At 62.2% G+C, this 55,563-nt stretch carries 56 protein-coding genes and 2 tRNA genes (1 of these 58 only partly in view); 18 read left to right on the top strand and 40 right to left on the bottom strand.

Annotated elements, in window-relative coordinates:
* Positions 1-969, bottom strand: partial view of a mechanosensitive ion channel family protein gene (locus tag PVW51_RS06645; protein WP_274574165.1) — the 5' end (the start) only. Its footprint begins 1,467 nt before the window's first position; the window shows 969 of its 2,436 coding nt (coding positions 1-969); the start codon lies at positions 967-969; its stop codon lies beyond the left edge, outside the window.
* Between the two features lie 345 nt (positions 970-1,314).
* Between PVW51_RS06645 and PVW51_RS06640 the strand changes: the two genes are divergently transcribed.
* The 7 genes from PVW51_RS06640 to PVW51_RS06610 are packed head-to-tail and all read left to right on the top strand — an operon-like array spanning position 1,315 to position 7,773.
* Complete coding sequence (locus PVW51_RS06640; RefSeq protein ID WP_274574163.1) at positions 1,315-2,520, top strand: glycosyltransferase family protein; 1,206 nt, start codon at positions 1,315-1,317, stop codon at positions 2,518-2,520.
* The gene (locus tag PVW51_RS06635; protein ID WP_274574161.1) at positions 2,517-3,758 is read left to right on the top strand and encodes a glycosyltransferase family 4 protein; all 1,242 of its coding nucleotides are present in this window, start codon (positions 2,517-2,519) and stop codon (positions 3,756-3,758) included. The genes PVW51_RS06640 and PVW51_RS06635 overlap by 4 nt, the downstream gene beginning before the upstream one ends.
* A complete protein-coding gene (locus PVW51_RS06630) occupies positions 3,755-4,831 on the top strand; it encodes a glycosyltransferase family 4 protein (RefSeq protein ID WP_274574158.1) in 1,077 nt (358 codons plus the stop codon). Before PVW51_RS06635 ends, PVW51_RS06630 begins: the two co-directional genes overlap by 4 nt.
* Positions 4,828-5,412, top strand: coding sequence for a histidine phosphatase family protein (locus tag PVW51_RS06625; protein WP_274574155.1), 585 nt, complete (start codon positions 4,828-4,830; stop codon positions 5,410-5,412). Before PVW51_RS06630 ends, PVW51_RS06625 begins: the two co-directional genes overlap by 4 nt.
* Positions 5,409-6,542: a glycosyltransferase family protein gene (locus PVW51_RS06620; RefSeq protein ID WP_274574153.1), complete on the top strand. Its 1,134-nt coding sequence runs from the start codon at positions 5,409-5,411 to the stop codon at positions 6,540-6,542. Before PVW51_RS06625 ends, PVW51_RS06620 begins: the two co-directional genes overlap by 4 nt.
* Positions 6,539-7,300 (top strand): polysaccharide deacetylase family protein, encoded by a 762-nt coding sequence (locus tag PVW51_RS06615; RefSeq protein WP_274574151.1) that lies wholly within the window; start codon positions 6,539-6,541, stop codon positions 7,298-7,300. The genes PVW51_RS06620 and PVW51_RS06615 overlap by 4 nt, the downstream gene beginning before the upstream one ends.
* A complete protein-coding gene (locus tag PVW51_RS06610; protein WP_274574149.1) occupies positions 7,297-7,773 on the top strand; it encodes a class I SAM-dependent methyltransferase in 477 nt (158 codons plus the stop codon). Before PVW51_RS06615 ends, PVW51_RS06610 begins: the two co-directional genes overlap by 4 nt.
* On the opposite strand, the gene PVW51_RS06605 is transcribed toward PVW51_RS06610, so the two are convergent.
* From PVW51_RS06605 to lepA, 3 genes are all read right to left on the bottom strand, one after another.
* Positions 7,770-8,270, bottom strand: coding sequence for an alkylphosphonate utilization protein (locus PVW51_RS06605; RefSeq protein ID WP_274574146.1), 501 nt, complete (start codon positions 8,268-8,270; stop codon positions 7,770-7,772). The genes PVW51_RS06610 and PVW51_RS06605 overlap by 4 nt on opposite strands.
* Before the next feature lie 341 nt (positions 8,271-8,611).
* Entirely contained in the window at positions 8,612-9,760 is a 1,149-nt protein-coding gene (locus PVW51_RS06600; protein ID WP_274574144.1) for a TIR domain-containing protein, read from the bottom strand.
* On the bottom strand, positions 9,753-11,552 hold the full coding sequence (gene lepA, locus PVW51_RS06595; RefSeq protein ID WP_274574141.1) for a translation elongation factor 4: 1,800 nt from the start codon (positions 11,550-11,552) through the stop codon (positions 9,753-9,755). Before lepA ends, PVW51_RS06600 begins: the two co-directional genes overlap by 8 nt.
* Before the next feature lie 299 nt (positions 11,553-11,851).
* Between lepA and PVW51_RS06590 the strand changes: the two genes are divergently transcribed.
* Positions 11,852-12,235: a hypothetical protein gene (locus PVW51_RS06590; RefSeq protein WP_274574139.1), complete on the top strand. Its 384-nt coding sequence runs from the start codon at positions 11,852-11,854 to the stop codon at positions 12,233-12,235.
* Between the two features lie 165 nt (positions 12,236-12,400).
* Here PVW51_RS06590 and PVW51_RS06585 read toward each other — a convergent pair whose 3' ends face one another.
* From PVW51_RS06585 to PVW51_RS06545, 9 genes are all read right to left on the bottom strand, one after another.
* The gene (locus PVW51_RS06585; protein WP_274574137.1) at positions 12,401-12,988 is read right to left on the bottom strand and encodes a GNAT family N-acetyltransferase; all 588 of its coding nucleotides are present in this window, start codon (positions 12,986-12,988) and stop codon (positions 12,401-12,403) included.
* A gap of 1 nt (position 12,989) precedes the next feature.
* Complete coding sequence (locus PVW51_RS06580) at positions 12,990-13,382, bottom strand: ketosteroid isomerase-related protein (RefSeq protein WP_274574134.1); 393 nt, start codon at positions 13,380-13,382, stop codon at positions 12,990-12,992.
* An 8-nt stretch (positions 13,383-13,390) separates the two neighbouring features.
* Positions 13,391-13,852: an arsenate-mycothiol transferase ArsC gene (locus tag PVW51_RS06575; protein WP_274574132.1), complete on the bottom strand. Its 462-nt coding sequence runs from the start codon at positions 13,850-13,852 to the stop codon at positions 13,391-13,393.
* A gap of 3 nt (positions 13,853-13,855) precedes the next feature.
* Positions 13,856-14,335 carry a UPF0262 family protein gene (locus tag PVW51_RS06570; RefSeq protein ID WP_269367680.1) on the bottom strand — a complete coding sequence of 160 codons (480 nt, stop codon included), beginning with the start codon at positions 14,333-14,335 and terminating at the stop codon, positions 13,856-13,858.
* 143 nt (positions 14,336-14,478) lie between these two features.
* Positions 14,479-15,780 (bottom strand): histidinol dehydrogenase, encoded by a 1,302-nt coding sequence (hisD, locus tag PVW51_RS06565; protein ID WP_274574119.1) that lies wholly within the window; start codon positions 15,778-15,780, stop codon positions 14,479-14,481.
* A 274-nt stretch (positions 15,781-16,054) separates the two neighbouring features.
* Positions 16,055-16,561: a GNAT family N-acetyltransferase gene (locus tag PVW51_RS06560; RefSeq protein WP_274574117.1), complete on the bottom strand. Its 507-nt coding sequence runs from the start codon at positions 16,559-16,561 to the stop codon at positions 16,055-16,057.
* Positions 16,551-17,021: a DUF2948 family protein gene (locus PVW51_RS06555; protein WP_274574114.1), complete on the bottom strand. Its 471-nt coding sequence runs from the start codon at positions 17,019-17,021 to the stop codon at positions 16,551-16,553. Before PVW51_RS06555 ends, PVW51_RS06560 begins: the two co-directional genes overlap by 11 nt.
* Complete coding sequence (murA, locus tag PVW51_RS06550) at positions 17,018-18,289, bottom strand: UDP-N-acetylglucosamine 1-carboxyvinyltransferase (protein ID WP_274574112.1); 1,272 nt, start codon at positions 18,287-18,289, stop codon at positions 17,018-17,020. The genes PVW51_RS06555 and murA overlap by 4 nt, the downstream gene beginning before the upstream one ends.
* Before the next feature lies 1 nt (position 18,290).
* Positions 18,291-18,461 carry a hypothetical protein gene (locus PVW51_RS06545; RefSeq protein WP_205388098.1) on the bottom strand — a complete coding sequence of 57 codons (171 nt, stop codon included), beginning with the start codon at positions 18,459-18,461 and terminating at the stop codon, positions 18,291-18,293.
* A gap of 86 nt (positions 18,462-18,547) precedes the next feature.
* Between PVW51_RS06545 and PVW51_RS06540 the strand changes: the two genes are divergently transcribed.
* A tRNA-Thr gene (locus tag PVW51_RS06540) sits at positions 18,548-18,622 on the top strand.
* Between the two features lie 392 nt (positions 18,623-19,014).
* Here the strand turns inward: PVW51_RS06540 and PVW51_RS06535 are convergent.
* Positions 19,015-19,428, bottom strand: coding sequence for a MerR family transcriptional regulator (locus PVW51_RS06535; RefSeq protein ID WP_274574109.1), 414 nt, complete (start codon positions 19,426-19,428; stop codon positions 19,015-19,017).
* Between the two features lie 94 nt (positions 19,429-19,522).
* Entirely contained in the window at positions 19,523-21,982 is a 2,460-nt protein-coding gene (locus PVW51_RS06530) for a heavy metal translocating P-type ATPase (protein WP_274574106.1), read from the bottom strand.
* A gap of 213 nt (positions 21,983-22,195) precedes the next feature.
* On the opposite strand from PVW51_RS06530, the gene PVW51_RS06525 reads away from it, so the two are divergent.
* Positions 22,196-23,188 (top strand): aldo/keto reductase, encoded by a 993-nt coding sequence (locus PVW51_RS06525; RefSeq protein WP_274574104.1) that lies wholly within the window; start codon positions 22,196-22,198, stop codon positions 23,186-23,188.
* A gap of 2 nt (positions 23,189-23,190) precedes the next feature.
* On the opposite strand, the gene PVW51_RS06520 is transcribed toward PVW51_RS06525, so the two are convergent.
* The 9 genes from PVW51_RS06520 to PVW51_RS06480 all read right to left on the bottom strand — a co-directional run bounded on the left by PVW51_RS06520 (position 23,191) and on the right by PVW51_RS06480 (position 32,417).
* Positions 23,191-23,373 (bottom strand): hypothetical protein, encoded by a 183-nt coding sequence (locus PVW51_RS06520; RefSeq protein ID WP_274574101.1) that lies wholly within the window; start codon positions 23,371-23,373, stop codon positions 23,191-23,193.
* 15 nt (positions 23,374-23,388) lie between these two features.
* Positions 23,389-24,834 carry a peptidoglycan-binding domain-containing protein gene (locus PVW51_RS06515; protein ID WP_274574098.1) on the bottom strand — a complete coding sequence of 482 codons (1,446 nt, stop codon included), beginning with the start codon at positions 24,832-24,834 and terminating at the stop codon, positions 23,389-23,391.
* Positions 24,816-26,597 carry a hypothetical protein gene (locus PVW51_RS06510; RefSeq protein WP_274574096.1) on the bottom strand — a complete coding sequence of 594 codons (1,782 nt, stop codon included), beginning with the start codon at positions 26,595-26,597 and terminating at the stop codon, positions 24,816-24,818. Before PVW51_RS06510 ends, PVW51_RS06515 begins: the two co-directional genes overlap by 19 nt.
* A complete protein-coding gene (locus PVW51_RS06505; protein WP_274574094.1) occupies positions 26,594-28,303 on the bottom strand; it encodes a lipase/acyltransferase domain-containing protein in 1,710 nt (569 codons plus the stop codon). Before PVW51_RS06505 ends, PVW51_RS06510 begins: the two co-directional genes overlap by 4 nt.
* Positions 28,304-28,523: 220 nt before the next feature.
* Positions 28,524-29,675: a lytic murein transglycosylase gene (locus PVW51_RS06500; protein ID WP_274574093.1), complete on the bottom strand. Its 1,152-nt coding sequence runs from the start codon at positions 29,673-29,675 to the stop codon at positions 28,524-28,526.
* 101 nt (positions 29,676-29,776) lie between these two features.
* Positions 29,777-30,217: a CreA family protein gene (locus PVW51_RS06495; protein WP_274574410.1), complete on the bottom strand. Its 441-nt coding sequence runs from the start codon at positions 30,215-30,217 to the stop codon at positions 29,777-29,779.
* 619 nt (positions 30,218-30,836) lie between these two features.
* Positions 30,837-30,913, bottom strand: a tRNA-Arg gene (locus PVW51_RS06490).
* 88 nt (positions 30,914-31,001) lie between these two features.
* Entirely contained in the window at positions 31,002-31,955 is a 954-nt protein-coding gene (locus PVW51_RS06485; RefSeq protein ID WP_274574092.1) for an MYG1 family protein, read from the bottom strand.
* 150 nt (positions 31,956-32,105) lie between these two features.
* Entirely contained in the window at positions 32,106-32,417 is a 312-nt protein-coding gene (locus PVW51_RS06480) for an ETC complex I subunit (protein ID WP_114272766.1), read from the bottom strand.
* 144 nt (positions 32,418-32,561) lie between these two features.
* On the opposite strand from PVW51_RS06480, the gene PVW51_RS06475 reads away from it, so the two are divergent.
* On the top strand, positions 32,562-32,846 hold the full coding sequence (locus tag PVW51_RS06475) for an antifreeze protein (protein WP_274574091.1): 285 nt from the start codon (positions 32,562-32,564) through the stop codon (positions 32,844-32,846).
* A gap of 111 nt (positions 32,847-32,957) precedes the next feature.
* The gene (gene uvrB / locus PVW51_RS06470; protein WP_274574090.1) at positions 32,958-35,162 is read left to right on the top strand and encodes an excinuclease ABC subunit UvrB; all 2,205 of its coding nucleotides are present in this window, start codon (positions 32,958-32,960) and stop codon (positions 35,160-35,162) included.
* Positions 35,163-35,317: 155 nt separating this feature from the next.
* Here the strand turns inward: uvrB and PVW51_RS06465 are convergent, their stop codons facing one another.
* The 5 genes from PVW51_RS06465 to PVW51_RS06445 all read right to left on the bottom strand — a co-directional run bounded on the left by PVW51_RS06465 (position 35,318) and on the right by PVW51_RS06445 (position 37,215).
* Entirely contained in the window at positions 35,318-35,563 is a 246-nt protein-coding gene (locus PVW51_RS06465; RefSeq protein WP_269367432.1) for a DUF2442 domain-containing protein, read from the bottom strand.
* Entirely contained in the window at positions 35,547-35,789 is a 243-nt protein-coding gene (locus PVW51_RS06460; RefSeq protein ID WP_274574088.1) for a DUF4160 domain-containing protein, read from the bottom strand. The genes PVW51_RS06465 and PVW51_RS06460 overlap by 17 nt, the downstream gene beginning before the upstream one ends.
* Before the next feature lie 141 nt (positions 35,790-35,930).
* Entirely contained in the window at positions 35,931-36,287 is a 357-nt protein-coding gene (locus PVW51_RS06455) for a PRC-barrel domain-containing protein (protein WP_274574087.1), read from the bottom strand.
* Between the two features lie 117 nt (positions 36,288-36,404).
* The gene (locus PVW51_RS06450; protein WP_274574086.1) at positions 36,405-36,593 is read right to left on the bottom strand and encodes a DUF3008 family protein; all 189 of its coding nucleotides are present in this window, start codon (positions 36,591-36,593) and stop codon (positions 36,405-36,407) included.
* A 73-nt stretch (positions 36,594-36,666) separates the two neighbouring features.
* Complete coding sequence (locus PVW51_RS06445; protein ID WP_274574085.1) at positions 36,667-37,215, bottom strand: hemerythrin domain-containing protein; 549 nt, start codon at positions 37,213-37,215, stop codon at positions 36,667-36,669.
* A 106-nt stretch (positions 37,216-37,321) separates the two neighbouring features.
* On the opposite strand from PVW51_RS06445, the gene PVW51_RS06440 reads away from it, so the two are divergent.
* Both PVW51_RS06440 and PVW51_RS06435 read left to right on the top strand, forming a co-directional pair.
* Complete coding sequence (locus tag PVW51_RS06440) at positions 37,322-37,507, top strand: PLDc N-terminal domain-containing protein (RefSeq protein ID WP_114272772.1); 186 nt, start codon at positions 37,322-37,324, stop codon at positions 37,505-37,507.
* A gap of 129 nt (positions 37,508-37,636) precedes the next feature.
* Positions 37,637-38,302: a hypothetical protein gene (locus PVW51_RS06435; RefSeq protein WP_274574081.1), complete on the top strand. Its 666-nt coding sequence runs from the start codon at positions 37,637-37,639 to the stop codon at positions 38,300-38,302.
* Positions 38,303-38,346: 44 nt separating this feature from the next.
* Here PVW51_RS06435 and PVW51_RS06430 read toward each other — a convergent pair whose 3' ends face one another.
* From PVW51_RS06430 to PVW51_RS06420, 3 genes are all read right to left on the bottom strand, one after another.
* Positions 38,347-40,635, bottom strand: coding sequence for a glycosyl hydrolase family 28-related protein (locus PVW51_RS06430; protein ID WP_269367426.1), 2,289 nt, complete (start codon positions 40,633-40,635; stop codon positions 38,347-38,349).
* A gap of 159 nt (positions 40,636-40,794) precedes the next feature.
* Positions 40,795-41,208 carry a DUF4864 domain-containing protein gene (locus tag PVW51_RS06425; protein ID WP_274574080.1) on the bottom strand — a complete coding sequence of 138 codons (414 nt, stop codon included), beginning with the start codon at positions 41,206-41,208 and terminating at the stop codon, positions 40,795-40,797.
* 165 nt (positions 41,209-41,373) lie between these two features.
* Positions 41,374-42,954 carry a lysine--tRNA ligase gene (locus PVW51_RS06420; RefSeq protein ID WP_274574079.1) on the bottom strand — a complete coding sequence of 527 codons (1,581 nt, stop codon included), beginning with the start codon at positions 42,952-42,954 and terminating at the stop codon, positions 41,374-41,376.
* A 116-nt stretch (positions 42,955-43,070) separates the two neighbouring features.
* Here PVW51_RS06420 and PVW51_RS06415 point away from each other — a divergent pair, with 116 nt between their 5' ends.
* A complete protein-coding gene (locus PVW51_RS06415; protein WP_269367423.1) occupies positions 43,071-43,493 on the top strand; it encodes a tellurite resistance TerB family protein in 423 nt (140 codons plus the stop codon).
* Between the two features lie 108 nt (positions 43,494-43,601).
* Here PVW51_RS06415 and PVW51_RS06410 read toward each other — a convergent pair whose 3' ends face one another.
* Genes PVW51_RS06410 through dacB form a run of 3 tightly spaced genes read right to left on the bottom strand, consistent with a single transcriptional unit; the run spans position 43,602 to position 46,737 of the window.
* The gene (locus tag PVW51_RS06410; protein ID WP_274574078.1) at positions 43,602-44,456 is read right to left on the bottom strand and encodes a GNAT family N-acetyltransferase; all 855 of its coding nucleotides are present in this window, start codon (positions 44,454-44,456) and stop codon (positions 43,602-43,604) included.
* On the bottom strand, positions 44,449-45,216 hold the full coding sequence (locus PVW51_RS06405; RefSeq protein WP_274574077.1) for a polysaccharide deacetylase family protein: 768 nt from the start codon (positions 45,214-45,216) through the stop codon (positions 44,449-44,451). The genes PVW51_RS06410 and PVW51_RS06405 overlap by 8 nt, the downstream gene beginning before the upstream one ends.
* A 24-nt stretch (positions 45,217-45,240) precedes the next feature.
* On the bottom strand, positions 45,241-46,737 hold the full coding sequence (gene dacB / locus PVW51_RS06400) for a D-alanyl-D-alanine carboxypeptidase/D-alanyl-D-alanine endopeptidase (protein ID WP_274574076.1): 1,497 nt from the start codon (positions 46,735-46,737) through the stop codon (positions 45,241-45,243).
* A gap of 86 nt (positions 46,738-46,823) precedes the next feature.
* Here dacB and PVW51_RS06395 point away from each other — a divergent pair, with 86 nt between their 5' ends.
* Complete coding sequence (locus PVW51_RS06395) at positions 46,824-47,648, top strand: DMT family transporter (protein WP_274574074.1); 825 nt, start codon at positions 46,824-46,826, stop codon at positions 47,646-47,648.
* Here the strand turns inward: PVW51_RS06395 and PVW51_RS06390 are convergent.
* The 4 genes from PVW51_RS06390 to PVW51_RS06375 all read right to left on the bottom strand — a co-directional run bounded on the left by PVW51_RS06390 (position 47,631) and on the right by PVW51_RS06375 (position 51,399).
* The gene (locus tag PVW51_RS06390) at positions 47,631-48,230 is read right to left on the bottom strand and encodes a nicotinate-nucleotide adenylyltransferase (protein WP_114277477.1); all 600 of its coding nucleotides are present in this window, start codon (positions 48,228-48,230) and stop codon (positions 47,631-47,633) included. The genes PVW51_RS06395 and PVW51_RS06390 overlap by 18 nt on opposite strands.
* Before the next feature lie 82 nt (positions 48,231-48,312).
* Entirely contained in the window at positions 48,313-49,860 is a 1,548-nt protein-coding gene (locus PVW51_RS06385) for an alanine/glycine:cation symporter family protein (protein WP_269367418.1), read from the bottom strand.
* Between the two features lie 16 nt (positions 49,861-49,876).
* Positions 49,877-50,317, bottom strand: coding sequence for a universal stress protein (locus PVW51_RS06380; protein WP_269367417.1), 441 nt, complete (start codon positions 50,315-50,317; stop codon positions 49,877-49,879).
* 395 nt (positions 50,318-50,712) lie between these two features.
* Positions 50,713-51,399 (bottom strand): methyl-accepting chemotaxis protein, encoded by a 687-nt coding sequence (locus PVW51_RS06375; protein WP_274574068.1) that lies wholly within the window; start codon positions 51,397-51,399, stop codon positions 50,713-50,715.
* Between the two features lie 193 nt (positions 51,400-51,592).
* On the opposite strand from PVW51_RS06375, the gene ettA reads away from it, so the two are divergent.
* Positions 51,593-53,248 carry an energy-dependent translational throttle protein EttA gene (gene ettA / locus PVW51_RS06370; RefSeq protein ID WP_274574066.1) on the top strand — a complete coding sequence of 552 codons (1,656 nt, stop codon included), beginning with the start codon at positions 51,593-51,595 and terminating at the stop codon, positions 53,246-53,248.
* 149 nt (positions 53,249-53,397) lie between these two features.
* Here the strand turns inward: ettA and PVW51_RS06365 are convergent, their stop codons facing one another.
* Positions 53,398-54,372 carry a response regulator gene (locus tag PVW51_RS06365; protein WP_269367414.1) on the bottom strand — a complete coding sequence of 325 codons (975 nt, stop codon included), beginning with the start codon at positions 54,370-54,372 and terminating at the stop codon, positions 53,398-53,400.
* 499 nt (positions 54,373-54,871) lie between these two features.
* Here PVW51_RS06365 and PVW51_RS06360 point away from each other — a divergent pair, with 499 nt between their 5' ends.
* Positions 54,872-55,423: a L,D-transpeptidase gene (locus PVW51_RS06360; RefSeq protein ID WP_269367413.1), complete on the top strand. Its 552-nt coding sequence runs from the start codon at positions 54,872-54,874 to the stop codon at positions 55,421-55,423.
* The last annotated feature ends 140 nt before the right edge of the window (positions 55,424-55,563 follow it).

Raw genomic sequence — 55,563 nt, 5'->3', positions numbered from 1 at the left:
GTTCCGCAAAGCGAGGCTGACTGCGCGGCGGTTGATCAGGACCATCAGGATGTTCATCAGGACGATACCCGCCGACATCATCGCGCTGAGAAAGGCATAGACCTCGTAGTTCAGGCCCAGCTCACCGATCCAGATGCCGAAAAGAATCGCGCAGATGTCCAGGACGGCCAGGATCCATATCCACCTGTGCAGCCGTTTTGCGTCGCGGTCGCTGAAATGCGGGATCCGGTACTGGCTCAGAAAGGGCGAAAGGATCATCCGCCAGATCCCCGCAACCAGGCGGCATGCAAAATAGCCGATATTGATCAGACTGACGGTAAATTGCATCGCCGTGTCTTCCAGGGTGCCAAAGATCGCGAACCCCAGGATGTAGGCCACCAGCATCGAAACCAGGATGCCCACGACGCCGACGGCAAAGCGCATGACGAGGAAGGGCATTTTTTCCACATAGCCCTGCGGGTTTTCCATCACGCGGGAGGTAACAAATCCCTTCGCGATCCGTCTGCCAAACACATATCGTTCGAACAGCGACCCGACCGCAAACAGGGCGAGGCACAGCAGCAATGTCTTGCCAAAGGCCCAAATGGTGCCATCCGGGCTGGCCGCGCGCAGGATATAGGCGACTTCGTTGAAGGCGGCAGGCAGCAGTAACAGCCGGTCTACAAGGGCGGCCCGGAGCTGCACCGCCCGGTCCTGTGCGGCCATCAGCGGTGATTTCCCTGCCGGCTGCTCTGCCGTGGTTTCCGCAGCCTCGGTGGTGCCCTGGGTCAGCAAGTTGCCCTCGGTGTCGATCACCACCACGCCCACACCATTTTCGGCGGCCTGCCGGATGATCCGGTCGATGTTTTCCTCGCTGGCGGAGGGGGCAGCCTTTTCCTTGCTCAGCAGCGGCCCCAGCCCCTGCGCCTGCGCATCGGGGGCGGCCAGGCAGATCATCAAGGCCATGATGAGAAAGGTAAGATAGCGCATGATGGCCCCCAAATTCAATTTTACTACGCTAAGTCAGGCGACACACCATTGCAATCGCCGCCCCGGTGCGGCAGGGCCTCGGGCCAAATATCAGTGCAGATGTTTTACAAGCCCATATAACTTGTGCCATATCGGAATGCAGGCGCCACGGGCTGCCACACTAGAACCGGAAAGACCGCCCATGATGCACCCTGCCTGCTTCAGCCGCCCAACGCGCAGCCAGACCAGCCAGCGCCCCGTCCAGATGACAGACCCGGTGAACCGGGAAAGCAGTTTCCCAGAACAAGCGGGAAATCGGGCTGCGTCCTGATGCGATCAGGACCGGCACCGCTGCACATGGAACGAATGACCCACACCGTCACGATGGCCCGCAAGGCAACGTCGCGCAGGATCATGTTCTACAGTCATGACACCTTTGGGCTGGGCCATTTGCGCCGGTCCCGCGCGCTGGCCACCGCCCTGACAAAGGGCGATGACAAGGCTTCCGCAATCATCCTGACCGGATCGCCCGTGGCAGGGCGATTTACCTTTCCCGAACGGGTCGATCATATCCGCCTGCCGGGTGTCACGAAACTGCCGGACGGATCTTATGTCAGCCAGACGCTTGGCATGGACATCGACCAGACAACGTCACTGCGGGCGGGGCTGATCCAGACCTCGGTCGAGCAATACCAGCCGGACCTGCTGATCGTGGACAAGGAACCAACCGGCTTTCGCGGCGAGCTGCTGCCGACGCTGGAGTGGCTGCATGCCAAGGGGAACATACCCTGCGTCCTTGGACTGCGGGATGTGCTGGACGAACCGGAGGTCATCGGGGCCGAATGGGCACGCAAGGGCGCGATCGAGGCAACAGAGCGGTTTTATGACGAGATCTGGGTCTATGGCGCACGCGATGTCTATGACCCGACCGAGGGGCTTCACCTGTCGGAGGCCGCCCGCGCGCGGTTGCACTGGACCGGCTATCTGCGCCGCACTGTCACTGACGCCTCCGAGGTGCCGGACAGGCCCTATATCCTGATCACCCCCGGTGGCGGCGGCGACGGGGCCGCCATGGTGTCGCTGGTTCTTGAAGCCTATGAAAACGACCCCTCCCTGGGGCCGGACGCGGTGCTGGTCTACGGCCCCTTCCTGTCTGGCGAAGTGCGCGCGGCTTTCGACGCACGGGTGGCCAAACTGGGCGGGCGCGTCATCGCGACAGGATTCGACAGCCGGATCGAGGCGCTTTTTGCCCGGGCCGAAGGTGTGATCTGCATGGGCGGCTACAATACCTTTTGCGAGGTGCTCTCCTTTGACAAGCCGGCGGTGATCGTGCCGCGCACCAAACCCCGGCTGGAGCAGTGGATCAGGGCGAGCCGTGCGGAACAGCGCGGGCTGGTGCGGATGCTGGATGAAACCCGCGATGGGATGACCGCCGCGTCGATGATCGCGGCCATCCGCAACCTGCCGCGGCAGGGCAAGCCATCGGAAGCCGGAGCAGACGGGCTGCTGGAAGGTCTGGATGTCGTGGTCGCGCGGGCCCGTGCCCTGATGGCCGGGGAGAACAGCAAATGAACGTCGGAAAGCTGGCTGTCGTGGTCAAGGGCTGGCCGCGCCTGTCAGAGACGTTTATCGCGCAGGAACTGGTCGCGCTGGAAGAGGCCGGTCTGCAGTTTGACATCTGGTCGCTGCGGCATCCGACCGATCACAAGACGCATCCGCTGCATGACCGCCTGCAGGCCCAGGTGCGCTATCTGCCGGAATACCTGCGCGATGAACCCGCCCGCGTGGCCCGCGCGATGGGTGCTGCGGCCGACATGCCCGGTTTTGACGCGGCCGCTGCAGCCTATGCTGCCGATCTGAACCGTGACGACACGCCCAACCGCCGCCGCCGCTGGGGGCAGGCCTGCGTGATGGCGCATGAACTGCCGCAGGATGTGGCGGGCCTTTATGCGCATTTCCTGCATACGCCCTCCTCTGTCGCGCGCTATGCGGCCATTCTGCGGGGGCTGCCCTGGTCCTTCTCCGCCCATGCCAAGGACATCTGGACGTCGCCGGATTGGGAATTGCGCGAAAAACTGTCAGGCCAGCATCACGGTGCCGCCTTTGGCGCGACCTGCACCGCCTTTGGTGCGGCGCATCTTCAAGGGCTGGCCGACACGCCCGAGCGGGTCGATCTGGTGTATCACGGGTTGGACCTCGCACGGTTCCCTGCCCCACCAGAGCGGAAACTGCGCAAACCGGGTGACCCGTTCCAGATGATGTCAGTGGGGCGGCTGGTCGAGAAAAAGGGTTTTGACAACCTGATTGACGCGCTGGCCCTCTTGCCCGCTGAAATCGACTGGCACTGGACCCATATCGGCGGCGGGGCGCTGGACGCGCAGATGCGCGCGCGCGCCGAAGCGCATGGTATCAGCGACCGCATCACCTGGCGCGGGGCCTGCGACCAGCCCGAGGTGATCGCGGCGATGCGCGCCGCCGATCTCTTTGTCCTGCCCTCGCGCATCGCGGCGGATGGCGACCGCGACGGCCTGCCAAATGTGCTGATGGAGGCGGCCAGCCAGAAGCTGCCGATCCTCAGCACGCCGGTCTCCGCCATCCCCGAATTCATCGACACCGGTGTGCATGGCGTGCTGAGCGATGACGCACCGGCGACACTGGCCGAGGCCATGGCCGGTTTCGCCGCAGACCCGGTGCGTGCGGCAGCGATGGCCGATGCCGCCCTTGCACGGCTGACCTCGGATTTCCTGATGCAACCGGGGATCGCACATCTGAAAAAGCGCCTTGTGGCGATGCTCGCGCCGGCAAGATGATGCGGCTGGCGTTCTATGCTCCCCTGAAACCGCCTGACCACCCCACGCCCTCCGGTGACCGGGCAATGGCGCGGGGGCTGATGACGGCGCTTGAAAGGACTGGCGCTGAGGTAACCCTTGCCAGCACCCTGCGCAGCAGGGACGGCAGCGGAGACACCGCACTGCAAGCCAGTTTGTTTGCGCAGGCAGAGGAGCAGATCGCGCGCCTGATCCCGCAGGGCCGCCGGGAGCGTTGGCAGGCCTGGGTCAGCTATCACAATTACTACAAGGCCCCCGACCTGATCGGCCCCGCTGTCGCAGGGGCATTGGGCATTCCTTATCTGCAGGTCGAATCCACCCGTGCGCGCAAGCGGCTGGCAGGCCCCTGGGCCGATTTCGCAGCCGCTGCAGAATCGGCGGCAGATGCCGCAGCGGTGATTTTCTACGTGACGGCCCGTGACGCCGAAACCCTGCGCCGCGACGCACCGACCGGGCAACACCTGATCCACCTGCGCCCGTTCCTGTGCCGCGACACATTGCCAGATGCCGCAGCTTTGAGTGGTCCGATGCTGAGCGTCGGCATGATGCGCGCGGGGGACAAGCTGGCCTCCTACCGCATCATCGCGAAGACCCTGACGCTGCTGGAAGGCGACTGGGCGCTGGAGATCGCAGGCGATGGTCCGGCGCGCGCGGAGGTGGCGGCGCTGATGGCACCTTTTGGTGACAAGGTACGCTTTCTCGGTGCGCTGACGGAAGACGCGCTGCAGGGCGCCTATGCCCGCGCTTCCCTGCTGTTCTGGCCCGGCGTGAACGAGGCTTTTGGCCTGACCTATCTCGAAGCGCAGGCGGCGGGCCTGCCGGTCGTGGCACAGAACCGTCCCGGCGTCCGCGACGTGCTGGCACCGGGCATATACCCCGCGCCCGAGGACGGGGCAGCCGCCCTGGCCCATCGGCTGACGGCTTTGCTGGCAAAGCCTGAGCTTCGCCAGGCCGCCGGGGCCGCCGCAAGGGATCACATCGCAGCCCACCACCTGCTGCCCGCCGCGATGCAATGCCTGGGCAGGGGCCTGTCCGCTGCGGGGGTGGCGGCATGAGCCGCCTTGCCCTCTTGCGCCACGGCCACACGGAATGGAACCGCGCGGGCCGCATTCAGGGCCGCACCGACATCCCGCTTGATCCCGAAGCACGGGCGCAACTGGCGCTGCTGTCCTTGCCGCCCCCCTGGGACCGCGCCGCGATCTGGTCCAGCCCCCTGCGCCGCGCGGCAGAAACGGCACAATTGGTCAGTGGCCGCGCCCCGACAACCGACCCGGCCCTGACGGAAATGGACTGGGGCAGCTGGGAGGGGCAAAAACGCCCCGACCTGCATGCCGACCCGGACTGCGACTATCGCCCGATTGAAAACTGGGGCTGGCACTATGCCCCGCCCGGCGGCGAAAGCCCCGCCGAGGTCCGCGCGCGCCTGCTGCCCTGGGCAGAAGCGCTGACGGGAGATGCGGTGGCAGTTTGCCATATCGGCGTGATGCGGGTGCTGCTGGCCCATGCCCATGGCTGGGATTTCGACGGTCCCGCCCCCTTTGCGGTGAAGCGCAACAGGCTCTACATCATCGACATAGACCCCTCCGGCTGGCGCCCCCGCGCCGAGCCGCTGCGCCTGACGGAGACGGCACCATGAAGGTGATGATTGTCGTAACCCACCTGCTGGGCACCGGACATCTGTCCCGCGCACTGACCCTTGCGCGGGCGTTCCGGCAGGCAGGCCACAGGATCAGCCTGGTGTCGGGCGGGATGCCTGCGCCGCATCTGCAGGACGCCGATGTTCCCCTGCATCAGCTGCCGCCGGTGCGCTCTGACGGTGTCGACTTCACCCGTTTGCTGGACATGCAGGGCGATGTGGTGACCGACAGCGCGCTGTCCCGGCGTCAGGCCGCCCTGCTGGATCATTTCCACGCCGAGGCCCCGGATGTGCTGATCACCGAGCTCTTTCCCTTTGGCCGCCGCATCCTGCGCAAGGAATTCCGCGCCTTGCTGAGTGCGGCGCGCGGGAGCGCTGGCAAGCCGCTGATCTGCGCCTCCATCCGCGACATCCTCGCGCCGCCGTCGAAACCCAGGAAGGCCGCGTTCGCCGATGAGATGATCGACACCTATTATGACGCGGTGCTTGTGCATTCGGATGCGGCGATCACGCCCCTGAGCCTCAGCTGGCCGGTATCAGAGGTGCTGCAACCCAGGCTCAGATACACCGGTTTCGTGGCCCCGCCCCCTGCCCCGGCACATCCCAAAAGTGCCGGCGCGGAAGAGGTGATCGTCAGCGCGGGGGGCGGCGACGTGGGCGCGGAGATTTTCGCCGCCGCGCTGCAAGCCGCCAGACGGGACCCCGACAGGCAATGGCGGCTGCTGCTGGGCGGAACCAAGGCAGCGGAACGCGGCGCGCAGATGGACGCCCCCGCCAATGTGGTGATCGAACCCGCGCGTCCGGATTTTCGCCAGATGCTGCACCACGCGGCGGCCTCTGTCTCCATGTGCGGCTATAACACTGCGCTGGATGTCTTGCAGACCGGCTGCCGGGCGGTCTTCATCCCCTTCGATGCGGGCAGCGAGGTGGAACAGGGCATCCGCGCCGAGGCGCTTGCCAAACGCCCCGGCATTGCGGTGGTGCGCAGCGCCGATCTGACGGCAGAGACCTTGCTGCAGGCGCTGCTTGAGGTCACCGCAGCCCCGCGCCCCGCCGCGCTGCATCAGGGGCTGGACGGGGCGGCGCGCACGGTCGAGATCGTGTCAGAGATGCAAGGGGCGCAGTCATGAGCCCCGATTGGTCCCCCCTGAACGATGAGCTGGCCATCTGGCGGGCCGAGGGCCGGGATTTGCCGCTTTGGTGGCGGGATGACGACGCGACGGAGCCGACGGCAGCGCTGGAACAACTCCTGCACCTGGCGGAAGCGCTGGGGATGCCGGTGCACCTTGCCGTGATTCCGCAACCTGCCACAGCGGCCCTGGCAAAGGTCATCGGCACCAGCGCCCATGCGACGGCGCTGGTGCATGGATGGGCCCATCTGAACCATGCGCCCGAGGGGCAGAAGAAGGCCGAGTTTGGCCATGCCCGCCCGGATGCGGCCGAACAGGCGCAAGCGGGGCTGGACCGCCTGCGCGGACTTCTTGGGCCAAAGCTGTTCGAGATGTTCGTGCCGCCCTGGAACCGCATCGACCCCGCCCTCATCCCGCGCCTGCCCGATCTGGGCTATCGCGCGCTATCGACCTATACTCCCCGCCCCGCCCGCGATGCGGCACCCGGGCTGGTGCAGATCAACACCCATATGGATCCGATCCATTGGCGTGGCGGCGGCGGGTTGGTCGATCCGGACAGCCAGATTACCGCCCTCCTCCGGCACCTGCAGGACCGCCGCAGGAGCCGCGCGGATGCGGCCGAGCCGCTGGGCTTTCTCACGCACCACCTGGTGCATGACCCCGCGATCTGGGACTTTACCCGCGCCTGCCTGTCGACCCTGCTTGCGGGCGGTGCCAGACCTGTGAACCTCATCTCCCTGAAAGGACCCCTGCCATGAGCCGTCTTGACTCCATGCGCCGCCGCCTGACCGCCCAGATCGACGGCATCAACTGGGCCGCAGGGCAGATCGAAGGGCTGGAGGGCGATGTGCTGGAACTGGGTCTGGGCAACGGGCGCACCTATGATCACCTGCGCGAGGTCCTGCCCGGCCGGCGCATCTGGGTGATCGACCGCGAGATGAACGCCCATCCCTCCTGCGTGCCCCCGGCGGAAAATTTCCTGCAAGGGGATGCCGACCGGATGCTGATGCAGATGGCCCGGAGCGGGACAAAGCTGGCGCTGGTGCATTACGAGCTGGGCATCGGTGTGGCCGAGAAGGACGCCGCCAAGAGCCGCGCCATGAGCCCGCTGATCGCGCCGCTGATGGTGCCGGGCGGGCTGGTCATCTCGCAGGATCCGCTGGAGGGGTTCGAGCGCATCGCAGGGCCGGAGACGGTGGCAGGGGACAGATACCTGTTTTACCGGGTCTAACGCTTTTTCACGAATTCCGTCAGGATCACGATGCGCTGCCCCTCGACCCGGCCTTCGATATGGGCGGGATTGTCGGGCACCAGCGAGATTCGATGGACGGCCGTGCCACGCTTGGCGGTAAAACCCGCGCCCTTCACGTTCAGATCCTTGATCAGCACCACGGTGTCACCGGTGGCAAGCGGCACGCCGTTGCTGTCCTTGTGGTCTGTCCCCTGCGGCACGTTATCGGCCCATGCGCGGGTCTCGTCATCAAGGTAAAGCTGTTCGGCGAGGTCACGCGCCCAGTCCGTATCCAGCCGCTTGAGAATGCGCGCGGCCAGAACCTGCAGCGCCGGGTCCTCTGACCACATGGTGGAGGCCAGCGGGCGGAAATGATCCGGCGGCGTGTCCGGGTCCGCACATGCGGCGCAGATCTCGACGGAGGCACCATCGGGGCCGCCGGGGACGGGCGTTTCGATAAGCGGGGTGTTTTCGGTGGTACAGAGCGGACATGTCATGGGGATGGTGTAAGTTTCGCCGGTCGGGGGTGCAATTGAATTGTGTCATTGAAGGGGACTGCCGCGCCCGAACCGAGGGGCGGGGTTAAGCGAAGCGCCCGCCCCGTGTGGGGGTGAGGCAGGGTCCGGCATAGCCGGATTGAACAGTCCGGGGGACTGTTCAAAGTGCCGAACGCACAATTCGCGAGAATTGGGCCGGGGATACAATAGGTGCGTTTGATTGGGACTGCCGCGCCCGAACCGAGGGGCGGGGTTAAGCGAAGCGCCCGCCCCGTGGGGGCGGTTCGGGCGCTGCCCGACCAAGGCGGGCAAAAGAGCAACGGGGCAGGTAAGCACCCACGCTAAGTCTGTTGACTTTTCACCCACCCGACGTCAAGAGAGTTGGCCGCGAAGTCAGTAAGGTAGGCCGCTATTTTCTTTACAGGAATAGTTACGGACTGATGCCCAAAAACGTATGCTGCGACCTGATAAGAACCAAAGTGAAAACTAATCTTTCCTTCGTGAATGGAGAAACTCCTGAAGCAATCCCAGTCCGAGGTTCCTTCAATGATCCAATTTTCATCTGGTTCTCCATCAATCATTGCTCGAAGCGTTTCTGACAGTTGGGTTCGCGCCTCGGTCTGAATTACTTCAAGGCACGCGTTATCCTCGATGATATCTTTGAAAGAGCTGATCTCAATTAGTGGGGAAAGAAAAAAGTTAAATGTCTTAAATCCGGAGACAGGGTGAGCAGCGCCCGCGCCGTAGTGGTGAACTGTGTAGACAACGGACAGTATCCGACCGGAATTCACAACTTCTCCCAAAACCCAGTCCAAAGTGTTTGTACGGGACCACCTTGCCTGGCCAATGTTGTATAGTTCATTGTCTGGCACAAGTGCGCATGAACGCGAGTTCATAATTGAACGAGCGATTTCTCCAGAGATCAAATCATTTGCATTGTTAATGTTTGCATATTCATCGGACTTGAGGGCCACGAAGTCAGCATTGATTTCATAGCCCGGTATTCCATCATAGCTATCAGAGTATTTGCGGCGAGCATATTTCACACCGTCAATTTCGGTTTCTCGCAACTCGGCCTCACCAAGCTTCTTGAGTTGATCGCTAATAGAGAGACGCATATCTTCAAGACAATCAGGCGACTTTGCGTCCACAAATTGGATTCTCGAAAGCTCCGGCGGACGAACGACGTCATCCAACGCCACTGGGATTATGTAGACATCATCAATTAATTTCTCTTCGAGTTTCCGGAGAGAAATCTTTATTTCTCGTTGAACATAACCGCGACGATCTACTGAATTGTTTGAAAGAAAGAGCACAACGATCTTTGCTTGATCCAACGCTCGCTGAATCTCAAAGTCCCAATTCTGGCCGACGCGCAACATTCGGGAATCCATCCAAGGACGAAACCCCATCTGTTCGAGAGCATCGTAGTATGTTTCAACTCGGGCGCGGTCGGGAGAGGCATAGCTTAAAAATAGCACCTCACCCATCCATCTTCAATGCGCTGATGAAAGCTTCCTGCGGAATATCCACTTTCCCGAACTGGCGCATCTTCTTCTTGCCCGCCTTCTGCTTCTCCAGCAGCTTCTTCTTCCGGGTCGCGTCCCCGCCGTAACATTTGGCCGTCACGTCCTTGCGCATGGCACTCAGCGTCTCGCGGGCGATGACCTTGCCGCCAATCGCCGCCTGGATCGGGATCTTGAACATGTGGCGCGGGATCAGGTCTTTGAGCTTTTCGACCATGGCGCGGCCCCGCGTCTCTGCCCGGTCGCGATGGACCATGGTGGACAGCGCATCGACAGGTTCGTCATTCACCAGGATCTGCATCTTGACCAATGCGTCCTGGCGGTAGCCGATCATCGCGTAGTCAAAGCTCGCATAGCCCTTGGTCACCGATTTCAGCCGGTCGTAGAAATCGAACACCACCTCGTTCAGCGGCAGGTCATAGACCACCATCGCGCGCGACCCGGCATAGGTCAGGTCCATCTGGATGCCCCGGCGGTCCTGGCAGAGTTTCAGCACGTCCCCAAGGTATTCGTCCGGCACCAGGATCGTCGCCTTGATGCGCGGCTCTTCGATGTGGTCGACATAGGTGAGATCGGGCATGTCGGCAGGGTTGTGCAACTGATCGACCTGACCGTCCTTCATGTGGATGTTATAGATGACCGAAGGCGCGGTGGTGATCAGGTCGATGTCATATTCACGCTCGATCCGGTCGCGGATGACTTCAAGGTGCAGCAGCCCCAGAAACCCGCAGCGGAAGCCGAAACCCAAAGCCGCACTGGTTTCCATCTCGAAGCTGAAGGAGGCGTCGTTGAGCGCGAGTTTCTCGATGCTGTCGCGCAGGTCTTCGAAGTCATTGGCATCCACCGGGAAGAGGCCGCAGAAGACAACCGGTTGCGCAGGTTTGAAACCCGGCAGCGCCTTGTCGGTGCCTTTCTTCTCATGCGTGATCGTGTCGCCGACACGGGTGTCGCGCACCTGTTTGATCGAAGCGGTCAGGAACCCGATTTCGCCCGGTCCCAGCACGTCGATCTCCGTCATCACCGGGCGGAAGACACCGATGCGGTCGACGTGATGAACCGATCCGTTCTGCATCATCTTGATGCGGTCGCCCTTTTTCAACTGACCGTCCATGATGCGGACCAGGACGATGACGCCGAGATAGCTATCGTACCAGCTGTCCACCAGCATCGCCTTCAGGGGCGCATCCAGCGTGCCCTTGGGCGCGGGCAGATGGTGCACGATGGCTTCCAGCGTCTCATGGATGCCCTGCCCGGTCTTGGCCGAGACGCGGATCGCGCCCGAGGCGTCGATGCCGATCACATCCTCGATCTGTTCGGCCACGCGGTCGCACTCGCTGGCCGGCAGGTCGATCTTGTTGAGGATCGGCACGATCTCGTGGTCCGCGTCGATGGCGTGATAGACGTTGGCGAGCGTCTGCGCCTCGACCCCCTGGGTGCTGTCGACGACCAGCAGCGATCCTTCGACCGCGCGCATGGAGCGTGACACCTCATAGGCAAAGTCGACGTGGCCGGGCGTGTCGATCAGGTTGAGGACGTAATCCTCGCCATTGTCGGCGGTATAGTTGATCCGCACGGTCTGGGCCTTGATGGTGATGCCCCGTTCGCGTTCGATGTCCATGCTGTCGAGCATCTGCGCCTTCATGTCGCGCAGGGAGACGGTATTCGTCTCCTGGATGAGCCGGTCGGCGAGCGTGGATTTCCCGTGGTCGATATGCGCGACGATGGAGAAATTGCGGATGTGTGAAAGCGGTGTCATGTATGGGGATATGGCGCAGCGCGGGGCAAGCGTCAATTGGTCAAAACACAGCGTAACAGGTTCATCCGGACGCGTCAGATGCGGCTGCAACGGCCGCACTTCATGGCCAAAGCGCCTTGCGACGGCCATTTTCCCGAATTTGCCATGCAAACCCTTCAGCGGGGTCCGAGCCGCACCGGTGGAACGGCGCGCAATCAAACGTGAATTGCCCCGCCATCCCGATTCAGGCATACTGCGCAGCAGAGCAAATAGGGACCATCAAGGGGCAAACCCCACGGTCCGGGCAGAGGGCAGTTATGATGATGCGTATCGGTGTGGCGCTTGTCGCCGTTTTGGGGCTGGCCGCCTGTGGGGGTGGCAGCAGGTATTCCAGCAGCAAAGCAACGGGTTACGGTGGCGGCTATTCACCCGCGCCGGTGGTTGTTCCCTTTGCAAGCGGACCCATTCAGAAGGCCTGCCTGGCAGACGGACGCAAGGAGGCTTCCAGAACCCGCTGCGGCTGCGTGCAGGCGGTGGCGGACCAGTCGCTTTCCGCCGCGGACCAGCGCCGGGGGGCCAAGATGTTCCGCGACCCCCATCAGCTGCAGGAAATCCGCCAGTCGGACAATGCCAACAATGAACGCTTCTGGAAGGCCTGGAAAGAATTCGGCCAGAACGCCGCGGCGATCTGCGCCCAGACCTGACCTCACCGGAAGGCGAAATTTTTACAGCGTTTCGGGATAGGCTTGAAACATCCAACATCACTTTTCGCGTTCGACCGAAGGGAGAGGCAGCGAACAAGTGATTCAGGTATATCCCGAAGCGCTATAGAAAAAATTTGCCCGGAGTTTTCCAAAACTCCGGCACCCTCAGAGATCGCGGATCCAGAATTGCAGGGGTTTCGGCGTCTCTTCGCTCTCGCCCTGGTCTTTCCAGTGAAACGCGGCGACCACGCCGTCAAGCGGCTGGTAACCCCGTCCCCGCCAGAAGGCATCGAGCGGGCGGTAGCCGGCGGGGCGCGCCGGGTGGTCCTCGGGCCGGATCACCGCGCAAAAGCAGCACCTGGAAAAACCCTGGGTGCGGGCGTGGCGCTCTCTCGCGTCAAAGAACCGATGCCCGATCCCCTGGCCCCGGTAGCCGGGCAAGAGTACGCTTTCGGCGCAATAGAACACCTCTGACAGGTTGATGCCGCTGGGGGCAAAGGCGGCGGCGAAATCATCCGCGTGATCCGTCAATGGCGTCCCGGTGCTGGCCCCCACCAGCCTTTCCCCGTCAAACGCCCCAACGACAATGGCCCGGTCGCTGTCGCGGTAACTTTGCAGATACCGCTCCTCATAGGCCAGATCCCCGTCGTAGAGATAGGGCCATTCGGCAAAGACCGCGATGCGCAGCCGCGCCACCTCCGGCAGCGCCCTTGCCAGCGCCGCACCGGTAAGCGGCGTGATCCGCAAGCCCATCTCAGCTGACCTGCGCGGTCCAGTCCGCCAGATTGTAATAGGTGGTGATGCGGCTGATTCTGCCGTCCCGCAGGTCAAAGAATGACCCCGCTGGCAGCCGGTAGCGCTGTCCGCGTGCCTGCGGCAGCCCCGCGTCCGTTTCAAGATAGCTGCCGTTGACCGTGTATTCCGCCGCCGCCCGCGTGCCCTCGGGGTCAGAGAAAACCACCATATCGGTCAGGTTCTCTTTGTAGCAGCGGCTCATATGGGCGCAGAAGTCCGCGAATTTCGCCTTGCCTTCGCGCACCTTGCCCTCGTTGACGTGATGGGCCACGTCATCGGTCAGGCAGGCCAGCATCCCGTCGGTGTCGCCTGCGTTGAAAGCATCGAAATAGGTCTTGATGATGTCAGCCATGGGGAATCCTAATTGTCAGGGCAAACCGGGTCGCCGAAGCGGTCGATCAGGCGGGTCATGATCTGGTCGCGGGCGGCGCGAAACTGAACCAGCTTGGCCTCGCGTCCCTCGCCGAGGCCCGTCGGGTCCAGAATCGGCCAGTATTCAACCTCAAGGTGGAAAAACCGTGTCAGCTCCAGCGCGCGGCGCTGGCTTGCCGGGGACAGGGCGATCACCAGATCGAAGGAAGACAGGTCATCGCCCCATTGTTCCATCTCGTCGAAACTGCGCGAGCGGTGGCGCGACAGTTCGACACCGATCTCGGCGCAGACCGCGATGGAAAAGCCGTCGATCTCCAGGTCGTTCTTGACGCCCACGGATTGCACGTAGGTGTCGGTGCCATAGAACTTCTTCATGATCCCTTCCGCCATGGGCGACCGCACCGCATTATGGTCGCAGCAGAACAGCACGGACTGGGGAAGCGCCGCCATCGTTCAGCCGCCGAAATGCAGGACGCAGATCAGGGTGAACAATCGGCGCGCCGTGTCGATGTCGATCTCGGCCTTGCCCTCCAGACGTTCCTGCAGAACGCGGGAGCCTTCGTTGTGGATGCCGCGACGGGCCATGTCGATGGTTTCGATCTGGCTGGGCGGCAGTTTCTTGACCGCGTCAAAATAGCTTTCGCAGATCTGGAAATAGTCTTTGACCACTTGCCGGAACGGCCCCAGCGACAGATGAAATTCCGCCGCCTTTTCGGCCTTCTCGGTCGCCACGTCGAACACCAGGCGCTTGTCGCGGATCGACAGGCCAAGGTGATAGGGCCCCTCGGGAACGGGGCGGTCGTCCCGGGCCGGGATGACAAAGTGGTTGTCTTCCAGCAGGTCGAACATCGCGACCTTGCGTTCCTGCTCTATCTCGGGCGTCGGGGGGGGCAGGTTGGCATCGTCAAGGACAATATGGGAGATGCGGGACATGGAAAGACCTCAGGCAGGAAAGTCGCATAGGCATAGCGCAGCGGGCCCCAAGGGGCAATCGCACTCGTATTATCGAATTTCGCGATAACGCGGGCGGCCTGCCTGGCCGAACGGGGGGGCCGGACGGCACCCGTCGCTCCCGCCTATTGGTTCAGCTTTTTCAGACGTGCCGTGACGCTCAGACCATGCGCCTGAAGGCTTTCGGAGGCTGCCAGGGTTTCGGCAGCAGGACCGATGGCGCGCAGGGCCTCCGGCGTCATCCGCGCCAGCGTCGTGCGTTTCATGAAATCCAGCACCGACAGGCCGGATGAGAATCGGGCAGAGCGCGCCGTCGGCAAAACGTGGTTCGGGCCGCCGACATAATCGCCAATGGCCTCCGGTGTCCATTGACCGAGGAAGATGGCCCCGGCGTGGGTGATCTGTGCGCTCAAGCCATCAGGGTCGGCCACGCAAAGCTCCAGGTGTTCGGGTGCAACGCGGTTCGACAGCTCCGCCGCCGTGGCGAGGTCCGGCACGGTGATGACCGCCCCGTTGTCGCGCCAGGACGCGCCCGCAATCGCCCGCCGCTCCAGCGTTTCAAGGTATTTGTCCACCGATGCCACAACCGCCTGCCCGAAAGCCGCATCCGTGGTGATCAGGATGCTTTGCGCGCTTTCGTCGTGTTCCGCCTGGCTGAGCAGATCAAGGGCAATGAAATCCGGGTCGTTTGCCGCATCCGCAATCACCAGGATTTCGGAGGGGCCAGCGATCATGTCGATGCCAACCTTGCCGAACACGCGCCGCTTGGCGGCGGCGACGAAGGCGTTGCCGGGGCCGGTAATCTTGTCCACAGGCGCAATGGTTTCGGTGCCATAGGCCAGCGCCGCCACGGCCTGTGCGCCGCCGATGCGGTAAATCTCCGTCACGCCGGAGAGCTGCGCGGCCAGCAGGACCAGCGGGTTCAGCACGCCATCGGGTGTCGGCACCACCATGGCAAGGCGGTTGACCCCGGCGACCGCGGCAGGGATGGCGTTCATCAGGACGGAACTGGGGTAGCTGGCCAGCCCGCCCGGCACATAAAGCCCTGCCGCCGATACCGGCGACCAGCGCCAGCCAAGTGTTGCGCCGGTCTCGTCCGTCCATTCTGCGTCTTCCGGCAATTGCCGCGCGTGATAGGCCCGGATGCGCGCGGCGGCGGTTTCAAGGGCGGCGCGTTCTGCGGTGGGTACGGTTTCGACGGCCTGCGCAACCTCATCGGCGCTGATCGCCAGTTGATCCGCGGTCAGGGCGATCCGGTCGAATTTCTCCGTCAGCTCGATCACCGCGGCATCGCCCCTTGCGCGCACATCCTCGATGATCCGGGCCACGGTGGCATCCACATCGGGGCTGTCCTCGCGCTTGGCGTTCAGCAGGGCGGCAAATCCATCCTCAAAGTCGGGCTGGCGTTGATCTAGAAACACGGGCATGGGCGCATCCTTTTGCTGGCCCGTGCATAGCCGCCACATCGCCAACCCTCAAGAGCGTGCGGGAGGTCGGGTGCCAAGCAGGGCATCGCCCGACCTGGAGGGCGTTCGGAACCTATACGCGGCGCAGAACACTTCATCACGCAATTCGGCTGCGTCCTGGCAGAGCGTGTAAAATCACCCTCCTGGGGGGAGGTCGGGCAATGCCCGGCCTAGGCCGGGTGGGGGCGCTTTTGGATCACGCTCCGGCTAACGGGACGGCGGGCAGTGCCGCAGTTCAGGTGGCGCGCGCGGCAGATGTCAGGATCATCATCAGGTCGTGTTCCGGACCGTTCGCGCCCATGATCGCGTTGGGCACCCGGCCCACCCGCACGAAACCGTGTTTTTCATAGATGGCGATGGCGCGCCGGTTCTCTTCGTTGACGTACAGTTCCGGCTGCCAGATGCCGACGCGATCCGCGTATTCCAGCACTGCGCGCAGCAACTTCTGGGCCACCCCCGTTCCCTGAGCATCCGGTATGACATAGAGCGGCCCGATTTCCCCGCGATGGGACGACCGCCCGGCATGACGGTTCATACCGATCAGACCGACGGGCCTTTTGCCTTGAAAGGCCAAGAACCTGTCACCCTGCGCCAGACGGTCTGCGTCTTGTGCCAAGGGGATCGCGTCATGCTCCGCCAGTGAAGGAATGAACGCAGAGGAGAACCGCGCGATACCGTCACGTCTGAGCGCGCGCCAGATCCTGGCGTCCGCGGGTGACGCGACGCGAACCTCAGTCGTCATGCCGGGGCAATTTGCCGGAGGGTGCAGCATAGGGCCGCGTCACGTCGCGCAGCGTGACCTCCAGCGCCTCGACGCTCAGCCGTATCGCCCCATCCCCGGCCAGTGTCAGGGTCACCTGACCGGAGGGCGCATCCGTTTCATCGAAACCGATGCTGAGCAGCGACAGGATCGTATCGGCATCGCCCTTTGTCACACCCTGCGAGGCGACCTGCTGCACGGTGTCGAACACCAGCAGTGATTGCACGCGCTCGGGCGCATGGCGTTCCTTGCCCGCGTCCTCCCACCGGACCCGGTTGAGAAGCAGCGCAAAGCGCGCGCTCTTGCGGTCCCAGCGCATTTCGGAAGCCGGAAAGACCGCATCCTGCGTCAGCGATGCAATGACCCTGAGATCCTCCGCATCCAGCGCACCGATGTTCAGCGGGGCCTCGCGGCCGTCTTCAAACCTTGCGTCCTCGGTCATGCGTCCTTGATCCGTTCAATATCGGCGCCCACGCCCGAAAGCTTGGCCACCACATGTTCATAACCCCGGTCCAGATGGTAGACCCGCGCAACCTTGGTTTCGCCCTCTGCCGCCATCCCGGCAAGAATCAGCGAGATCGACGCGCGCAGGTCCGTCGCCATGACCGGCGCACCCTTGAGTTTCTGCACCCCCTTGACCGTCGCATGGCCACCATGCACTTCGATATCGGCCCCCATGCGGATCAGTTCCGGCGCATGCATGAAGCGGTTCTCGAAAATCTTCTCCTCCAGCACCGACGTGCCCTCTGCGGTGCAGAGAAGCGCCATCATCTGCGCCTGCAGATCGGTCGGGAAACCGGGAAAGGGGGCGGTTGTGACGTCAACCGCGCGGATGCGGCCATTCTTGCGCGCGACTTTCAGCCCCTTGTCCGTTTCGGTCACGGAAATACCCGCCGCGTCCAGCTTTTCGCAAAAGGCTTCCAGCAGGTCGATCCGCCCGCCCAGGCATTCCACCTCGCCCCCGCAGAGTGCGGGTGCCAGCATATAGGTGCCCAGTTCGATTCGGTCCGTGACCACGCGGTGCGTTGCCCCGTGCAGACGGTCCACCCCCTGGATCTCGATCCGCGATGTGCCATCGCCCTCGATCTGCGCGCCCATGGCCCGCAGGCAGGTGGCCAGATCAACGATTTCAGGCTCGCGCGCGGCATTGTTGATGACGGTGGTCCCCCTGGCCAGCGTGGCCGCCATCATGATGTTCTCGGTCGCACCGACGGAGGCGAAGGGAAAGTCGATCACCGCGCCCTTAAGCGTGCCTCCGCTTGCCTTGGCATGCAGGTATCCGTCGCGCAGTTCGATCTCCGCGCCCATTTTCTCAAGCCCGTCGGTGTGAATATCCATCGGGCGCGCCCCTATGGCGCAGCCGCCGGGCAGAGACACCTCCGCATGTCCTTCGCGCGCGAGGAGCGGCCCAAGCACGAGGTTGGAGGCCCGCATCTTGCGCACGATATCGTAATCGGCGTGGGTGCTGATCGCACCATGCGACGACAGGGCCAGCACCAGCCCGTCCTGCAGCGATGTCGCCTCCGCCCCCAGGGAGCCCAGCAATTGCGTCATCGTGCGGATGTCACTGAGGCGCGGCGCATTGGTCAGCGTCAGCGGTTCCTCGGACAAGAGCGTCGCGGGCATCAGGGCAAGGCAGGCGTTCTTGGCACCCGCAATCGGAATTTGCCCCTGCAGCGCGCCACCGCCTTTGACCAGAATTGAATCCATCTTAACTGCTTTCCTCGTTGGAGCCTTTGCGGCTTTCCGTTGTGTCCTGTGCCGCCCGCGCACGCATCTGCGCCTTGCGCCGCGCCATGTTTGCCTTCAGCGCGGCCTTGAGCCGATCCTCACGCGGGGATGCTTTTTTGACGGGTATTTTCGGGTCCTGCCGCTCTGCCATGCAGCGTGTCTAACTCAGCGGCCCCGAGCCGTCCAGATTGGGGTTGCACGATTGTCGGTTTGCGTCTAATCACCCCGCTCATCGGCGCTGCTGTAGCTCAGAGGTAGAGCACTCCCTTGGTAAGGGAGAGGTCGAGAGTTCAATTCTCTCCAGCAGCACCATTGACCGCCTCCTCCGAAAATACCCAAGGCCCTGATAGGCAACACTTTTCAGTGCCCGCCACATGCCGCAATTCGAGCGGATGCAAAGCTCTCTGCTGAGGCGAGCCTGAGCAGCGACCCACGCCGCGCAGATTCCACGATTTGTCATAGACTTCAACGCCCTGAGGAATTATCGGAGCGCGTTCAATGCCCCTCCAGACGTCCCTTTGTGGGATGAAACTTTTTCAGCGGCCCCAAAAGCAGGTTCTCGGCGCCTGCCAGCCTTTCGAATCTGGTTTCAGAGCCTGAGCGGAGACACCGCTGGCTTGAACGATCCAGCCAGCCACCCGGCTTGGCATCTCAGGTCGCACCGGACCTTCCCTGCAACCTGCAGACAGGACCCGATTACCAGATCAATCCGGTTCGCCGGATTGGGGATCAGACCTTCCGTTCAATCCGTTCAGGATCGCGCAATGCGGATCGTCGTCGCCGGGGCATTGGGAGATCAGTGCTTCCAGCTGCCCTTCCAGCGCCTGCAACTGGCCGATCTTTGATCGCACGGTGTCAAGATTCCGCAGCGCCAGCGCCTTTACATCGCGGCTGGCCCGCGCGGGATCGGCGTTGAGGTCCAGAAGCCTGCGGCATTCCTCCAGCCCGAAACCCAGATGCCGGGCCTGAGCCAGCATCCGCAATTGCGTGATCTGCTGGTCGCCGAAATCCCGGTAGCCGTTTTCGGCCCGTTCCGGTTCCACAAGGCCGATTTCCTCGTAGTAGCGGATCGTCTTGACGCTCAGACCCGTCTCGGTGGCGGCCCGTCCGATGTTCATGGGCAAACTCCATTTCCCCCCGGTACGGGTTCCACCTGCCGAAGGCTCAATTCAGATTCATCCTCTGCCGACAACATAAGAGTTCCGTCACCTTTCACAACTTCTGCGCCCTGAGCCGCAGCGCGTTGCCGATGACCGATACGGAGGACAGGCTCATCGCGGCGGCCGCGACCATGGGCGACAGAAGCAGCCCCAGGAAGGGGTACAAGATTCCCGCGGCAATCGGCACACCGGCAGAGTTGTAGACAAAGGCAAAGAACAGGTTCTGGCGAATGTTGCGCATCGTCGCCTCCGCCAGCTTCCGGGCGCGCAGGATGCCGGTCAGCTCGCCCTTGACCAGCGTGATCCCGGCACTTTCCACCGCCACATCCGCTCCGGTGCCCATGGCGATGCCCACATCGGCCTCTGCCAGTGCCGGGGCGTCGTTGACACCGTCCCCGGCCATGGCGACCGACAGGCCCTCGCCCTTCAGTTTCCTGACCAGGGCCGCCTTTCCCTCCGGGCTGATGCCCGCATGTACCTCGTCGATCTGCAATTCCCGCGCAACAGCCTCGGCGGTGCCTTTGGCATCCCCCGTGGCCATGACGATGCGCAGGCCAAGGTCATGCAGCGCACGGATCGCCTCGGGCGTTGTCTCCTTGATCCGGTCGGCGACAGCAACCAGACCGGCCAACTGCCCGTCCAGGGCCACGAACATCGCGGTCTTGCCCTCTGACTGCAGCCGCTCTGCCCGACCGGCAAGCGCCCCGGTCTGCACCGAGAGATCCGCCATCAGCGCCGCATTGCCCAGCGCCACCTTGCGGCCCTCCACCGTCCCGGTCACGCCCTTGCCGGTGACCGCCTCGAAATCGCTGCAATCCTTCCGGGCCGCGCCACGCTCTTTCGCCCCGGCGACAAGCGCCTCGGCCAGCGGGTGTTCGGAGCCACGCTCCAAGGCCGCGACCAGGGACATCAGTTCAGCCTCGTCCATGCCTTGCGGTACCACGTCGGTCAGGCTCGGCCTGCCTTCCGTCAGCGTGCCGGTCTTGTCGACAATCAGCACATCCACCTTGGCGAAACGTTCCAGCGCCTCCGCGTCACGGATCAGCACCCCGGCATGGGCCCCGCGCCCGGAGGCCACCATGATCGACATCGGCGTCGCAAGGCCCAGCGCACAGGGGCATGCGATGATCAGGACAGAAACCGCCGCCACAAAGGCATAGGAGAGCGCGGGCGACGGGCCAAAGGCCCACCAGGCGGCAAAGGCCAACAGGGCACAACCCACCACGGCGGGCACAAAATAACCTGCCACCCGGTCGGCCACCGCCTGGATCGGCGCGCGGGAACGTTGCGCGCTGGCGACCATCTGCACGATCCGGTTCAGGGTGGTATCCTCCCCCACATTCTGCGCTTCCATCAGGAAGGAACCCGACTTGTTCAGCGTCCCGCCGGTCACCGCTTCGCCCGCGGTTTTCTCGACCGGAACAGGCTCCCCGGTGATCATGCTTTCATCGACGGAGGACCGCCCCTCGGTCACCACGCCATCGACCGGCACGCTTTCACCTGGCCGCACCCGCAGGATATCGCCGCTTTGCACCTCTTCCAGTGGCACATCCTCTTCCGCCTCGCCCGATACCCGGCGCGCCGTCTTGGGCGCGAGGTCCATCAAGGCGCGGATCGCGTCACCGGTGCGTTCGCGCGCCGCCAGTTCCATCACCTGCCCGACCAGCACAAGCACAAGGATCACTGCCGTCGCCTCGAAATAGACCGGCGTCATGCCCATGCCATCCTGCATCTGCGCGGGCAGGAGAGCGGGGACAAGCAGTGAAACGATGGAAAACAGATAGGCCGCCCCCGTGCCCAGGCCGATCAGCGTCCACATGTTCGGGCTGCGGTTCAGGGCGGAATTCCATGCGCGTCTGAAGAAGATGCGGCAGAACCAGACCACCGGTGTCGCCAGGGCAAACTGGAGCCAGCCAAAGGCCCGATGCCCGATCCATTCGGCAAAGGGAATGCCGACATGAGACCCCATTTCCAGCAGGAAAACCGCCAGCGCCAGCGGCGCGGTGATCCAGAGCCGCCGTTTGAAATCGACGTATTCGGGGTGCGGGCCACTGTCGAGGCTGGGTGTCATCGGCTCCAGGGCCATGCCGCAGATCGGGCAGTCGCCGGGATGATCCTGCACGATTTCAGGATCCATCGGACAGGTGTACATCGTGCCTTCCGGGGCCGGTTCGGGCGCGGGCCGGTCGCCAAGGTAGTTTTCCGGCGTCGCATCGAATCTGTCCTGGCACTTGGCAGAGCAGAAATAGAACCGCTCGCCTGCGTGCTTAGACATATGGGCTGCCACTGCCCTTTCCACCGTCATGCCGCACACCGGGTCGGTTGCGCTGCGATAGGCTTCGGGGTCGGCCTCGAACTTGTTCATGCAACCGGCACAGCAAAAATGATAGGTCCGGCCATCATGCACCGCTGTCGGTTTGCCCGCATCCGGATCAACCGTCATCCCGCAAACGGGGTCGCGGATGATGTCATTGTCAGATTGCCCGTTCCGGGGTGCCTGCGCGTCGGCCATGGCGGATACCTTCCTCGTTCAGTCGTGGTGTTAACAGCGATGTAGGGTCTCCAGTAGCTGGAGGGTCAAGGGGCACTTCCGCTACATTTGTCGGATTTTCCGTCTATCTGCTTGCAGACACCTGAATTGGCCGTTTTTCTGACGACGACAGAAACACCTGACACCTGCTGTCCTGACCTGCCCCGGCCGATCAGACGCGCAAAGGAACAGCCCATGAAGACAATCCAGCTTGGCCCCGATGGCCCATCCGTTTCACAATTCGGCATCGGCGCGATGTCCTTTGCCGGCATCTATGGGGATGCCAGCGTCGCGGACAGCCACGCGGTGCTGGACGCCTGCCGCGCGGCGGGCGTCAGCCATATCGACACATCGAATGTCTATGGCAACGGACGCTCGGAAGAGATCATCGGAGACTGGTTCGCCAGGACACCCGGCGCGCGGCAGGACATGGTTCTGGCGACAAAGGCGGGCATCACCCGGTCACCGGACCGGCGGTTCAACAATGATCCTGACTATCTGGAGGCCTCGCTGGACGAAAGCCTGCAAAGGCTGGGGGTGGATCATGTCGATCTGTTCTATATCCACCGTTACGACCGCAGCCACAGCCCCGAAGAGGTGGCAGGCACGCTGAAACGCCTGATGGACAAGGGCAAGACGCGTGCTGTCGGCTTTTCCGAAATCGCACCATCCACCCTGCGCCGGGCCTTTACCGAATGCCCCATTGCGGCGGTGCAATCGGAATATTCCCTGTCCACCCGCGCGCCGGAACTGGGGCTGGTGCAGAGCTGCCGCGCGCTTGGCACCACGCTGGTTGCCTTTTCACCGGTCGGACGCGCCTTTCTGACCGACGCGCCCTTCAGCTTTGACAAGGTGCAATCGCTGGCCTTCACCAAGGGCAATCCGCGGTTCATGCAGCCGAACTACGACGCGAATATCGCCGCCACGGATGGTTTCCGCGCGCTTGCGGCAGATATGGGGGAACCTGCCGCCGCCCTCGCGATTGCATGGCTGATCGCACAGGGCGACCGGGTTCTGCCGATTCCGGGGACAAAGGACCTGTCCCACCTGGCAGAGCTGATCCGGGGCACAGAAATCGACCTCTCAGCCGAGGATCTGGCGCGGATCGAAACCGTGCTGCCGGTCGGCTGGGCGCATGGTGACCGCTATAACGCGGCCCAGTGGGAAGGGCCTGAAAGATACTGCTGAAATCAGCAGCCACAGCCCGCCGGTTTGCCGCTGGAATCAAGTGTCCCTGAACAGCATTGCTGGCCATTGGTCAGCGAACAGCAATAGACCGTGCTGCCCTGCACGGTCTGGGCAGTGGCGCATTGCGGCAAGGCACCCGCCTGGGGCGAGGACAGAACGGCAAGCAGGGAAATGACTTTGGTCATGGTATTTTCCTTTGTTCAGTCGTTGGCCAGCCGGGCGGGTTTCTCTTTCAACAGGTATTTCGGGAACGAGCTGACAATGCTCTGATAGAGCATCTGCGCATCCGCGTCAGGCTCATTCGATGTCGGCGATGTCTTGCCTTTACCCGACAGGAAATCCCCGACAGCCGTCGTTGTCTGCGGGCCAAGGATACCATCCGGGAAACCTGCCGACAAATCCTGCGCGTTCAGTTGCTCCTGCAGGGCCTTGATGGAGGGAAAACTGGCCGGCACCTGCAACCAATCCGACAGGGCCGCCGGATTTTCGATCACGGTGACGCGCCAATCCCCGCCAAAGGGCGCGCGGCCGGTGACGATGGCGGCGGCGGCACCATCGCTGCTCATCTCAAGCCGCTGGACCGGTGCGCCGGTGGCGATCCGGCCGCGATAATTCAGTCCGGTGCCGTCGAAATCGAACCGCAACACGACACTGGCGGACGTGCTGCTGACATGCACCTCGCGGCCCTTCGCATCGGTGGCAAGATCCGTCAGCACCGCATCCTGCGCCCCCGAGGGCATGAATTTTCCCAGATCGAGTTCAAGCGCACCAAGGCGGGACAGGAAATGGGTATTGCCGAAGGGTTCGATGCGAAACAGCGACAACTTGTTGGTGTTCGGGTTCAGCACCATGATCGCCTTGCTGGCCCCATCGGTGGAAAACGGCGTATCGCCCAGGTCGATCACCGCATGGCGCACGGCGTCAAAGGTGGGCTGGCGTATCTGACCCTTTTCCATCTGCTCGACCAAGAAACAATCGCCGGCCGCGCTGCGCTCCGACCCCAGGTCGAGCTTTCCGAATTCCAGCGTGGCCTGCCCCGCTGTCGAGGCAAGGTAGTGGTCAACGCCATCAATGGCAAAAATCGAAAGCTGCGAGACTCCGCCGCACCTGAACTTGAGCTGCGGATATTTGCGTGCATCACCGTTCTGCACATCCTCGCGGCGCGGAAAGGGGCTGGCGGTATAGCTGCTGGCACTGGCCAGGATCGCATTGCCACCACTGTCAAAGGCGATGGAGGAATATTGCGAAATCCCCAGGTTCGAATTGGCTTCGACCACTTCAAAGGCAGTACCTGCGGCCTCGTCCCGGCCAAATGCCACCGCCTTGCTGCCCGCCTGACTGAAGGAACCACGCGCGCTGCCCAGGCCAACGGAATAGAGCCTCTGATCCGGCCCCAGTACCATTTCATTGGCCAGAACCTGCGTGTTCTGGTGGTGAACAAGGTTGAGCGGATCAAGCTCCCATTGCAGCAGATGCCCCTCTACCGCGACGAATAATTCGCGCCCGCCCGGCGCAAACTCAAGGCTTTGGACAAAGGGCAGGTCAAAGATCGTCTCGAACCGCAGCCGGCTATCGGACTGTGCCTCTGCGGCACCCGCCGGTGTCAGCAGCGCAAGGCTCAGGGCGATCAGATATCTCTGGAACATTCGTTTTCCCTTGGCAGTTCTTCTTCGCCATCCGCGACAGCCTCAGTCAGGCTGGGACCATCCTTAAAGATTTTGCAGGGCATTGCCGAGCCTTCATTCGCAGCCGCAGGATCGCGCAGCAGATCAATCAGGGCGCGGGTGTGAATGTGGTACATGGCTTCCCCTTCGGCACTGCCGGGGACAAGTTCAAACACCTGAAAATAATACATGCCGTCCCAGTCGCTGCCCGGATAGCGGCGCTGCGCACCCCGGATCAGATCCAGCAAGGCACCCTGCTGACGGCTCCACTGAAAGCTGCCCCTGGTCACGGCATCTGACGCGGGGTAACCCGCATTCTGGCCCGAATGACCGGCGGGATAGCAATTGTCAGGCGATGTGTCGCCCGCAAAGGGCCAGTTGATCAGGTTCTGGCTTGGCTTGAACGGCCCTTCAATGGGCACATAGAAGTTGCGGTTTGTCGGATCCTGATCGTTGGGCGTGCCGGGGGGGACGTCAAATGCGATCGGGGTGAAGCAAAAGACAAGCTCTTCGGCATAGGGCGGGCCGGAAAGCGCCCGGTCATAGGACAGGCTGATCGCCACGTCGTTCTTCGCACTGACAGAACCCGACAGGGTCCATTCCGGATTGCCCAATTCGCTGGAGATCCGGGTGACGGTAGGGCGCAGGGGCGGCAGGTCGCTCGGCTTTTCGACCAGTGTTTTATTGGCCGCATGCAGCATCTGGTTGGCGGCCAGAATCTCCAACCCCTCCGTTTGCGGCAGCCCGGGCGTGCCCGTTCCCGCCCGCTCAGCCGCGCTGGCGAGCCAGTTCTGGTTGCGCATCAGCGTATTGACCTGGGTCATCAACAACTCGTTGCGCTGCGCCAGCGTTTCAACCTGTTCCTTCAGCGCATCCTTTTGCGCGTGCAGCTCTGCCATATCCTCCCGCGCGGCGGTCAGGCCTTCGCGCAATTCGTCGATGGCGCGCAGGCGAATGCGGTCGCTGCAGGGGATATCCAGATATTCCTGCGTGCCGATCTGCAAGGGGATCAGGTCAAGAAAGGATTTCACCAGGGTCACATGAACCTCGTCCCGCACATCGCTGCCGCTGTCCGGGTTGATGGCAGAGACCAGACCGATCACCCGGTTGTCGGGGCCAAGTACGGGCGATCCGCTGTCGCCCTCGATGATGGTGCCTTTCGGCCCGGTCATCACCACCACACTGCCCGCATCACCCAGATTGGACCGGCCATAGGCCTTGAGCGTGATGCTCACCTCCTTGGGCTGAAAGACGTTGCCGTCGTTGAATTTCAACACCCGGTAGCTGGCACTCGCGGTGATGTCGCAGGCGCTCAGGTCGAAAGGGGTTGCCGTCAGATCGGGAAAACCGATGCGGGCCGCGTCGATGCTCTCGAAAGGTGAGGTCGTCACGATGCCCTGCGGATATTTCTCTGCAGGCGTGCCCTGATACCGCTTGGTCGCCCCAACCTCCACCGTGACATCCCGGCGCGGGATGAAAACCTTGTCGGAAGAGGACATGTTCATGTAATTCAGCGCCTTGCCGGTGACGTGATCTGCGGTGATCAGAATGCCCGGCGCCACGGCCCAGGCGGTTCCCTTGACCGGTTGCAGCGCGGTGCCATCCGCGCCCAGCCCTGTCACCACCACCCGGAACAGCTGCCGGGTTTGCAGAAATTCCGGCCAGTCCTGCGCCGCAGCAGGTGCGCCCCACAGCGCCACCAGCAGCGCCGCAGCCTGCAGGATGCGTGACAATAGCCGCTTCATGATTCCTCCTCCAGCACATGCAACAATTCTTGCGCGATGCTCCTGTCGCCAATCCGCGCGCTTACCAGATAGACCCCTTCGGCAGGCGCAGGCAGGCTGGCAGTAAAGACAGCCAGCCCCCCGGCGGCAAAGGACAGACCCTCGTTCACCCCGACCGACTGCTGCCAGACCGGCGCCTCCGCCCCATAGGGCGTCAGCATCAGTTCGATCTGCGCGGTTTGCAGATCATCGCTGTCGAAATTCTGGGCAGGGTCGGCGTTCAGATCCAGCCGGAGGTCAAGATTCTGCCCCACCCCTGCAATCTGCGGCATCGCCATCAGAGCCAGCGATTCCACATCGCCTCCGCCGACGAAGATCCGCTCCGAATTCACCATCTGCGGTACGGTCTGCACCGGGTCGATCAGAACGTTGTAGACGTAACGATGTACCTCGTCGCTGCCGACGATGAACGGGTGTTTCGCGCGCAGGACAAAGGATTGATTGCCATCGGCCAATGCGCTGCCCTCATAGACCGTGCCATCGCCGCGTGCGCTGATCCGGTAGGTGATACCGGCCCCGTCGCCCGCAGCTCCGCGCGCCACATACATCGTTTCACGGGTGCCATCGACCAGCCTGCCTACCATGACGTGATTGGCATTCACCGTGTCGGGCAACCCCTGGGCAAAGACCTGGTCCAGCAACGCGCGGTTCTGCAATCCGATCCGCAGCAAGGCGCGTCTGGAGGCGCAATGCGCATAAGGACAGGGATCAACCTCGAACCCCAGCACCAGCCTGGCCCAATAGGTCTCGTCCAGCGCGGCCACGACCGTGTTCTGGGGCCGGCCCGCCGCCCCCACGGCGCAGCAGTTTTCATAGGAAGGGATCAGCTCATAAGGACCAACCATGGACAGAAGGATGTTCTGAATCTCCCGCTTGCCCCCGATCAGGATCTGGCTCAGCCGGCCCCAGCCCTCAACCAGCGTGCTGGCCACATTGACCGAGCCCTGATGCGGCGTGGCGATCTCGACAAATGTGTGCAGGCGCGATGCCTCGGAAAAGCGGTTGTCGGCCCCGATGCCGCGCCAGCCCTGGTCGCCAAGGGTGCCGTAGGCGGCATTGCAGGTCGCCGCCCGCGCCGCTGCGGGCAGATCGGTATCCATCTCCGGATCGGTACAGAAATCCTGCGGGCGCAGATCGGACAGGAACGCCCGTGACAGCAAGCCCCCCATGGAATGGGCAACGATATCAAACTGCTCGCCCGCCGGCACTTTGGCCTTCACGAATTCGTTCAGCAGAACCGCGTTGGCGAAATTGGACCGCCGCCAGTCATAGGCAAAGACAAACAGGTCCGTACCCTCGACATAATCGCCCAGGATTTGCTGCTGCGCGGCGCTGTCAAAGATCGACCGTTTGCCCACCAGAAAGTCGATCAGCCCGGAATAAAGACCGACGTTTATCGTGCCAAACACCAATGGCACCTTCCGCAGGGCATCGGTCGGCGTGAGGGCCACCGGCTCACCCGTTTCGGGCAGCAGGTCAAGCTGGCGAAAGTTGGAAGATTTGAGCGAACTCACCCGCCCCCAGATCACCTCATCCGACTGGTTCGACAGTTCCGACCCGACGATGCCTGGAATGACGATCAGCTTGCGGTCAACCTGCGACTGCGCGGGCAGCGCGCCAATCGACAGGACAAATGCAAGAAGGAACTTCAATACCCGATATGTCATGAGAAAACCCCGGCTGCATAAAATATGAAAAGAATAACCTGGCAATATTCTACCCATGGTAGCGCCCATGGGCGATTCGAGGCAAGGCTGCTGAAATTGCTGCCAAACTCCCCCCGCCATCACCCGATTGTCCAACGCAAACGGGGCAGGCAACGCTGTCACCTGCCCCGCGATAGGGGAATCTGAAAACGTCCTGAGCGCGGCTCAGGACCCATTGATCCTACAGCGTCTGCAACAGGTCCACCGATGGATCGCCTGTCGCGGCGCGGCCGATGCTGGATTGATAGGCGGCAATCGCCTTGCGGCTGTTGGGGCCGATCACGCCATCCGCGCCGTCGGTGTCAAAGCCCTTGGCAGTCAGCCGTTTTTGCAACTGGATGCGCTGATCCTTGGTCAGGCCGTACTTGTCGGGGGGAAAATTGCCCCTGATCGGCCCGCCGCCCGCAATACGGTCCGCCAGGTGACCGACGCCGATCGCATAGCTGTCGGAATTGTTGTAGCGCTTGATCACGTTGAAATTGGAGGTGACGTTGAAGGTCGGTCCGCCCGGCTGCGGCTGAAGCGCCCGGCCCGCCGGTGCGCCATTGCCAACCTCGCCGCCCCAGCGGGTGCCGCGGGTCCAGCCGTTGCGCTGCAGGTAGGCGGCAGTCGACGCCAGCGAATCCGTCGGATCGTCCGACCAGATATCGCGCCGCCCGTCGCCGGTGAAATCGACGGCAAAGGCCTCGTAAGAAGTCGGGATGAACTGGGTATGGCCCATCGCTCCCGCCCAGGAACCGGTCATGTTCTGGGCCGTGGTGTCCCCGTTCTGGATGATCTTCAGCGCCGCCAGAAGCTGCTTTTCAAAGAACGCGCCACGCCGCCCGTCAAAGGCCAGCGTCGAGGTGGAGGAGATCACCGGCACATTGCCGCGCCGCTCGCCGTAGAAGCTTTCCAGCCCCCAGACCGCCGTCACGATCTCGGGTGCCACGCCATAACGGCTTTCGATGGCCGCCAGGGTGCTGCGGTGCCGGGCAAAGGCCGCACGTCCTTTGCTGACCCGCTCGTCCGAGGCGGCAATGGCGAGGTAATCCTCCAGCGTGCGGGAAAACTCCGTCTGGTTGCGGTCGCGGGTGACCACGCCGGGCAGATAGCCTGCGCCGCGAAAGCCCGCACTCAGGGTAGAGGGTGAAATGCCCTGCCCGGCAGCCCGGTCGCGAAAGGAAGCGACCCAGGCATCATAGGCGCCATTGGGCACCGGGCGCAGGTCGTCGGGCAGGCTGCTGCCGCCGCCACTGCCCGCAACCGGCCCCAGCGCGCCGCCGCCCGTGGTGCAGGCCGCCAGACCCAGCGCACCCAGCCCAAAGGTGAAATTTCTACGTGTCGAATTCATTTTACTGCCCCGTTTCTCGGATTTTTCCTGATGGTAACCCAAGAAAAACCCCGCGCAAAGCGGGGTTCTAGCGCATGTGCGGCTTTACGCTGTTCAGCCGGTCAATCGACCCCGGCGCCAAACAGGGGCACGGTGGACATCGACATCTTGGCCGACCCGTTCTGCACGTCGCGGGCGTGGCTGACATAGATCAGCGTCTGGTTCGCCTCGTCAAAGATGCGCTTGACCCGCAGTGTCTTGAAGATGATGGAACGGCGTTCGCTGAACACATCCTCCCCTTCGTCGCTCCGGTCGATCTCGCCGATCTCGATCGGCCCGGTCTGACGGCAGGAGATTGAGGAATTGGAAGGGTCCTCGAACCAATTGCCCTTTTGCAGGCGGTCGATGAGCCCCCGCTCGAAATAGGCAAGGTGGCAGGTCACGCCCTTGACCTTGGGGTCCGCAACCGCTTCGACCACGATGTCGTTGCCCAGCCAGTCGACATCCACGTTTCCCACGACCTCGGCCGCAGCGGGCGTGGTCAGACCAAAAGACAGGAACATGGCGATGGCGGGAGGCAGGCAATTCAGTTTCATCCAACCGAACGCACCAATGCGCCGAAGGTTCCGCCGGGTTGCAATCGCTGCAAGCGGCCCGGTGTGACCGGCGGCGCAGGCCGGGCGGCGCCAGACTGGCGACAAAGCCCTGTTCACCTGATGTCGAACGTCATGCACCTATGACTCAACGATGCGGAATCTGCTGAATCCTGTCTGTGGGCATCGCCAAGCAATCCTGACCCAATCGTCGGGCATTTCCGACCTAGACCGGGCTTTCAACGCAGGAGGCGCGTGGGTCCGCTTTGCGAGACTTTTTTGCCGTTCAATCAATGGAAACCAAAGCCCGGAACAAGCCGAAGGCGCCGGGCCATCGCCTGCCCGCCCCTCGGGTAGGCGATTTGGTGAGGCTGGGTGTTCCCTCGTTAGGATTCATCAAAGCTGAGACATAAAGTGGCATGAACATAGGTCAGTATCGCCCACCCCGGGCAGGCGCTGGCCCGGCTTGCGCTTTGCGTCACTTCGGGCTCAATCCCGCCGTTCGCTGCATTTTTAACGAATGACCGCTGCGCTCTTGCCCGGCGATGTGACACAAAGCCGGGTTTGACTGGCATATGACACCCGAAAATGGCGATCCCTGAAGGACTCGAACCCTCAACCTGCTGATTAGAAGTCAGCTGCTCTATCCAGTTGAGCTAAGGGACCGCTGCGCGGGGTTTTCCATCATCGGGGCCGGCTTGGCAAGCCTTCTGGCCCACTCTGCGTGATCTATTCCGCGACGGCCTCCACCGGCCTAGATCGCCTCGGCCGCCAGTTGGTCCGCCGCCTCGATCGCAAGGGCGGCCATGCGCAGCGCGCTGTCCCGGTCGGACGCGACCGCAATGAACCGTCCCGCGTGGCAGAACCGGGCACCGGGCACGCCGCTGGCCTGTTGCAGGTCCTGATCGCTCAGCCCCGCCCAGGCCGCAGGCAGATCCGCACGCAGCGCGAAACTGTCGTCGCTCTTCCGGATCCCCGTGATCGCCCAGTCGGTGTCGCGCGGATGCACCACAAACCACAGGTGATCCGCCCCCGCCTCCAGGATCGCGGCACGAAACGGCATGCCCATCGGCAGTTCCAGCACCCGCGCCGCGCCCGCGAGGGCAATGGCATCATGGACAATCGTGGCCGCGCGCAGCTTGGCCGCCTTTCCGGCAATCGCCGCCTCGACAAAGGCGCGGGCGATGGGCAAGGCGGCGGTAAAGGCATCGTCATCCGCCTGCGGACTGCGGTTGTCGAAGACCGGTTTCAGCGTTTCCAGCAGCACCGGCAGGGTCAACCCGCCAAGTGGCCCCGCAACGCCGGGGTCCAGCGCCCCGTTGTCCATCAGATCGACGGGCAGCACAAAATCGCGGTCAAACCCCGCATGAACCGCCTCAATGTCGCTCTCCGGCACGGCAAGGGCACGCAGGTAATCGCGCCCGTAACTGGCCCAGATCAGGCCAAAGGAACTATAGGGCTGACCATCCGCCCGCAGGGGGCCGGGCACCTGGTGATGGTCGAAAATGCCCGCCGCGGGGTCGAACTGCCGCCCCACATCATAGATGATCCTGTCGGGGGCCGGGGTGATCCAGCGCGCTTCCCGGCTGCGGACACGTTCAGCCTCCGGATACAGCCGGGTCAGAACAACCGAGGACAACAGCTCATCCGCGTGAAAGCCCCCCGAATGGGTGACCAGATACCGGATTGCCGCTTTGGGTAGGGTCATGGGTGCTGCGATCCCGGATCACTGGGTTTCAAAGTGGATCGGATGTGACCCTGCCAACATGCTGGTTTTCGCAATCCGGTCGCATCACCGGTCATGTCCGGCCGATCTGGCAGATCATGGATGATCCGGCTGCCGGCCACAGGCCCGGCTTCAGTGGGTCCAGGCACCGCGGCGGCCGGTTGCAAAATTTTCCCCGTAGCCGCCGGGGCGGACATTCGGCTTGCGCTTGTGCGGCTCTTGCACCTGGGCGTCGATGCCGTGCTCGCGGGCGTATTCAACCGCCTCTTCACGCGTGTCAAAGCGCAGTTTCACCTGCGCCTGCGTGTCGGATGAAGAGGTCCATCCCATCAGCGGATCAACTTCGCGTGCCTCTGATGGTGCAAATTCCAGAAACCACATCCGTGTCTTTGCCGTGCCTGATGACATGGCCGTGCGGGCGGGCTGATAGATGCGTGCGCGCATGAGACGCTCCTTGGTCTGTGTTGCGATCCTGTATCGGCCATTCGCAGGTCTGGGGCAAGGCCTTCGTCGGGATAATGCGGAATGCCCCTTACAAATGCTGCGCCGCAGCATTATCTTGGTATCAGTTTTCGAAAGGAGCTTTCGATGTACCCTGTAAATCTGATTTCGCTGACAACCAATGCCGTCCTGCTGGCGTTGGAGGCGCAAACCGTCATGGCCCTGCGGCTGATGGCCATGGCCGGGCTGATCCCGCAAAAGGCGGGCGAAAACACCCGCATGGTCTCTGAAAAGCTGCCCGCCCTGAACAAGGCCAATGCCGCGGCAAGCAAGGCCATCATGGCAGGCAAAAGCCCCGATCAGGTGATATCCGCCGCAATGGTCCCGCTCAGCCGCAAGGTCAGGGCGAATCGGAAGCGCCTGATGAAATGACACGGGGTGTCCGGTATACTGCTGACATAAGCTGGCAGTTGCCCGCCATCCCCCCTTGATCCTGCCGCCAAAAACGACACCTATGGGGCTCCCCACCCGAGGACGCCACAGATGCCCTACGCCCAGACTGACAGCTCTGAAATCGCGCCAATTCTGTCCAACCCCGCGCCCGACGTGCGCAACCGCCCCAAGCTGGAGGGCGGAAGGCGGTTTCGCCTGCAAACGGAATTCGAGGCCGCAGGCGATCAGCCCACCGCCATCGCGGAACTGTCGCAGGGGGTGAAAGACGGCGAAAGGGACCAGGTCCTTCTGGGCGCCACCGGCACCGGCAAGACCTTTACCATGGCGAAAGTGATCGAAGAGACCCAGCGCCCCGCCATCATCCTGGCCCCGAACAAGACGCTGGCAGCCCAGCTTTACGGCGAATTCAAGGGGTTCTTCCCGGACAACGCCGTCGAATACTTCGTATCCTACTACGATTACTACCAGCCGGAGGCCTATGTCGCCCGGTCGGACACCTATATCGAGAAGGAATCCCAGATCAACGAACAGATCGACCGGATGCGCCATTCAGCCACCCGGGCGCTGCTGGAACGCGACGATGTGATCATCGTGGCCTCGGTCTCCTGCATCTATGGCATCGGGTCGGTGGAAACCTATGGCGCGATGACACAGGACCTGAAAACAGGCTCCAGCTATGACCAGCGTCAGGTCATCGCCGACCTTGTCGCCCAGCAATACAAACGCAACGACGCCGCCTTTCAGCGCGGGTCGTTCCGGGTGCGCGGTGACAGCCTTGAAATTTTCCCCGCCCACCTGGACGACCGGGCCTGGCGGCTGTCCTTCTTTGGCGAGGAGTTGGAAAGCATTACGGAATTCGACCCGCTGACCGGGGAAAAGACCGATACTTTCGACCAGATCCGCGTCTATGCCAACAGCCACTATGTGACGCCCAAGCCAACGATGTCCCAGGCCATCATCGGCATCAAGAAAGAGCTGCGCACGCGGCTCGACCAGCTGGTTGCGGATGGCAAGCTGCTGGAGGCGCAGCGGCTGGAGCAGCGCACGAACTTCGACCTTGAGATGCTGGAAGCCACCGGCGTCTGCAACGGCATCGAGAACTATTCGCGCTACCTCACCGGCCGCGCCCCGGGCGAGCCGCCCCCGACCCTGTTCGAATTCATCCCGGATCATGCCATTGTTTTCGCGGACGAAAGCCATGTGAGCGTGCCGCAGATCGGCGGCATGTACAAAGGCGACTACCGGCGCAAGTTCACCCTGGCCGAACACGGCTTCCGCCTGCCCTCCTGCATGGACAACCGCCCGCTGAAGTTCGAGGAATGGGATGCGATGCGCCCGCAATCCGTCTTTGTCTCTGCCACCCCCGCGGCCTGGGAGATTGAACAGGCCGGCGGCGTGTTCACCGAACAGATCATCCGCCCCACCGGCCTGATCGACCCGCAGATCGAAATCCGCCCCGTCGAAATGCAGGTGGATGACCTGCTGGACGAGGTGCGCAAGGTGGCCGCCGATGGCTACCGCACGCTTTGCACCACGCTGACCAAACGCATGGCCGAGGATCTGACCGAATACATGCACGAACAGGGCATCCGCGTGCGCTACATGCACTCCGACATCGACACGATCGAGCGGATCGAGATCCTGCGCGACCTGCGGCTGGGGGCCTTTGACGTGCTGATCGGGATCAACCTGCTGCGCGAGGGGCTGGACATTCCCGAATGCGGGCTGGTGGCGATCCTGGACGCCGACAAGGAAGGCTTCCTGCGCTCCGAAACCTCACTGATCCAGACCATCGGCCGCGCCGCGCGCAACGCCGAGGGGCGCGTCATCATGTATGCCGACCGCATCACCGGCAGCATGGAACGCGCCATGGGCGAAACCGAACGTCGCCGTGCCAAGCAACTGGCCTATAACGAAGAACACGGCATCACCCCGCAGACGGTCAAGAAAAACGTCGAGGATATTCTGGCCGGTCTCTACAAGGGCGACGTGGACATGAACCGCGTCACCGCAAAGGTGGACAAGGCCCATGGCGGCAACCTGCAGACCGTGCTGGAAGGGCTGCGCACCGACATGCGCAAGGCGGCCGAGAACCTGGAGTTCGAAGAAGCCGCCCGCCTGCGCGACGAGGTCAAGCGGCTGGAGGCGGTCGATCTGGCCATCGCCGACGACCCGATGGCGCGGCAATACGCGGTGGAGAAAGCCGTCGGCGACGCGCAAAAAGCCTCAGGCCGCAGCACCGGCGGCCGCGGCGGCATGCGCGGTGGGAAAAGCAGGTATGGGGGGAAGCGGTGAGGTGACGGGTGCGCAGCGGAGCACGGCTTCAACCTTTGAAGCGAAGACGCTCGGGCTCAGTCTGGAATTTGAAGTTCTCTATGGCTTCGATGACGCCAGCACGAATGCGCGAGCCAAGCCAGAACCCTAAAAGAAGTTCGCTTGTTACTTTAGCTCTAAGCCACCTTTCCAACGCCCGACAAATCCCCGCGACCCGCCAGCAGCCCCTCCACAGAAATATCTTCGTCCAGCGACTCCCAATGCAGTCCGAATGGGCTGATCTTTACAGCGTCACGCTCTGCTTTCGTTGCCCCCAACAAACGTGGAAACCAAGCCAAGGGCACACCAATCACGCGACCATCCGACAAGGCAACCCACATCTGATCGTCGTCGAAATGCACCTTTTCAGCCGAAATGGTCATACCATGCTCCACTAATGTCTTCCTGCCGTTCTACCACGATTTGCACCAGTTTGCGCAGGGTTTTTGAATTTAGTCCTGCACTTCTCGCGAGTTCGACTTCCGCGCCGACCCAAAACTTGGCTTCACCATCCGCGCTCACCGCATGAACATGCACTGGTTCACGCGGGTCTCCCTCATTTGAATAGAAAAAGAAGCGGAACCCGCCCTGTCGAAAGATCGTCGGCATAATACGAACTATGTCAGAAATCACGAACAGGACCAGAGCTTTACAACGCCCACCGCCCTCGACCACGTTTTCTGCAAAAAAAAATCAACAAAAAGGCGGGCCATCCAGCCCGCCTTCCGCATTCAACCGCCTGTCAGGCAATCACATCCAGTAATACGGCACGCCGTAATGATCGAACGTCCGCCGTTCCCAGGCGCGGTCGCTTTGCCAGCCCTCGGGGCGCTCGGGCGCGCCTTTCAGTGTGTCGGCGTCGATGTCGGTCACATACCCCCCGCGGGAGGGGTCATAACGCAGGGCGTTCCACGGGATCGGGTGATGGTCTTCACCCATCCCCAGAAATCCGCCAAAACCCATGACCGCATAGGCCACATTGCCGGATTTCTTGTCGATCATCAGATGATCAATATGGCCGATCTCGTCACCCTTCGTGCCGAAAACCGCCGTGCCGTTCACATCACTGGAAGAAACCAGAGATGCAGTCGAAGACATGTCATTCATAACGTGTTCCTTTCTTGAGTGCGTGTCTGACAGGAAAACGCCCCTGGCGATCTTCGGTTCCGCAGCCTGCTGGCCACAGGCGGATAACAGCGCAGTCGCAGGACCGATTGATCCTGATCAGTCGTCATCCACCTTTTCAGGCAGGCCATCGTGGTCGGTACTGGCATAATCCTCCAGTTCCGCCTCGGTCATGGTCTCGTACATCTCTTTCGACGCGCCCTGCAGTCCGGACACCCTGGTCTCGCCACGTTTGGCAGAGAGGGCGGCACCGGCGGCGCGCTGCTGGGCTTTGGATCGGGCAGGCATGGCTGTTCCTTTCGGTTGAGGTCGGGTTACCGCTCAACTCAGGTGGCCGCAGCGATGTTCCGCAAATCCCGGCCTACCCGCTGAACCCTGTTTCCAGCACCACCGGCACGACGATCTCTTCCTCGTCGGTCAGATGGCGGTTCAACAAGGTTGTGAACCCGTTCAGACGATCCAGAAACGGCCCGATCTCGCCGCCTTGCAGCACGGCATTGGCCCCATCGGCCATCCCGTGCAGCAAACCGTCCATCGCCTCATGATCCGTCTCCAACAGCTCAAAGCCGCGTTCCAGACGCCCATCCAGCGTGATCAACTGCGGAAAATAATGCTGATCCTCGATCTGGTGGTGCCCGTGAAGCTGGTTCAGCAGCATCCCGCCATATTGCGACAGCCGCGGCGCATAGGTGGCAAAATCGACGCGGCCATCGGCCAGCGCCTGCGCGTCGCTCTGCAACAACTCGGTCAATTGCCGGAACATGGCATGCCGTTCCATCCAGAAGCGGATCATCTCGCCAAAGTTGGGATGCGCTCCCCAATTTGCTCGCGGATAGGCTTCGGCCAGAACCCGCAGGGCATCCGGCAGGCCATTGCGCCGGTCAAGCGCCAGTTTGGGGTCAGAGATCATCCGCATTCCATAGCGATTACAATGCGCTGCCGCAAGCTGCGGAACTTTTTCCGATCACGTGGAGTTTATCCAGCAATACGCAATATGTGATTCAAGGAGACACCCAATGGAATATGGCCTCTTCGGACTGATCGTCCTGATCGCCGATATCTACGCAATTTATCAGGTGCTGACATCAACCGCGTCAACGCTTGCGAAAATCATCTGGACCGTCGTCATTCTGGTGCTGCCGGTGCTTGGCTTCATCGCCTGGCTCATCCTCGGCCCCCGCGGCAGCCGCGCGACGATCTGAACCCCAGACATTTACGGATCAGCCCGGAACCTTGTTCCGGGCTTTTTCGTCGCCCGGCCTTTTGCACAGGGCCAGGGCCGGTAATCCTTTTTTAATTTGAATTAACCAAGATCATCGCAGGAGTATGCGATGCCTGTCCTGGTTCTTGTCCTGATCTTTCTCTGCCTGTCCGGCCCTGCACAGGCAGGGGCCTGGATGAGAGAGAAGGGCACCAGCTTCGTTTCATCCACCTTCACCCTGAACAAATCGCTCGATCAAAGCAGCGGAACCTACATCGAATACGGATGGCGTGACGACCTGACCATCGGTGCCGACCTCAGCTTTGCCAACAGCCATCTCGGCCTGCAGTCCGGTGCGGTCACGCTTTTCCTGCGCCGCCCGCTGAGCCGGCCAGACGCGACGCACAAATGGGCCTATGAAGTCGGGGCAGGCACCGCCTGGGTTCAGGATCTGATGTTGCCCCACGTCAAGCTGGGGCTGTCCTGGGGACGAAGCTTTCAGATCGGGCAGAACTACGGATGGATGGGTGTGGACAGCGCGCTTTACTGGGACGTTACCTCCGGCCGGCGCGCGGCGAAACTGGATGGCACCCTGGGGTATAATTTCAGCCAGGTGACATCGGGCATGTTGCAGGTCTACCTGGCCCGGATTGATCAGCAGACCTATGGCACCTTCGCGCCTTCGATCCTCATCAAGCCGAAGAACCGCAATTTCCGAATCCAGATCGGCACCGAAACCCCGTTTGACAATCTGTCCTCTACATCAATCAAGCTGGGGTTATGGCGCGAATTCTGATGGCAGGCCCCCTCCGCCCTCTCAGACGGGGCCTGCCGGTGCATTCAGCGACTGTCCATGCGGACCGTCACCTGCACCCGCCCGCGCAGCGCGGTCGACCAGTTCAGCCGTATCTGGTCGCGGTTCCCGCCAATCGCCACATCGGCATAGGGTGTTTCCCACTGGCGCACATTGTTGTCATTGCGCAGGGCCCCCTGCGGCAACACGCTTTCCACCTTCAACGCCTCGCCTCCGAAAGGCAGGTATCCGGACATATCAATGGTCCAGATGTCAGATGCCGTATTCTGAAAAAATTCGACCTTGGCCGGGCTTTCAACCTGATGGGTCACCGCGTGAAACGAATTCTCGGTAAACACCACGTTCTTGCACCTTGAAAGGTCGAGATCCGCAAAGGTGGTATCGACCCGCTCTGCCCTGTCGATGGTGCCGTTCAGGCTGCGGAAACGGTTGCCCGTGATCGACACACCACTCAGGAAATGCCCCGCTCCATGCGGCTTGACCACGATATAGCTGAACCAGGGGGCCACCTCACCCGACAGAAAGATATTGTCGGTGACGCTGAGCGCACTGAACGAATATTCAGAGTTGAAGTCCGGCGCCGGGTCCTGCTCGTTGGTCCATTCGAGAAAGCAATTGTCCACATAATTGCCCGAGAAAATCGAACTCACATGGGTATTGGCAAGGATGATGCCCGCCGACCGGACCCCGTTGTTCACCTCGTCACCTTGGAAAAAATGGTTTCCCGTGATGATGCTGTTGGCCCCGCCCAGCAGGCCGAAATGGCGCAGACGCGTGGCGCGATTGTCGCGCAGCTTCACATCATTGGCATTGGCGTTGAACCCGATGGTCGTGCGCTGCGACACCGGAATCGCATCTTCCGCCGACAGGAACTGGCAGCGGTCGATCAGCATGCCCTGACAACCTCCGCCGATAGAGGTGATCCCCCGGTCTGCCGGGCGCGTGATGAAGCAATCGCGCAAGTGAAACGCCGTGCCCGACAGGGCCAGCATGATCGCAGAGGACCGGTTGTTGCACTGGAACTCGATGTCGGCCAGCACGAACTTGCTCAGCAGGCTGAAACCGCTGAAATCCAGCATGTACTGGAACTTGCGAAAGGTGAAGTTCTGCGTGCCGGAGGCATCGTAAAGCGGCGCGTTCAGCTCGATCTGCCCGGTCGCCACGTTCTTGGACCGCACATAAATCTCGCGGCCCACCCCGTTTCCCTCCACCAGGGCACCGACAGGGATATTGGCAATGTTGGTGACATTGGTCAGCCGTTTGTTGTTGCTCGTGCTGTAGGTGGCCTGCGAGGTCACAACTTCCGTGTCCCAGGCACTGCCGCTTGCCGCCTCCAGCTGGCCATTCCGGATCACCCGGCGCGTCGCATAGGAATTCTGCCCCGGCACCGCCGCCTGCATGTCAATCGGCCCGTTGATGGTCACCTTGCGCCCGCCCAGATCCAGCGTCTCGTGATCCGCATTGTTCAGCAACGCCTGGAAGGCCTTGCGAAAGGCCAGTTCCTCGTCCTCGAAGGCTTCGATGTAATTCGGCAGGTCGAAATTGCGGCGCAGCACCAGAACGGCACTGGTCGGCATGCTCAGCTTGCCCTCGAATTTCACATTGCTGTCAATCGTCACGCTGGAATTCAGCCGGTAGGTCCCGGCCGGCACAAAGACCGTGCGCCCATTGGCCGCCGCATTGGCCGCATCGAATGCGGCGCTGTCATCGGTTGTGCCGTCACCGATCGCGCCGAAATCCACCACATCCACCTGGCTCAGCATGTCGCGCAGGAAAACCGATGTCACATCCTCGATCTCGATGTCATCGACCCGGATGATCCCGCCGTTCGCGCCCACCAGGTCAATCCCGAAATGGCCGTAAACCGGCTCTGTCCCCCAGACCAGATCGACCCCGCCGCGATCGCCCGCCCCCACGATGGCCGACACCTCGACAACCTCGCCATAGCTCGTCAGCGTGACATAGGGCGCAAACCCCGCAACATTGTTCACAAGCGTCCCGTTCGCGCGGGCCGCATATCCGGCGATGCGCACCGACGGCAGATTGCCACTGATCGCCTTCACCCTTGCCCTGATCTGCAGATAGCACCCCGGCAGCAGCGGGGTCTCGCCCATGTAACGCAGCTTCTGCGTGTTCTGCGTCTTCAGCAGCTCCAGCGCCCCCCCGAAATCCTGATCCGCAGGAACAAAAGCCCCATTGGCCGAGCCTTCATAGGTGTCCGAACCCGGCGTCCCATCGCCGCTTGACCAGACATCCAGACCTTGCGCAAACGGGGTCGGCATCAGCACTACGCCATCGGTAATCGCCTTGTTCATCAAATATCCCTTTCTCCGGCAGCGCCACGGCACCCAAACCGCCAGCACCCCGTCTGGTTGACCTCAGACCCGGCGATTGCCGACCCGTGGACAGGGAAATATCAATGAAGTCTTAAGCAGCGCTGAGACCGGCGCACGGTCTTGGCGCAACGCCCGCTGTCAGGCCGTCGCCCCCGGCGCATCCAGGATCTGCACGGCACCGATGCGCCAGCCCATATCCGTCTCTTCCATCTTGTAATCCAGGTTATGGGTGAACCCCTTGGCATCGGTGATCTGCACCTTCTGCCACATCGACCCGCCCCGCTCGCGCAGCTCCAGATAGCGCACTTCGGCAGGGCGCCAGACCATCGGATAGCCCTGCGTCACCATGCGCTGAAAATTCTGCGGTGACTGGAACAATTGCTGCAAGCTCGGCGTGGCATAGGTAAATGCCGTCGCGAAATCATCCGCCTTGAAAGCTTCGAACTGACTGTTGATCGTGCCTTCGATCTCGGTGGATTGCGCGGCGGCCCCGGTGACGGACATCACCGCCAGCATCAACGCCCCGAGCATCCTCAAAAACCCTGTCCGCATGACCTCTCTCCTGTTGGCTGTGTGACTAGAGCGCCCGGCCTTTAACCTTCATCATCCTGTGACTCGAATGTCCCGAGAGCGCCGCAGGCGCGGCAGGGAATTCGTGTCTCAAGTCTAAGGTCGGGCGCTCATATGGTAAGTCACGACGCCAACAGGGCAAGAGTTTCAGCCCGCTGTCAGCTTGCCCGCCAGCGCCGCGTCGATCAGATCGGCCGTTTCCGTCACACCGTAAAGCGCGATGAACCCGCCGAAACGCGGCCCCTGCGACGCCCCCAGCAAGACCTCGTAAAGCGCCGTAAACCAGTCGCGCAGCGGCTCGAACCGCTCTTTTCCGACGGCAAAGACCATGCTTTGCAACGCCTCCGCATCCAGCCCGCCGTCCCAGGACCGCAAGTTGTCGCGCAGCTCTTCCAGGGCCTCGCGCTCCAGATCGGTCGGGGTGCGGAACACCTTGTGCGGCTTTACGAAGTCATTGAAATACCGCACCGCCTGGCCTGCCGCCGCATCCATGCCGGGGTTCTTCTCCGGCGAGGCATCGGGCGCATACCGCTGGATAAAGCCCCACAACTGCCCCTTGTCCTCGGCCGAGGACACGGACGCGAGGTTCAACAGCATGGAGAACGGCACAACCATATCCGACTTGGGCACATCGCCCCCGTGGATGTGCCAGACCGGGTTGTTCGCCCGTCCCGCGGCGTCCTGCGTCTCATAGGCGCGCAACTGCTGGTGATATTCATCCACGGCCTTCGGGATCACATCGAAATGCATCCGCTTGGCGGTCTTGGGCTTGAGAAACATGAAATACGCGAGCGATTCCGTGCTCGCATAGGTCAGCCACTGGTCAATCGAGATACCATTGCCGGAGGATTTGGAAATCTTCTGGCCATTCTCGTCCAGAAACAGCTCATAGCTGAAATGCTCCGGCTTCCTGCCGCCCAGGATCTCGCAAATCCGGTCATAGATCGCGGTATTGGTGGCATGTTCCTTGCCGTACATCTCGAAATCCACGTCCAGCGCCGCCCAGCGCGCGCCGAAATCGGGTTTCCACTGCAATTTCACGTTCCCGCCGGTAACCGGCAGGGTCATTTCCTCGCCCTCTTCGGTATCAAAGGTGATCGTGCCATCCTTGGCATTCACCTCGCGGATCGGCACATACAACACCCGCCCCGTCTCCGGGTGGATCGGCAGGAAGATCGAATAGGTCTGACGCCGCTCCTCGCGCAGCGATTTCAGCATCACCGCCATGATCTCGTCGTACCGTTCCGCCGCGCGCAGCAGAATCGCGTCGAACTGGCCCGATTGATAGAACTCCCGCGCCGAATAGAACTCGTATTCGAACCCGAAAGTATCCAGGAACCGCCGCAGCATGGCGTTGTTATGATGGCCAAAACTCTCATACGTGCCGAAAGGATCCGGCACCGATGTCAGCGGCTTGTGCATATGCTCGGCCAGCATCTCCTGCTGCGGCACATTGCCCGGCACCTTGCGCATCCCGTCCAGATCGTCGGAAAAACAGATCAGCTTGGTCGGAATGTCCGAAATCTCCTCAAAGGCGCGCTTGATCATTGTGGTCCGCAGCACCTCGCCAAAGGTCCCGATATGCGGCAGGCCAGAGGGGCCATAGCCCGTCTCGAACAGCACAAAACCCTTTTCCGGCGGCTTGTTCTGATACCGTTTGAGCACCCGACGCGCTTCTTCAAAGGGCCAGGCCTTGCTGCTCATCGCGGCGTCACGCATATCAGACATCACATTTTCCATCATTGGCACCCAAGCGCCCAATGCGCGCAGGTCAGGCCGCTTCCTATTGCGCCGGGCGGACCGGGTCAATAATCTGTACCCAACACAGCATCAAAGGAAGTTCAATGCCTGACGATCCCTCCCTGTCGCTCAGCGCGCAGGACAGTCTTGTCGCGATGATGGTCGCCGTTTCCGCGTCTGACGAGCACATCAGAACCACCGAACTGATGAAGATCCAGTCTTCGGTCAACATGCTGCCGATCTTTGCGGGCTATGACAACGACCGGCTCAGCACCATCAGCAAGACCGTGTTCGACCTCTTCGAACAGGAAGACGGGCTCGACGCGCTCTTCGGCCTGATCCGCGAGGCGCTGCCGGAACGCCTGTACGAGACCGCCTATGCGCTGGCCTGCGACGTCGCCGCCGCCGATGGCAAGCTCGAAGAAGCCGAACTGCGTCTGCTCGAAGAAATCCGTTACGAGCTGAACATCGACCGCCTGCATGCCGCCGCCATCGAACGCGGCGCGCGCGCGCGTCACCTCAGCTGACGGCGCTTAGAACGCCCGGCCTTGAACCTGATACATTCAGTATCGCCGATGTCCCGAGAGCGCGAAGCGCGGCAGGGTATCGGCGATTCAAGTTTAAGGCGGGGCGCTTTAGTGGATCTTGATGTTCAGCAACACGCATTCGGAATAAAGCATGTCGATCTCGGAGGGGTGCAGCAGCCCCTTCTGACAGAACCTCGGCGTGGCAAAGGCGCGGACATCGTCCGGTTCGATCCCCTCTGCCGCGAACCTGCGGTCCAGTGACAGGATCGCCTCCCGTGCGGGCAGGACAGACGCCGCGATCTGCCTGGCATGCCGCGCAAACAGCGGCTGATCAGCCAGATACATGATCTCATGCGTGACATATTCATCGTGCTTCTTCTGCGGATAGACCACCATCACACACAACCCGTCCGGCGTTTCCACCGCCAGATGCCGCAGGCGCAGACCCTGATGGTCGCCGATGATCCGCCGGTCCTTCGCCGTCAGCCTGTCGCCCAGCGCCAGCGGATCCTCATGCACCCTGAACTTCGGCAGTTCTGACGGCAGCCAGACCAGCCGCTCGCTGTCCAGCACCTCCAGCCCGGCGCGCTCCAACACGCTGACCGCCGCCTTGGCGCTGGAAAAATTGGTGACCGTGACCTCAGGATCCGAGGTGGCAAGCGCCATCATCTTGCCGCCAACCCCCTGCCCCCGCAGGTCTTTCAGCACATACCATGACGTCATGTCCGCCGTGGTCCGCACCCCTTCCGCCGTGATCCGCTCGGCATAGACCAACCCCAGAACCCCCATCAGCCGCCCGTTATCGCGCACCGTGATGGCATAGCGCCCCTCCGGTCCGCACCAACGCCCGGCCACCAGCCGGCGCCAGCCGTCAATGTCCCATTTGGCCTTCACAAAGACCGCGTTCATGAACTGCGCGACTTCCTCGCGCTCCGACGGCACGGCATAGGCAATCTCAACCAAGATGGGCTCCTTTCAGGACCTGAGGCAGCGCGATCCAGCGGGTCGCATCCCGGAATGTCAGCCGCTCCAGCAAGGCGGCGCTGAAATCCCAGGTTGGTTCATCTGTCTGCAGATGATGGGTGACAAAGCCTGTCGGCTCATCCTTTTCGGCCTCGCCCAGACGGCGTTGCCGCAGGTGCCGCACCGCCTGCTCCAGCGTCTTTTCCGTACCGGCAAAACGCGCGCCCTCTTTCCAGCGGATCGGGTCGATATGGCCATTGAAATGCGGCAGCCCCACCGGGGTCTCCGGCCGCCGGTCAAAGATCGACACGGCGTGATAGCCCAGACGCGGCAGGACCATCAGCGTCTTCTCCGCAATCCGGTTCCAGGGCGGGACAAAGACGGGCAGAAGGTTCGGCAATCCCGCCGCCACCATACGCTGCCAGCCAAGCGTCAGATCCGCCTCCTGCAAGGCGATGTCACGATTCACCCCGACTTCTGAGGCGCGCGCGCCCTTGGGCTCATGGTTCTTGTGCGAAAACCCGTGCTGCAACGCATAAACCAGCGGTGACGCCCCGAGGCGCGGGGCGAGGCCGGGATCAATCGCATGGGGCACCACAGCCAGATGCAAGGGGGCCGAAAACCGCTCTGCCAGCGCAATCAGCCGCTCCAGATCGGCGGTCGGCGCTTCGGTATCGTCATCCCGCCACCAGAAGGTGGGTATTTCGCCAGCCGCGCGCCACAGGCGCAGCTCTTCGTCCAGTTCGGCCCAGCTTGCCATGGAAATCTCCTTCTGCCCCATGGGTCAGCTGCCGTAGAGCGCACCCCAGCGTTCGATCAGCGCCTGTTGCACGCGCTTTGCACGGCTGTTCCAGCCCTGCGCACCGGGAGGTCTTTCGCGCTCCTCGCGACTGATCTTGGCGCGCTCCCCGGGGTTGGATGCAAAAATGGCAAAGGCCATCACGGTGCCATCCGTCGCCGTCAGATATCCCGCCAGCCCGGATACGAAATTCAGCGTTCCGGTCTTGGCATCCACCGCAATCGGATGATCCTTCATCGGGCGTCCCTTGGCATCGCGCATGCCAAAAGGTTTCAGGATCGGGCGCAGCCCGCTGTCCCGCACCTTGACCAGGGCCCTCGTCATATCCAGCGCCGTGACGGTGCTGTCATCTCCCAAGCCGGAATGATCCACCAGCTTGGGTGCCGTCATGCCCAGTTCCGCCACCGCCCAGCGGTTCATCGCGGCGGCAGAGGCGCGCAGGTTTGCCGCCGGTTCCCCGCGGGCCAGCGTCGCGGCCATGCCCACCATTTCCGCCGTCAGGTTGGTGGAATATTTCAACATCTCGCGCAGGATGCCGCGCAACGGCCCGCTGCGCCGGGTCACCAGCGTTTCGACCTGCTCGGGCAAGGTGTCAACAACCTCCGGCCGGTCCAGCTTGATGCCCTGCGACCGCGCCATGGTGGAAAACACATCCCCCGCATAAAGCCCCGGCCTGCGCACGGGCAACCAGCGCGACCCGCCGTCGCCCAGTGCCCCGCGCGCCACGGTCCAGTGATCCGTGCCGCCGCGATCTTCAAAGGTATAGACCGGCGCACTGCGGTCCTGCACCTGCATGGCCGCCATCGCCACCGCCGGACGATACTTGTCAGACCGCGCGTCCATGGTCACCGAATAGCTGCCGCTGGCCCGTTTCCATTCGAAATGCACCCGGTTGAAATTCAACGCGATCCCCGACACCGCCGGGTTATAGCCCACATGATCGGGCTGCTCGGGATCAATCTGGCGCATCACCGGCAGCGCGGCCTCATAGATCTTGAAGCCGCCCTTGACCGCCCGCACCCCCGCGGCTTTCAGGTCAGCGGCCATATCGGCCAGCCCGTTGGTATCCAGCGTCGGATCGCCGCCGCCCACCAGCCACAGGTCGCCCTGCACTTCGCCATCCTTGATCCCACCGGTGGCGCAAAGACGGGTCTGAAACCGGTGATCAGGCCCCAAAGCCGCCAGCGCGTAAAGCGCCGTGATCGCCTTGGCGACGCTGGCAGGCGGGGTCCCTGCCTGTTCATTGCGACATTCCAGCCAGGCCCCGGTATCGGCCCGCGCCACGGCAAAGGCCACATCGCCGGTCAAATGCGCCTCGCGGATGATGGCTTCCACATCGGCCACCGCGCGTTTGTGGAAATCCTCCCCCCGCAGAACGGGACGCAGGGACGATGTCGGCGGCTCGGCCAGGACGCCCCTGGGCATGGTGCCGAAGGCCGCAACCGAACCCAGAAAAAACCGACGTGAAACAAGCTTGCCCATGCGCCCGGTTAAACCGCACCTCGCGGTCTTCCACAAGCAGTCTCATTTCACATTTTACAGACCGTGAATGCGTGCTAGCAGGCCTGATGCAAAGTGCCGTTCTGATCATGTTTGTTGCCATGTCCCTGATCCCCGGCGGGGACAGCGCCGGTAAGCTGCTCACCAGCGGTCTGGGCGTTTCTCCGCTGTTCGTCGCATGGTCCCGGTTCGCCCTGGGCACCATGATCCTGCTGCCCTTTCTGCCACGCGGCAGCGATGCGCTGCTGCGCAACTGGCGCATCTGGGCACGTGCGGCGGTTCTGGCCATGGGCATCTCCTGCATCCAGATGGCGTTGCAGACGGTCGACATCGCCACCGTCTTTGCCGCCTTCTTTGTCGGGCCGCTGGTCAGCTATGTTCTGGCGGTGATTTTCCTGCGTGAAGCCGTCACACCGCTGCGCAGCGCCCTGACCGTGCTGGGGTTTGTCGGCGTGCTGCTGGTTGTCCGCCCCGGTCCGGACGGAGAGCTGGGCGTGCTCTGGGCGGTGGCCGCCGGCACCTGCTACGGCACTTTCCTGACCATGTCGCGCTGGTTGTCCGGGCTGGGCAGTCCGATGGCGCTGACCTTTACCCAGCTTGTAATCGCAGGCCTTCTGCTGATGCCGCTCGGGCTGCTCAACCTGCCGACGATGACCCTGCCCATCGCCGGGCTGACCCTGGCCTCGGCCCTGTTCTCCATGCTGGGCAACCTGCTGCTGCTCTTTGCCTACCGCATTGCCCCTGCCACGCGGCTGGCGCCGCTGGTCTATTTCCAGCTGATCGCGGCTGTCCTTCTGGGCTGGATCATCTTCGGTGACCTGCCCGATACCTTCACCTGGGCCGGGCTGGCCCTGATCATCGGGGCCGGGCTGGCCTCAACCCGCCTGCGCTGACCAGCCGCCCCGCGCCCGGATCGCCGTCGAGGAAGCATCGTTCATCGGCACGTTGATGAAACACCAGGCCGGCGCATCGGCCAGCCCCAGCAGATGACTGAAACGCCCCGGAATCCGGTAGGGCGCATAAAGCCCCGCCGCCCGGCTCATCCGCGCCGAAATGCGCTGTCCGGGGCGGGCCAGAACGCCAATCGGCACGGTCTCCATGATCCCGCGCCAATCCTGCCACTGATGCAGCTGCGCCATGTTGTCCGCACCCATCAGCCAGACAAAGCGCACATTCGGATAAAGCCTGCGCAACCTGGCCAGCGTCTGTGCCGTATAGCGCGTACCAAGCTGGCTCTCGATATCGGTGATCTCGACGCGGGGGTGGCGCATGACCTCGCGGGCGCGGTCCATCCGCTTGTCCAGCGGCTCCGGCCCCCGGGTCTTCAGCGGGTTGCCGGGGCTGACCAGCCACCAGACCCGATCCAGACCAAACCGCTTGAGCGCCTCGGTGGTGATATGGGCATGGCCCGCATGGGCCGGGTCGAACGACCCGCCCAACAGGCCGATCACCTGACCGGCTGCGGCATATGGCATTCTATGGCGCAACAAAATCGGCCCCCGAATTTCTTCAGGGGCCGAAAGGAAGGGCTTTGCGCCCCATTGTCAATGCATCAGCCTACTTGTGCTTGACGAACTCGCCCGCACGCAGACGCGTGACATAGCTGTTCAGCTCGCGTTTCACGATCGGCATCAGGAAATACAGCGCAATGATGTTCACGATCGCCATGGAGAACAGCATCGCATCCGAGAAGTCGATCACCGGACCAAGGCTTGCCGCCGCACCGATCACGATGAACAGGCAGAAGATGATCTTGAACACCAGCTCCTTGGTATGCCCTTCACCGAACAGGTAGGTCCAGGCTTTCAGCCCGTAGTAGGACCAGCTGATCATGGTGGAGAAGGCAAAGAGCACCACCGCCACCATCAGCAGGACCGGGAACCAGGAGAACGCCTTGGCATAGGCGGCCGAGGTCAGGGCAACACCGCTGACATCCCCGTCGGTCGCGATCCGGCCTGCCTCGGCATTCCAGATGTAAAGACCGGTTTCCGGGTCGACGTTCATCACGCCGCTGATCACGATCACCAAAGCAGTCATCGTGCAGATCACCACCGTGTCGATGAACGGCTCCAGCAGGGCCACATAGCCCTCTGTCACCGGCTCCTTGGTCCGCACCGCAGAGTGGGCGATGGCCGCCGACCCGATGCCCGCCTCGTTGGAGAAGGCCGCACGGCGGAAACCCTGGATCAGCGCGCCGGTAAAGCCGCCGACAACACCCAGACCGGTAAAGGCGCCCATGAAGATCTGGCCAAAGGCCCAGCCGATCTGATCGAAGTTGATCAGCAGGATGAGGATCGACACCAGCACATAGAAGATACCCATGAAGGGCACGACCTTTTCGGTGACCCGTGCGATGGACTTCAGACCGCCTGCAATCACGGCAAAGGTGACGCCCGCCAGGACCACACCGGTGATCCAGCCCGGATAATCACCCACCACACCCGCGATCTGCGCATGCGCCTGATTGGCCTGGAACATGTTGCCCCCGCCCAGCGCGCCCAGAATGGTGAAGATGGAGAACAGAACCGCCATGAAGCCGCCCAGCGGCAGACCGCGCTCCTTGAACCCCTTGGTGATATAATACATCGGACCACCCGAGACGCTGCCGTCCGGGTATTCGTTGCGGTATTTCACACCCAGCGTACATTCGGTGAACTTGGTCGCCATGCCAAAGAGACCCGCGACCACCATCCAGAAGGTCGCACCCGGCCCCCCGATGCTGACCGCAACCGCGACACCCGCGATGTTGCCAAGGCCCACGGTGCCCGACAGCGCCGTCGCCAGCGCCTGGAAGTGGCTGACCTCGCCCGCATCATTGGGATCGGAATAGTCACCTTTCACCAGTCGGATGGAATGCACGAAACCCTTGAACTGGATGGCCCCGAAATAGACCGTGAACACCACGGCACCGACCACCAGCCAAAGGGCGATCCAGGAAAAGGTTGTGCCCGGTACGGGCGCAAAGATGAAGGAAACGTACCAACCGGTGTAATCCGCAAAGATCTGGTTGATCCGCTGGTCGACGCCAACCGCCTCCTGTGCCGCGGCAAGGCCCGGCAGGACAGAGGCGATCAGGGTCAGTAGTACTGCGTATAGTCTGGACATGTCGAAAACCTCTGCTTCAGGGAATGATTGTGACCGGGACGCTCGCCGAAGCGACCAGCCGCCCCGTGACACCACCGAACAGGCGCTCTTTCAGACCGCGCGCACCAACCCGGCCCACCACGATCTGGCTGGCGCTCTGCGCCTTGGCGATATCCTCCAGAATATCCGCCGCATCGCCGTGCTTGACGACACCGGTCACTTCGAAACCGTCGGCCTTGGCCTGGGCGACAGCGGGGTCGATGACCCGCTCATGCGCCAGTTTCAATTCCTCTTCGCGGCGCTTGTGGCGCTGCTCGTTTTCCTCGGGTGTCTGGAATGAAAAGGGTGACCATTCAATCACGTAGCAGAGCGTGATTGAGCAATCCCCGATCATTTCGGCTCTGCTTTTGGCGAAAGCCAGCGCGCGTTCGCCGGCCTCCGACCCGTCCAGACCCACAACGATTGCGGTTTTTGACATGAGATGTTCCCTGTTGTCCCTGTGCCTCTGCAGCGGCGGGAAAACCCGTCCCTGCATGGACACCACTTCGTTTCCCCACGTAGGGCGGACATCGACCGACCCTCGCAGGTTAACAAAAGCGTAACAGAGATTTTGAATTCACATCGACTGAAAAAGTTCAGTTTCCGGTAAAAACGCCTAAAATCACCCGAATTCTCAGCCGAAAGCATCAATTTCGCTTGGCAGATGCAGTCTTGTGCAGCCGAACTGCCTGCAGAAATCTTCTCGCCTCAGTAGAATCGACGCATGTGATCGGACAGTTCATGCCATCGGGCAATTCGCGCAGATATTGAAACATCGCACGGCATCGGGCCACGCCGGGCGTTCAGCGTGATCACGATCGGGACGGTCCTGCCTCAACCGCCCTGCCCGGTCGGGGTCGCCTCCTGCGCCAGTTTGCCAACTGATTGCCTGCCGGATTCCACCACGTTCTCGATTTCCAGCGTGATCTCCTTGGCCTGGTTCGACAGGGCCCTGATCTCCATCGCGACCACGCCAAAGCCCCGCCCCATGTCACCCGCCCTTGCCGCTTCGATAGAGGCATTGACCGACAACAGGTTGGTCTGCTGCGCGATGGTGTTGATACCCGTGGTCAACCTGTCGATCTGGTCCAGCAGGTCGCGCATCACCTCGACGGTGTCGGTCGTCTTGCGATGCTGTTCGGTCATATCGGTCAGGTAGGCGGTATATCCCTGTGCACCCGCTGCCGTCACGGACCGGCGCAGCGACAGCCGCGCATAGGCGGTGGTATTGTCCTTGCAATGGATCGGCACTTCGCGGCTGGTGCCGACAATGCGGTCCTGCCCGGACTTGCGATGGCGGTCGACAAAACTGTCATGGGTTGCCCGCATGTCAGGGGGCAGCAACATCTTGACGTTCTTGCCGATCACCTCGGCGCTGTCATAGCCCCACAACCGCTCCGCCGCGGGATTGAAGGCAGATATATTATTACACTCATCAATCGACACGACCGCGTCGATCGCGCTTTCATGCGCATCGCCCGGCTGGTCGGCCTGCGCATCGTCATCCCGGGAATCGAGCATTTTGGCTCCTTTCAGGTGCAAGCTAGTGCCGCAATGCTGAAGAATTCGTTTCCGGCAGGGCGCCTGCGCAGAAAACAGCGCCGCCTGCCGAGGTATCTCCTGCGCGGCCACCCTCGTTTTACGACTGCGTTGATCTTGACCGATCACCGCGATATTGCGGGGCGAAACCTCTTTGACCAGACAGGAAACCGCAATGGCCGCCTATCAGTTCGTCTATCACATGTCCGGCGTCTCCAAAGCCTATCCGGGCGGAAAAAAGCTTTTTGAAAACATCCACCTGAACTTCCTGCCCGGCGTCAAGATCGGTGTCGTCGGCGTGAACGGCGCGGGTAAATCCACCCTGCTTAAGATCATGGCAGGCATGGACAAGGATTTCACCGGCGAGGCCTGGTCCGCCGAAGGCGCGCGCGTCGGCTATCTGCCGCAGGAACCGAAGCTCGACCCGACCAAGACCGTGCGCGAGAATGTGATGGAAGGTGTCGCCGCGAAAAAGGTCATCCTCGACCGTTACAACGAATTGGCGATGAACTACTCCGACGAAACCGCCGATGAGATGGCCAAACTGCAGGATGACATCGACGCGCAGGACCTGTGGGATCTCGACAGCCAGATCGACGTCAGCATGGAGGCGCTGCGCTGCCCCCCCGATGACGCCGATGTTGCCTCCCTCTCGGGCGGTGAGGCGCGGCGTGTCGCCCTGTGCAAGCTGCTGCTCGAAGCGCCTGACATGCTGCTGCTCGACGAACCGACCAACCACCTGGACGCGGAAACCATCGCCTGGCTGCAACAGCACCTGATCGACTACAAGGGCACGATCCTGATCGTCACCCACGACCGTTATTTCCTGGATGACATCACCGGCTGGATTCTCGAACTCGACCGCGGCCGCGGCGTCCCCTACGAAGGAAACTACTCCGACTGGCTGGAACAGAAGGCCAAGCGCCTGGCGCAGGAAGCGCGCGAGGACAAGTCCAAGCAGAAGACGCTGGAGCGCGAACTGGAATGGATGCGCCAGGGTGCCAAGGCACGGCAGGCCAAATCCAAGGCCCGGATCAACGCCTATAACGAGATGGCCGAAACCTCCGAGCGCGAGAAGCTGTCGCGCGCGCAGATCGTCATCCCCAATGGCCCGCGCCTCGGCTCCAAGGTAATCGAGGTCGCGGGATTGAAAAAGGCGATGGGTGACAAGCTGCTGGTCGAAGGGCTGGATTTCTCCCTGCCGCCGGGCGGGATTGTCGGGGTCATCGGCCCCAACGGCGCGGGTAAATCGACGCTGTTCAGGATGCTGACCGGTCAGGAAAAGCCCGACGCGGGTTCCATCGAATATGGCGAGACCGTCGATCTGTCCTATGTGGACCAGTCCCGCGACGACCTGAATGCCGAGGATACCGTCTGGCAGGCCATCACCGGCGGGGCCGAGCTGATCAAGCTGGGCGATGCCGAGGTCAATTCCCGCGCCTATTGCTCGTCGTTCAATTTCAAGGGCGGCGACCAGCAGAAAAAGGTCGGCCTGCTGTCGGGTGGTGAGCGCAACCGCGTCCACATGGCACGCCTGCTGAAAGAGGGCGGCAACGTCCTGCTGCTTGACGAACCGACCAACGACCTTGACGTCGAAACCCTGCGCGCGCTCGAAGATGCGCTGGTGGATTTCGCGGGCTGCGCCGTGGTCATCTCCCACGACCGCTTCTTCCTCGACCGGATCTGCACCCACATCCTCGCCTTCGAGGGCGAGGCCCATGTGGAATGGTTCGAAGGCAACTTCGAAGACTACGAGGAAGACAAGAAACGCCGCCTCGGCGCGGATGCGCTGGAACCCAAGCGGCTGAAGCACAAGAAGTTTGTACGTTGACCTTTGCGTAGCAAATTCAACGGGTGCGAGGCAGGGCTTGTTTACAAGCCCGTTCGCACTCAGTGGCTAATGTTTACTTCGCTTTACTGAACGCGAGGGTCCATCACACACAGAAGGAACGGGCCGATCAACGGCCCTTCCGCCCCCCCTTACGAGGCGCGTGGCACCCTGGCTTCCAGCTTGCTGAACAGGTTGTCTTCCTGCTCTTCCTGAACGCCGCGCAGCAGATCGACATTTGCCTTTTTCGTGCGCAGCATGTCGCTGGCCGACACACCCGACCACAACCGCTGATCCGACAGTGTCGTCAGCCGGATCGCCGGCGGCATCGGCGTGCCGCTTGCCGTGGCATCCCAATCCGATGACAGGCTTGCGTTGATCCCTGTCAACACGGCGTCACGGTCGAACCGTTCACGCCCCATCACGACACCCATGAAACGCCCCGACCCGGTATAGGCCAGCCGCGCTGTACGGTGCTTGAACGCATCAACAGCCGCCCCCGCGACGGCCTCAAGGTGGTAACGGAACGCCATCGGGCTGACCGCACGGTGAATCCCCCGCAGGCCCATCACATCAATGGAAAACAATGTCATCGCATAGCAGCCTTCCGGCATCCGCAGCAGCGTGTTTTCCAGCGCCAGCAGATCCGTCACCTCCGGGTTGCTCAGCCTGACCGCCTCATCGAAGCGCAGCTTCATCTTGGCCGTCAGATCGGCCAGCGTATGCCGCGCCTCGCGTTCGCGGTGCAGGCTGTCGTTCAGCATGCTCGCCGAAACGATCCGCGCGCTCAACTCCACGCCATCCAGCGGCTTGGACATGAAATCGGTGGCCCCGGCATAGAAGGCACGTTCCATCAGGTCAGGCTCGCGGCTGGCGGTGATCATGATGATCGGCGCGGTGCGATAGGCCGCTGTCTGGCGGATCGCATCGCAAAGCTCGATCCCGCCGATCCCCGGCAACATGACATCCAGCAGGAAACACTCGAAAGGGGCAATCGGTCCTTTCAGCAACTTCAGAGCATCCTCGCCCGACGTGCAGGTGGTCAGCTCATATCCCCGGCTGTCGGCCAATGCCCGTTCGAGCAGGTCGAGAATCACCGGATCATCATCAACGGCCAAAATACGCATGCGTTTTCCTCAAGGTTCGTCGGTTACCTGCGGCGCCAGATCGGTCTTTCCGTGGCATCAGCAAAAGGTGGTGAGGGATCGGGGGCGTTTTTGCGACCAGATTAAGACAATTTTAAGATTGGCGACGACTTTGCGCCAACCTGGTCAGGAATGTGCCGCACTCGCGTCAGCAACATGTCACACTTCCCATTTCATGCCCTAAATGCTCTATTATTCAAGACTTTAAGGCCAGAACATGCCGAAGGGTAAAACGTCCGTCAGATCGCACCAAGGGGGCGTGAATCACCTGCTGCTGACCTTCCGGTCCGGCGCGGGGGTCGTTCCGGTTCACGGGAACTCTGCGCCAGCCTCCGCGTTTCCGCCAAGGGTCGGGATGGCCCGTCAGCTATTCCGGCCTTTGTGCAACAACCGGCAGATATTTTAAGGGCCTCCACTTGTCATCGAGACAAACGCTCTGGAAAATGGATCATCTGCCAACCCCATTTACATGGAGCATTACATGCGCCGCCGTACATTTATCGCCAGTTCCTTGGCTGCCGCCGCCCTGCCACACGCCCTGAGCGCCCAGGCCGGAGCATATGACCCGACCCCTCAGGAAGTGTCGATCAAGCGCCAGTACCAACCCGGTCAACTGCTGATCCTGCCGCGCAGCCACTACCTGTATCTCGTCACATCCCCCGGCCGTGCGATCCGCTATGGCGTCGGCGTCGGGAAGGCCGGTCTGGAATTCACCGGAACCGCGACCATCGCCGTCAAGAAAGAATGGCCCACATGGCGCCCCACCGACGAGATGATCGAACGCGACCCCCAGGCCTATGGCCGCTTCAAGGGCAACACCGATGCGCAGCCCGGTGGCCCCAGCAACCCGCTGGGGGCACGCGCGCTCTACCTGTTCCAGAACGGCAAGGACACCTATTTCCGCATCCACGGCACAACCCAGCCGAACTCCATCGGCCGGTCCGTGTCCAACGGCTGCATCCGGATGCTGAACGAACACGTCAAGGATCTCTACGAACGTGTGCCCCTGGGCACCAAGGTCACCGTTCTCTGAGAGACGCGACATCTTGACTGGAAAGGGGCCGGTACGATGTATCGGCCCGAGGCTGCTGACAAACCCGGAAACGGCTGCCGCCGGAGGTAAATCGTTCTTCTGCGCTCTGCGTTACGTTTTCGAACGAAGGGCCGCGCCCG

This window comes from Sulfitobacter sp. PR48 (assembly GCF_028807335.1).
Lineage (GTDB): Bacteria > Pseudomonadota > Alphaproteobacteria > Rhodobacterales > Rhodobacteraceae > Sulfitobacter.
This window is presented reverse-complemented; position numbering and strand designations above follow the sequence as displayed.

Coding starts and splice junctions, on each gene's coding strand:
- PVW51_RS06480 (WP_114272766.1), bottom strand. CDS start 32,417: ATGCGCGCACGCATCTATCAGCCCGCCCGCACGGCCATGTCATCAGGC.
- PVW51_RS06515 (WP_274574098.1), bottom strand. CDS start 24,834: ATGTTCCAGAGATATCTGATCGCCCTGAGCCTTGCGCTGCTGACACCG.
- PVW51_RS06635 (WP_274574161.1), top strand. CDS start 2,517: ATGAACGTCGGAAAGCTGGCTGTCGTGGTCAAGGGCTGGCCGCGCCTG.
- PVW51_RS06495 (WP_274574410.1), bottom strand. CDS start 30,217: ATGTTCCTGTCTTTTGGTCTGACCACGCCCGCTGCGGCCGAGGTCGTG.
- hisD (WP_274574119.1), bottom strand. CDS start 15,780: ATGCCCGTGTTTCTAGATCAACGCCAGCCCGACTTTGAGGATGGATTT.
- PVW51_RS06610 (WP_274574149.1), top strand. CDS start 7,297: ATGAGCCGTCTTGACTCCATGCGCCGCCGCCTGACCGCCCAGATCGAC.
- PVW51_RS06380 (WP_269367417.1), bottom strand. CDS start 50,317: ATGTCAAAAACCGCAATCGTTGTGGGTCTGGACGGGTCGGAGGCCGGC.
- PVW51_RS06455 (WP_274574087.1), bottom strand. CDS start 36,287: ATGAATGACATGTCTTCGACTGCATCTCTGGTTTCTTCCAGTGATGTG.
- ettA (WP_274574066.1), top strand. CDS start 51,593: ATGGCCGCCTATCAGTTCGTCTATCACATGTCCGGCGTCTCCAAAGCC.
- PVW51_RS06395 (WP_274574074.1), top strand. CDS start 46,824: ATGCAAAGTGCCGTTCTGATCATGTTTGTTGCCATGTCCCTGATCCCC.
- PVW51_RS06535 (WP_274574109.1), bottom strand. CDS start 19,428: ATGAACATCGGACGGGCCGCCACCGAGACGGGTCTGAGCGTCAAGACG.
- PVW51_RS06545 (WP_205388098.1), bottom strand. CDS start 18,461: ATGGCAGAGCGGCAGGACCCGAAAATACCCGTCAAAAAAGCATCCCCG.
- PVW51_RS06375 (WP_274574068.1), bottom strand. CDS start 51,399: ATGCTCGATTCCCGGGATGACGATGCGCAGGCCGACCAGCCGGGCGAT.
- PVW51_RS06560 (WP_274574117.1), bottom strand. CDS start 16,561: ATGACGACTGAGGTTCGCGTCGCGTCACCCGCGGACGCCAGGATCTGG.
- uvrB (WP_274574090.1), top strand. CDS start 32,958: ATGCCCTACGCCCAGACTGACAGCTCTGAAATCGCGCCAATTCTGTCC.
- PVW51_RS06530 (WP_274574106.1), bottom strand. CDS start 21,982: ATGGCCGACGCGCAGGCACCCCGGAACGGGCAATCTGACAATGACATC.
- PVW51_RS06590 (WP_274574139.1), top strand. CDS start 11,852: ATGATGCGTATCGGTGTGGCGCTTGTCGCCGTTTTGGGGCTGGCCGCC.
- PVW51_RS06500 (WP_274574093.1), bottom strand. CDS start 29,675: ATGAATTCGACACGTAGAAATTTCACCTTTGGGCTGGGTGCGCTGGGT.
- murA (WP_274574112.1), bottom strand. CDS start 18,289: ATGGATTCAATTCTGGTCAAAGGCGGTGGCGCGCTGCAGGGGCAAATT.
- PVW51_RS06360 (WP_269367413.1), top strand. CDS start 54,872: ATGCGCCGCCGTACATTTATCGCCAGTTCCTTGGCTGCCGCCGCCCTG.
- PVW51_RS06475 (WP_274574091.1), top strand. CDS start 32,562: ATGTACCCTGTAAATCTGATTTCGCTGACAACCAATGCCGTCCTGCTG.
- PVW51_RS06525 (WP_274574104.1), top strand. CDS start 22,196: ATGAAGACAATCCAGCTTGGCCCCGATGGCCCATCCGTTTCACAATTC.
- PVW51_RS06585 (WP_274574137.1), bottom strand. CDS start 12,988: ATGGGCTTGCGGATCACGCCGCTTACCGGTGCGGCGCTGGCAAGGGCG.
- PVW51_RS06420 (WP_274574079.1), bottom strand. CDS start 42,954: ATGTCTGATATGCGTGACGCCGCGATGAGCAGCAAGGCCTGGCCCTTT.
- PVW51_RS06415 (WP_269367423.1), top strand. CDS start 43,071: ATGCCTGACGATCCCTCCCTGTCGCTCAGCGCGCAGGACAGTCTTGTC.
- PVW51_RS06575 (WP_274574132.1), bottom strand. CDS start 13,852: ATGGCGGCGCTTCCCCAGTCCGTGCTGTTCTGCTGCGACCATAATGCG.
- PVW51_RS06440 (WP_114272772.1), top strand. CDS start 37,322: ATGGAATATGGCCTCTTCGGACTGATCGTCCTGATCGCCGATATCTAC.
- PVW51_RS06390 (WP_114277477.1), bottom strand. CDS start 48,230: ATGCCATATGCCGCAGCCGGTCAGGTGATCGGCCTGTTGGGCGGGTCG.
- PVW51_RS06640 (WP_274574163.1), top strand. CDS start 1,315: ATGACCCACACCGTCACGATGGCCCGCAAGGCAACGTCGCGCAGGATC.
- PVW51_RS06555 (WP_274574114.1), bottom strand. CDS start 17,021: ATGACCGAGGACGCAAGGTTTGAAGACGGCCGCGAGGCCCCGCTGAAC.
- PVW51_RS06570 (WP_269367680.1), bottom strand. CDS start 14,335: ATGTCCCGCATCTCCCATATTGTCCTTGACGATGCCAACCTGCCCCCC.
- PVW51_RS06505 (WP_274574094.1), bottom strand. CDS start 28,303: ATGACATATCGGGTATTGAAGTTCCTTCTTGCATTTGTCCTGTCGATT.
- PVW51_RS06425 (WP_274574080.1), bottom strand. CDS start 41,208: ATGCGGACAGGGTTTTTGAGGATGCTCGGGGCGTTGATGCTGGCGGTG.
- PVW51_RS06625 (WP_274574155.1), top strand. CDS start 4,828: ATGAGCCGCCTTGCCCTCTTGCGCCACGGCCACACGGAATGGAACCGC.
- PVW51_RS06620 (WP_274574153.1), top strand. CDS start 5,409: ATGAAGGTGATGATTGTCGTAACCCACCTGCTGGGCACCGGACATCTG.
- PVW51_RS06615 (WP_274574151.1), top strand. CDS start 6,539: ATGAGCCCCGATTGGTCCCCCCTGAACGATGAGCTGGCCATCTGGCGG.
- PVW51_RS06605 (WP_274574146.1), bottom strand. CDS start 8,270: ATGACATGTCCGCTCTGTACCACCGAAAACACCCCGCTTATCGAAACG.
- PVW51_RS06485 (WP_274574092.1), bottom strand. CDS start 31,955: ATGACCCTACCCAAAGCGGCAATCCGGTATCTGGTCACCCATTCGGGG.
- PVW51_RS06385 (WP_269367418.1), bottom strand. CDS start 49,860: ATGTCCAGACTATACGCAGTACTACTGACCCTGATCGCCTCTGTCCTG.
- PVW51_RS06630 (WP_274574158.1), top strand. CDS start 3,755: ATGATGCGGCTGGCGTTCTATGCTCCCCTGAAACCGCCTGACCACCCC.
- lepA (WP_274574141.1), bottom strand. CDS start 11,552: ATGACACCGCTTTCACACATCCGCAATTTCTCCATCGTCGCGCATATC.
- PVW51_RS06520 (WP_274574101.1), bottom strand. CDS start 23,373: ATGACCAAAGTCATTTCCCTGCTTGCCGTTCTGTCCTCGCCCCAGGCG.
- PVW51_RS06430 (WP_269367426.1), bottom strand. CDS start 40,635: ATGAACAAGGCGATTACCGATGGCGTAGTGCTGATGCCGACCCCGTTT.
- PVW51_RS06510 (WP_274574096.1), bottom strand. CDS start 26,597: ATGAAGCGGCTATTGTCACGCATCCTGCAGGCTGCGGCGCTGCTGGTG.
- PVW51_RS06405 (WP_274574077.1), bottom strand. CDS start 45,216: ATGGCAAGCTGGGCCGAACTGGACGAAGAGCTGCGCCTGTGGCGCGCG.
- PVW51_RS06465 (WP_269367432.1), bottom strand. CDS start 35,563: ATGACCATTTCGGCTGAAAAGGTGCATTTCGACGACGATCAGATGTGG.
- PVW51_RS06580 (WP_274574134.1), bottom strand. CDS start 13,382: ATGGCTGACATCATCAAGACCTATTTCGATGCTTTCAACGCAGGCGAC.
- PVW51_RS06365 (WP_269367414.1), bottom strand. CDS start 54,372: ATGCGTATTTTGGCCGTTGATGATGATCCGGTGATTCTCGACCTGCTC.
- PVW51_RS06435 (WP_274574081.1), top strand. CDS start 37,637: ATGCCTGTCCTGGTTCTTGTCCTGATCTTTCTCTGCCTGTCCGGCCCT.
- dacB (WP_274574076.1), bottom strand. CDS start 46,737: ATGGGCAAGCTTGTTTCACGTCGGTTTTTTCTGGGTTCGGTTGCGGCC.
- PVW51_RS06450 (WP_274574086.1), bottom strand. CDS start 36,593: ATGCCTGCCCGATCCAAAGCCCAGCAGCGCGCCGCCGGTGCCGCCCTC.
- PVW51_RS06445 (WP_274574085.1), bottom strand. CDS start 37,215: ATGATCTCTGACCCCAAACTGGCGCTTGACCGGCGCAATGGCCTGCCG.
- PVW51_RS06460 (WP_274574088.1), bottom strand. CDS start 35,789: ATGCCGACGATCTTTCGACAGGGCGGGTTCCGCTTCTTTTTCTATTCA.
- PVW51_RS06600 (WP_274574144.1), bottom strand. CDS start 9,760: ATGGGTGAGGTGCTATTTTTAAGCTATGCCTCTCCCGACCGCGCCCGA.